This window comes from Lysobacter antibioticus (assembly GCF_001442535.1).
GTDB classification, from domain to species: Bacteria; Pseudomonadota; Gammaproteobacteria; order Xanthomonadales; family Xanthomonadaceae; genus Lysobacter; species Lysobacter antibioticus.
Genome location: NZ_CP013141.1, coordinates 4,766,321 through 4,818,766, shown reverse-complemented (window position 1 = coordinate 4,818,766; position 52,446 = coordinate 4,766,321). Strand labels below are relative to the sequence as shown.

At 62.1% G+C, this 52,446-nt stretch carries 37 protein-coding genes; 24 read left to right on the top strand and 13 right to left on the bottom strand.

The features are described 5' to 3' along the window. Positions 1–3: 3 nt before the first annotated feature. Both GLA29479_RS19625 and GLA29479_RS19620 read left to right on the top strand, forming a co-directional pair. Positions 4–846, top strand: coding sequence for a hypothetical protein (locus GLA29479_RS19625; RefSeq protein WP_144436638.1), 843 nt, complete (start codon positions 4–6; stop codon positions 844–846). Between the two features lie 689 nt (positions 847–1,535). Continuing rightward, the gene (locus tag GLA29479_RS19620; RefSeq protein WP_057972580.1) at positions 1,536–3,329 is read left to right on the top strand and encodes an Ig-like domain-containing protein; all 1,794 of its coding nucleotides are present in this window, start codon (positions 1,536–1,538) and stop codon (positions 3,327–3,329) included. Positions 3,330–3,730: 401 nt separating this feature from the next. Here the strand turns inward: GLA29479_RS19620 and GLA29479_RS19615 are convergent, their stop codons facing one another. The 3 genes from GLA29479_RS19615 to GLA29479_RS24835 all read right to left on the bottom strand — a co-directional run bounded on the left by GLA29479_RS19615 (position 3,731) and on the right by GLA29479_RS24835 (position 7,290). Beyond that, positions 3,731–5,623 (bottom strand): peptidoglycan-binding domain-containing protein, encoded by a 1,893-nt coding sequence (locus tag GLA29479_RS19615; RefSeq protein ID WP_082638825.1) that lies wholly within the window; start codon positions 5,621–5,623, stop codon positions 3,731–3,733. A 39-nt stretch (positions 5,624–5,662) separates the two neighbouring features. Then, positions 5,663–6,706, bottom strand: a complete 1,044-nt coding sequence (locus tag GLA29479_RS24840) for a cytochrome c-type biogenesis protein (protein ID WP_144436637.1) — start codon at positions 6,704–6,706, stop codon at positions 5,663–5,665. A gap of 83 nt (positions 6,707–6,789) precedes the next feature. Further along, positions 6,790–7,290, bottom strand: coding sequence for a hypothetical protein (locus GLA29479_RS24835; protein WP_144436636.1), 501 nt, complete (start codon positions 7,288–7,290; stop codon positions 6,790–6,792). Positions 7,291–7,865: 575 nt separating this feature from the next. On the opposite strand from GLA29479_RS24835, the gene GLA29479_RS19605 reads away from it, so the two are divergent. From GLA29479_RS19605 to GLA29479_RS23915, 7 genes are all read left to right on the top strand, one after another. Continuing rightward, positions 7,866–8,108 (top strand): YegP family protein, encoded by a 243-nt coding sequence (locus tag GLA29479_RS19605; protein ID WP_057916423.1) that lies wholly within the window; start codon positions 7,866–7,868, stop codon positions 8,106–8,108. Positions 8,109–8,166: 58 nt separating this feature from the next. Continuing rightward, a complete protein-coding gene (locus tag GLA29479_RS19600) occupies positions 8,167–8,766 on the top strand; it encodes a hypothetical protein (protein ID WP_144436635.1) in 600 nt (199 codons plus the stop codon). A gap of 299 nt (positions 8,767–9,065) precedes the next feature. Next, positions 9,066–10,346, top strand: a complete 1,281-nt coding sequence (locus GLA29479_RS19595) for a urate hydroxylase PuuD (protein ID WP_057972575.1) — start codon at positions 9,066–9,068, stop codon at positions 10,344–10,346. Beyond that, positions 10,336–11,295 (top strand): aromatic ring-hydroxylating oxygenase subunit alpha, encoded by a 960-nt coding sequence (locus GLA29479_RS19590; RefSeq protein ID WP_082638823.1) that lies wholly within the window; start codon positions 10,336–10,338, stop codon positions 11,293–11,295. Before GLA29479_RS19595 ends, GLA29479_RS19590 begins: the two co-directional genes overlap by 11 nt. Before the next feature lie 103 nt (positions 11,296–11,398). Continuing rightward, the gene (locus GLA29479_RS19585) at positions 11,399–12,415 is read left to right on the top strand and encodes a urate hydroxylase PuuD (protein ID WP_057972573.1); all 1,017 of its coding nucleotides are present in this window, start codon (positions 11,399–11,401) and stop codon (positions 12,413–12,415) included. Further along, the gene (locus GLA29479_RS19580; RefSeq protein WP_082638822.1) at positions 12,412–13,779 is read left to right on the top strand and encodes an MFS transporter; all 1,368 of its coding nucleotides are present in this window, start codon (positions 12,412–12,414) and stop codon (positions 13,777–13,779) included. The genes GLA29479_RS19585 and GLA29479_RS19580 overlap by 4 nt, the downstream gene beginning before the upstream one ends. A 61-nt stretch (positions 13,780–13,840) precedes the next feature. Further along, complete coding sequence (locus GLA29479_RS23915) at positions 13,841–14,821, top strand: Rieske 2Fe-2S domain-containing protein (protein WP_082638821.1); 981 nt, start codon at positions 13,841–13,843, stop codon at positions 14,819–14,821. 179 nt (positions 14,822–15,000) lie between these two features. Here the strand turns inward: GLA29479_RS23915 and GLA29479_RS19565 are convergent, their stop codons facing one another. Beyond that, positions 15,001–15,420, bottom strand: a complete 420-nt coding sequence (locus tag GLA29479_RS19565; RefSeq protein WP_057916430.1) for an H-NS histone family protein — start codon at positions 15,418–15,420, stop codon at positions 15,001–15,003. Between the two features lie 540 nt (positions 15,421–15,960). Between GLA29479_RS19565 and GLA29479_RS24830 the strand changes: the two genes are divergently transcribed. Together GLA29479_RS24830 and GLA29479_RS19555 are read left to right on the top strand one after the other, a co-directional pair. After that, the gene (locus tag GLA29479_RS24830; RefSeq protein WP_144436634.1) at positions 15,961–16,245 is read left to right on the top strand and encodes a hypothetical protein; all 285 of its coding nucleotides are present in this window, start codon (positions 15,961–15,963) and stop codon (positions 16,243–16,245) included. A gap of 1,130 nt (positions 16,246–17,375) precedes the next feature. Continuing rightward, positions 17,376–17,573, top strand: a complete 198-nt coding sequence (locus tag GLA29479_RS19555) for a hypothetical protein (RefSeq protein WP_144436633.1) — start codon at positions 17,376–17,378, stop codon at positions 17,571–17,573. 98 nt (positions 17,574–17,671) lie between these two features. On the opposite strand, the gene GLA29479_RS19550 is transcribed toward GLA29479_RS19555, so the two are convergent. Both GLA29479_RS19550 and GLA29479_RS19545 read right to left on the bottom strand, forming a co-directional pair. Further along, on the bottom strand, positions 17,672–18,067 hold the full coding sequence (locus GLA29479_RS19550; RefSeq protein ID WP_057916432.1) for a 5-carboxymethyl-2-hydroxymuconate Delta-isomerase: 396 nt from the start codon (positions 18,065–18,067) through the stop codon (positions 17,672–17,674). A gap of 66 nt (positions 18,068–18,133) precedes the next feature. After that, a complete protein-coding gene (locus GLA29479_RS19545; RefSeq protein WP_057916433.1) occupies positions 18,134–18,628 on the bottom strand; it encodes a lipocalin-like domain-containing protein in 495 nt (164 codons plus the stop codon). Positions 18,629–18,739: 111 nt separating this feature from the next. Here GLA29479_RS19545 and GLA29479_RS19540 point away from each other — a divergent pair, with 111 nt between their 5' ends. From GLA29479_RS19540 to GLA29479_RS19525, 5 genes are all read left to right on the top strand, one after another. Next, positions 18,740–19,579: a LysR family transcriptional regulator gene (locus tag GLA29479_RS19540; RefSeq protein ID WP_057916434.1), complete on the top strand. Its 840-nt coding sequence runs from the start codon at positions 18,740–18,742 to the stop codon at positions 19,577–19,579. 408 nt (positions 19,580–19,987) lie between these two features. Further along, positions 19,988–20,809 (top strand): hypothetical protein, encoded by an 822-nt coding sequence (locus GLA29479_RS19535; protein ID WP_057972568.1) that lies wholly within the window; start codon positions 19,988–19,990, stop codon positions 20,807–20,809. Between the two features lie 297 nt (positions 20,810–21,106). Beyond that, on the top strand, positions 21,107–21,502 hold the full coding sequence (locus GLA29479_RS24825) for a hypothetical protein (protein WP_144436632.1): 396 nt from the start codon (positions 21,107–21,109) through the stop codon (positions 21,500–21,502). An 899-nt stretch (positions 21,503–22,401) separates the two neighbouring features. Further along, the gene (locus GLA29479_RS19530; protein ID WP_057916435.1) at positions 22,402–22,698 is read left to right on the top strand and encodes a hypothetical protein; all 297 of its coding nucleotides are present in this window, start codon (positions 22,402–22,404) and stop codon (positions 22,696–22,698) included. Between the two features lie 61 nt (positions 22,699–22,759). After that, positions 22,760–23,173: a hypothetical protein gene (locus GLA29479_RS19525; protein ID WP_057916436.1), complete on the top strand. Its 414-nt coding sequence runs from the start codon at positions 22,760–22,762 to the stop codon at positions 23,171–23,173. 277 nt (positions 23,174–23,450) lie between these two features. Here GLA29479_RS19525 and GLA29479_RS26010 read toward each other — a convergent pair whose 3' ends face one another. Further along, positions 23,451–25,673 carry a S8 family serine peptidase gene (locus GLA29479_RS26010; RefSeq protein WP_057972566.1) on the bottom strand — a complete coding sequence of 741 codons (2,223 nt, stop codon included), beginning with the start codon at positions 25,671–25,673 and terminating at the stop codon, positions 23,451–23,453. A 686-nt stretch (positions 25,674–26,359) separates the two neighbouring features. Here GLA29479_RS26010 and GLA29479_RS19515 point away from each other — a divergent pair. Together GLA29479_RS19515 and GLA29479_RS24820 are read left to right on the top strand one after the other, a co-directional pair. Next, positions 26,360–27,571, top strand: coding sequence for a urate hydroxylase PuuD (locus GLA29479_RS19515; protein WP_057916438.1), 1,212 nt, complete (start codon positions 26,360–26,362; stop codon positions 27,569–27,571). Between the two features lie 40 nt (positions 27,572–27,611). Further along, a complete protein-coding gene (locus tag GLA29479_RS24820) occupies positions 27,612–28,790 on the top strand; it encodes an alpha/beta hydrolase (protein WP_144436631.1) in 1,179 nt (392 codons plus the stop codon). A gap of 181 nt (positions 28,791–28,971) precedes the next feature. On the opposite strand, the gene GLA29479_RS19505 is transcribed toward GLA29479_RS24820, so the two are convergent. Further along, entirely contained in the window at positions 28,972–29,373 is a 402-nt protein-coding gene (locus tag GLA29479_RS19505) for a hypothetical protein (RefSeq protein WP_057972564.1), read from the bottom strand. Between the two features lie 570 nt (positions 29,374–29,943). On the opposite strand from GLA29479_RS19505, the gene GLA29479_RS19500 reads away from it, so the two are divergent. After that, positions 29,944–30,294 carry a hypothetical protein gene (locus GLA29479_RS19500; protein ID WP_057972563.1) on the top strand — a complete coding sequence of 117 codons (351 nt, stop codon included), beginning with the start codon at positions 29,944–29,946 and terminating at the stop codon, positions 30,292–30,294. Between the two features lie 363 nt (positions 30,295–30,657). Beyond that, positions 30,658–31,893 carry a WG repeat-containing protein gene (locus GLA29479_RS19495; RefSeq protein WP_057972562.1) on the top strand — a complete coding sequence of 412 codons (1,236 nt, stop codon included), beginning with the start codon at positions 30,658–30,660 and terminating at the stop codon, positions 31,891–31,893. Between the two features lie 129 nt (positions 31,894–32,022). Here the strand turns inward: GLA29479_RS19495 and GLA29479_RS19490 are convergent, their stop codons facing one another. Then, the gene (locus tag GLA29479_RS19490) at positions 32,023–32,766 is read right to left on the bottom strand and encodes a TetR/AcrR family transcriptional regulator (RefSeq protein ID WP_248842764.1); all 744 of its coding nucleotides are present in this window, start codon (positions 32,764–32,766) and stop codon (positions 32,023–32,025) included. Between the two features lie 200 nt (positions 32,767–32,966). Between GLA29479_RS19490 and GLA29479_RS19485 the strand changes: the two genes are divergently transcribed. Together GLA29479_RS19485 and GLA29479_RS19480 are read left to right on the top strand one after the other, a co-directional pair. Continuing rightward, positions 32,967–33,668 (top strand): O-methyltransferase, encoded by a 702-nt coding sequence (locus GLA29479_RS19485; RefSeq protein ID WP_248842763.1) that lies wholly within the window; start codon positions 32,967–32,969, stop codon positions 33,666–33,668. A gap of 35 nt (positions 33,669–33,703) precedes the next feature. Beyond that, positions 33,704–34,570, top strand: coding sequence for an SDR family oxidoreductase (locus GLA29479_RS19480; protein ID WP_057972559.1), 867 nt, complete (start codon positions 33,704–33,706; stop codon positions 34,568–34,570). Positions 34,571–34,644: 74 nt separating this feature from the next. Here the strand turns inward: GLA29479_RS19480 and GLA29479_RS19475 are convergent, their stop codons facing one another. From GLA29479_RS19475 to GLA29479_RS19460, 4 genes are all read right to left on the bottom strand, one after another. After that, entirely contained in the window at positions 34,645–35,238 is a 594-nt protein-coding gene (locus tag GLA29479_RS19475) for a hypothetical protein (protein WP_144436630.1), read from the bottom strand. 114 nt (positions 35,239–35,352) lie between these two features. Continuing rightward, on the bottom strand, positions 35,353–35,862 hold the full coding sequence (locus tag GLA29479_RS19470) for a hypothetical protein (RefSeq protein ID WP_057916448.1): 510 nt from the start codon (positions 35,860–35,862) through the stop codon (positions 35,353–35,355). A gap of 57 nt (positions 35,863–35,919) precedes the next feature. After that, positions 35,920–38,796, bottom strand: coding sequence for a hypothetical protein (locus GLA29479_RS19465; RefSeq protein WP_144436629.1), 2,877 nt, complete (start codon positions 38,794–38,796; stop codon positions 35,920–35,922). Between the two features lie 541 nt (positions 38,797–39,337). After that, positions 39,338–40,513: an XVIPCD domain-containing protein gene (locus tag GLA29479_RS19460; RefSeq protein ID WP_144436628.1), complete on the bottom strand. Its 1,176-nt coding sequence runs from the start codon at positions 40,511–40,513 to the stop codon at positions 39,338–39,340. Positions 40,514–41,230: 717 nt separating this feature from the next. Between GLA29479_RS19460 and GLA29479_RS19455 the strand changes: the two genes are divergently transcribed. Beyond that, complete coding sequence (locus tag GLA29479_RS19455) at positions 41,231–41,734, top strand: MepB family protein (RefSeq protein WP_211265005.1); 504 nt, start codon at positions 41,231–41,233, stop codon at positions 41,732–41,734. A 1,538-nt stretch (positions 41,735–43,272) separates the two neighbouring features. After that, positions 43,273–48,735: a DUF7507 domain-containing protein gene (locus GLA29479_RS19450; RefSeq protein WP_057972554.1), complete on the top strand. Its 5,463-nt coding sequence runs from the start codon at positions 43,273–43,275 to the stop codon at positions 48,733–48,735. The last annotated feature ends 3,711 nt before the right edge of the window (positions 48,736–52,446 follow it).

Here is a 52,446-nt window from a genome sequence, read left to right as displayed (position 1 = left end):
AAGATGGAGAACTACCCGGCGTTCGTCTACACCACCTTCGAACAGGTGGACAGCCTGACCACGCCAGACAGCAAAGACACCGGGTTGTATGTCGTCAACCTCTATGACCAAATGCAATACGATGCCTCGGTACCGCCAGGGACGCGGCCGTCGGCCATCCTCAATACCGGATCCAGCCGTACCCTGGTCGCGCTGCCCTTGGCGGGCGAGATAAATAGTGCGAACGGCTACGATGTCATTCCCGGCAAATTCACCGTGCCTCACGGGTTTTCGGGTCCGATCAAGGTGAAGAATCCACCGGTAGGGACAAGCGCTGTCTTTGACGTCAACAATGAAGTCCAGAAAGCCATGGCCAAAGCGCCCGGGTTCGAGAAATCGGTGTGGCAATACTATCGTCTCGTAGGGATCCAGGTGTTGCCCACGAACGAGGACAGCTCCATAACGCCGAAGACGCCTGATCCGCTTACCCAGGACTATTACCTGGCGAATATCGTGGTCGAGAGCAGCCAGCCTGGTATCCAGTTGTTCAAGGGCGGAGTCATGGATCCCCACCCCGACAAGAAGGAATTCACCCTGGTTGCCGAGCGCGGGCTACCAAGTATCCTGCGCGTGAATGGGAAGGCGGGGTTCCCTAAGAATGTCGATAAGGTGGTGATGGGTGGATGCATGGGTTGCCACGGCAACGCGCAATACCCCAGGGACAACGGAGAGACCGGTCCGGGTCCGAGTATCTTCAGCTTCCTGATCAACCTGGACACCATGAGTGGGAAAGGCTTCAGTGCCGACGAGCGGAACGAATCCCCTACGAAATTGGGCGTGAAACGTCTGGAATATCTAACCTATTAAGCAAGGCGAGGGCCCGGAAGCGTTCTCGCTTCCGGGCGATGCGTGGCGGTCGCGCGGTGCCCTCGAGCCCAAGCCGCGGAAAGCAGGGGGGGGCTCAGCCTGGCCCCATCGTTGTGCTCAGGATTGAATCTGCCTGTCGAGTTGCGGGCGCAGGTGGACTGCGAAGCGAATTAAGGCAGTGGTCGTGCCAGAGGGACTCATTCGACGATCGTTATGCATCTGCTTGATGGGCGGCTAAAGCCACGCATCTCGACGCCCATCGAGCCGCCTGTGACCCTTCGATATTCAATAGCGTCGGTATCGATGGACGCTTCCCGCATGATGCACCCGCCTCGCGCAACGTCGCCTTGCGCTCGATGCGGTGCCGGCGCTTCAGGTCATGCCGATCGAGCATGCTCAGGCGCGTGCGCACATCGCGGCACGGCAGCCTGTTTCGCGGTGTGACGGGCACCGCATTAATCGGAATGGGGCTGCTTGACATGCGGGGCGCCGCCCACCACAGTCGGCGGCGTCCGATAGCGCTGCACATGCATGCAGCGCACTGCGCGGTCAGCAACTGACCGCACGACCGTTGTCATTGTTCTCTGGGGGGAAGAGCCGCGCGCAGCAGGTTTGCCGCGTGGCTTGAAAGGTCGGCGCGTCGCGCCCGCCTCCTTCCCTATCCACCAGGTACCTGGAGAACACACCTAATGAGCATCAGATTGGCAGGAATCTTGCTGTCCGGCGTTTGGCTGGCGGCCTCGCTGTCGCCAGCGCACGCGCAGAGCGTCAGTTGCACGGGGATCGCCGAATGGAACGCGGCCACCATCTATAACGCGGGCAGCAAGCTCGTCTATCAGGGGCGGCTGTACCAGGCGACTATGTCGATCTGGAATACACCGCCCACGCACTGCCCCAGCTGCGGCTACTACCAGGATCTGGGTGCCTGCAGCGCGGGCGGCAACCAGCCGCCAACGGTCACGTTGACCGCACCGGCGAACGGCGCGAGCTTCACTGCAGGCGCCACCATCACCGCTACGGCGAATGCAGCCGATGCCAACGGCACCGTCGCCCAGGTGCAGTTCTTCCGTGGCGGCACCTCGCTGGGCATCGATGCCACGCCCCCCTACAGCGCGGCCTGGACCAATGCGGCCGCAGGCAGTTACGCGATCACTGCGGTCGCCACCGACAACGAGGGCGCCGCCACTACTTCCGCAACGGCCAACATCACCGTTAACACCGGCACGCCCGACACCACCGCACCCAGCGTGCCGGCCGGACTGGTCGCGACGTCGGTAACTTCGTCGAGCGTCAACCTGAGCTGGAACGCCTCCACCGACAACGCAGGCGGCAGCGGCATCGCCGGCTACGACGTCTACCGCAATGGCGCGCTGGTCGGCTCGCCTGCCGGTACGTCCTTCAGCAACACCGGCCTGGCCGCGTCCACGGCCTACACCTTCCGCGTGCGCGCCCGCGACAACGCCGGCAACGCCTCGGCGCAAGGCACGCAGATCAGCGCGACCACCAGCGCCGGCGGTGACAACACCTTGCCGCGCCATGCGCTGGTGGGGTACTGGCACAACTTCACCAATCCCTCCGGACCGACCATCCCGATCAGCCAGGTCTCCAACGACTTCGACGTCATCGTGGTGGCCTTCGGCGACGATGCGGGTAACGGCGCCGTCAGCTTCACGGTCGATCCGGGCGCCGGAACGGAAGCGCAGTTCAGGGCCGACGTGGCCGCGGCGCGTGCGCGTGGCAAGAAGGTCGTACTGTCGCTGGGCGGCCAGAACGGCACGGTGACCCTGAACAACGCGACCCAGGTCGCGAACTTCGTCAACAGCATGGAGGACCTGATCCGCTACTACGGTTTCGACGGCGTGGACATCGACCTGGAAAGCGGCGCGGGCGTCTACCACGGGGCGGCCGTGCAGACCAACCTGGTCACGGCGGTCAAGCAGCTCAATACGCGCATCGGTCCGTCGTTCTACCTGTCGATGGCGCCCGAGCACCCGTATGTCCAGGGCGGGTTTGTCGCGTACAGCGGTATCTGGGGCGCCTATCTGCCGATCATCGACGGACTGCGCCAGGAGCTGGACTTGATCCACGTGCAGTACTACAACAACGGCGCGCTGTATTCGCCGTACAGCCAGAACGGCTTGCCCGAGGGATCGGTCGACATGCTGGTCGGCGCCAGCCTGATGCTGATCGAGGGGTTCAGGACCAACAACAACACCGGCATCGTCTTCAACGGCCTGCGGCCGGAACAGGTGGCGCTCGGGCTGCCCTCGGGCCCGTCCTCGGCCAACAGCGGACAGGCATCGTCGGCCACGATCGCCAATGCCCTGAACTGCCTGACGCGGCTGCAGAGTTGCGGAACCATCCGGCCCCAGCAGGCCTATCCCAGCTTCCGCGGCGTCATGACCTGGTCGGTCAATTGGGACCGGCACGATGGTTTCAACTTCTCAAGGCCGGTGCGGGCGACCTTGAACACCTTGCCCTGATCGGCAGCGAAAAAGCCGGGGGCGGGCGACGTTTTGCCTGCCCTCCAACTCATCCCAACTCGGCGCCCTTGGTGGGCGCCGATTTTTTGTGTCGCCTCCCCGTAAACTCACGCCAGCCATAACCAGAGGTCTCCCGGAAAACGAGCCCGGCCCGTTGCCCGAGGTCGAACAGTTTTGGCCGCAGATGTTTTGGCGCGGTTGCGGCTCGCGCTGGACGCTCGTCTCTAATGGAACGCCCGACCGCGAACTCTTCTGCGGGACCTGCAGACCCCCGACGCCTTCATGGAAACCGCGCTGTTCCTGGCCGTCTCAATTGCGGTTGCGGCGGCCAGGTGTGTCGAAGGCCTATCGTCGCCATGAGGCGCGGTGTCGTGGCCTGGTTGTGCGTGAGGTTGATCTAACTACATCCTCGGACCGCGATTCGGATCGTCCTGCCCGCGCTGCGCAGCCTCTTGCGACAATTGTTGATCGCGCTGCTGATTGAAAGACTGCGTTTCGCGCAGAGTATCTTGCATGGGTGGGGCGGGGGCGGTGACTGAGACGCCGGTATGAAAGCCCGGGGTGTGTGCGCTTACCCAAAGCGTGCCATTGGCGACGCCGACCGGTCCTATGCTCTCCGCGTCGGGTATGCCGTTGCGCTTGGCCGCGAGCATCGCCGCTGCGACTGTTTCGTCCGGTATGTCGGTCGATACCTTTCCGCGTATCTTCGCGAACATCGCTTGATCGCTCGGCGACAACCGAACAGCGTCGACCGTGGGTTCGGACCTGCCGGGCGCGGTCGTCGGCCCCACCGCGGGCGCAACGGGCTCTGCCTTGGGAGTCAGCGGCGCGGGCTGCACCGGAGCCGGCGCGACAACGCTGGCGGGCGTATAGCCGACGTCGCGCGGATTGGCTGCCGCCTCCGGATCGATACGCGCGGCGATACCGACGTTGGCGACGAAGTCTCGCGCAGGCACGCCGTGCACCTGATCGGCCGACCGCTGGATGATCGCCAAACCGGCCTGCGTGTTGATGGCAGCCATCGTCTGGCGATCGGCTATGCCATTGACCTGATCGATGCCGTGCCAGAGCTGGAAGGCTTGCACCGCCCGCTGCGTGTCGGGACCGAATACACCGTCTGCCTTGACGGGCTGTTTGACGTGATCGTTGATGCCGAGCTGGATCAGGCTTTCCTGCAGCTTCGTGACCTCCGGACCCCGTTCGCCTATCTTCAGCGCACCGTCCGCTAGGGCGCCTCGGGTCTGTTGGGGATCGTCGCGCCGGGGCTTCTCGGCGGCGGCGTACAGATAGTTCGGCAGCCCGCTCTCGTCGGTCTGCAGCCAGTCTTGGCGGAAGCCCGCAGGTTGAAATTTCCGTGCAACGTCTTGGATATTCGGCGACGACCGCACCGCCGAAGCCTGGGCGCTGATAGCCGCGAGTGTTGCACTGTCCGCATTACCCGTCACGGATAGATTGTTCTGTTGCTGAAATCTCCCAACGGCTTCTCTGGTGTTGTGGCCATAGGCGCCGTCCGCAACTAGCGGCCCACCACGACCGTCCGTCGCACCAATGGCATTCAAGTCCTGTTGCAAGGACTTGACTGAGTGCCCCTTGCTACCTGCATTCAGAGGTCGGTGCTCTGGATTGGCATACGGCACGCCTCTGAACGCGGTCGTCATCTGAACAGCCTCGACCGCATATTCTTCGTACTGGCGCATCAACCCGCCCATGATGCCATAGGCCTCGCCAACGGTTCGGCTGCCATCTCCATAAAGCGAAGGGTTCCCCCTGATTACACGGCCGGACAATATCCCGTCGACGGGCTGGCTAGGATTCTCAGCGAGTGCCCTCAAGAACCGTTTTGCATCACCTGCTCCAAGATTATGGAAAGCATAGACATTTGCGTCGGCGTCGGTCCCACCTAACGCGGCGCCCTTATCGATGTTCTCTCGAGTGAACTCAGCGAGCATTGCGGCTTGGATGGCAGGATCGGTCCGTAATATCGGATCGTTCGTCTGTGCGTCCGTCATTCTGGATGCGTCGGCGACACCATACTTTTCACCGTACGCATTGATCATTTCCTTCCAGGTGCCGTCCAGGAACTGACCAAGGCCGTACCCAGTGGACATCGCCATAACGCCATCGAACTGCCGCACCGTGTTCAGTTCTGGCCTGCGATGAACTGGCCGTGCGTCAGTCCGGAATCCGGATTCAAATCCAGCGATCCGGGCCATTATGCCCGGGTCAATACCTGCCTCAGTGGCCGCTTGAGCCAAGAGTCCTTTGTTCTGTTCCCAGTTTTCTTCCCGACTCATCTCAAGTCCTTATGAAAATGATCGCCAGCTCCAGGTGCTCTACTTAGGCAGCGAGTAGCGCCAGCGGGTGCGGTCGAAGGCTACTTTCGTGCGCTCGGAATCGCCACCCGGCCTAACTTTGGTCACGATCACCGGATAGTGATCTTCATCGACCGAAGAGTCGTCGATCTCGATCCTGTACTCCGAGTCCTGATCGCTCTCGGTTTGCATGGGTATTTCGCTCAGGTCGACGAACTCCTTCCTGTGCGGAGCTACCAGGTTGTGGGACAGTGAAGCGATCCCTTGCCAAACGCCGCCGCTGACAAACATCCAGCCGTAGTACTCCCGGCCTAGCTTCACAAGCTTGGCGGATTCGCAACCGCAGTTGCCGATCGAGCCGAAATCCAGGTCCTTGGTCGCGGCCGTCAAAGTCCATGCGGACGAAGAGTTCAACCTTAGCGCGAAGGCGCCCATGACCCCGGAGTCGGGCAACGAGTAAAGGTATTTGGGATCGTCCTTAATGTCGGAGCGATTTGACGCAAAGAAGTAAAGCATTTGGCCTTGGCTGGTTTCCACGAGTTGGTGCCCGCGAGGCGCCATGCAGTACTCATAGCGCTCACCGTTCGCTTCCAAGGCATATCGCCAGCAACCCAGTCCAGAGTCGAAGGAATCACCGTATTGCTCGCTCATCGTCGACCGAATTGCTTGCTCCACATTTGTGGGGCTTATCTGCTTGCTGCGACTCTCGGCTACGAGCTGTTTGGTAAACTGCTCTCGTGCTTCAGGTTCTTTTGAGGTCGCTGTCGTTTCTCCTTGGCACGCTACGGCGCCCAATGCAGCAAGCCCAACAGTCGCTGCCACTTTTCTGAAGTTCATCGCTTCATTCTCTTGAGGGGTGTAGGCGGGGGATGGGGCTGTTGGCCCGGGCTGCCTTATCTTAGGTTGGGACTTAGGGGCGGTTGGCAGCCCGCCCCCCCCCAGCAGAGGGCCGAGTTCGCGGCATGTGCAACAGTTAATGTTGGCAAGATCACGATCCAACGCTGCATCGCGCGCTCGTGCGATCAACTCGTCGATAGGTACTCCATTGAGATGGATATCGCTCATAAACTTTCCCTGTTTACTGCTTGTTGCATTCGTATTTCAAGACGACTGTGGAACTGGGGCTGCCACTATGATCTTCACTCGTGTCAGTTCCCTTCTGTCAGTTTCGCTCCCTGAATCATGAGGTCCGTCTTCTCAGGAGAAGCCCGCCATGTTTCGATGTCGCCATAAGTTGCAATCGAAATCTTCTTCGCAGTGCCAGGAAGCGAGAATTGCATCGCACACAAGCCATTCGATGTGCATGTCTGAAGTTCTGGAAGCTCGGCGCAGAGATGGCACCATGAGCTGATCTTCTTGGCTACGCATTGTAGTTCGTAGCTTCCCACGACGTCTTCGTTGCAGGTCTTGCTAACCACCGGGCTCCACCCTTCTTCGAGTAGCAGTGCTCTGGCTTCAAGATAACTTAGCGATTCAAGCGTGCTCTCTATATCGACAGGGGCGGAGGTTGATTTAGGTTGAGTCGCTGAGCCTATTCGATCAACGGTTGGCAGCGTGGCGTGCTGATTCACCAAGGTGCTTGCCGAAAACTGGCAGCCAGAAGTGACGGCAGCAAGGGCTATTGCAGCTGCGACGGTCTTGACGTCCATTAATCCCTCGGTAGGCGCTCTCACGGCCAGCATCTATCAGCTTCTAAGACCGAGTCAATGCTATTCGTAGCCCGAAGGGCGGTATCTGAACATAAGCGCAAATCGTAGTTGCGCTTCGACGTGTAGCGACGGCTGATTCGGGGCAAAGCACATTAAGAGAGCGCATGCAGTCGCACTTCCAGGTCGCCTCGAATCTTGATCAACATGGGCTGCCCCATGCATCAGGTGTTCCGTCGCAACAGATACAACTTCAACCTTCGAAATCGACAAAGTAAGACCCAGCCGAAGTCCGGGGTCTTTATCTTCATCTACAGTCCGCGGCATCGGACTGGCCTGGACTCAGGCGACCACCGCCGTCTATTCCGCGATGCACCGAACGACATTCGCGGGTGGTCGCGCCTGAGTTCTTGTCCGACTTCGAGGAGCTGTATGGCCGCGAACAGCAAGGCCTGCGCGTCTTCGGTCAGATGCGGGCCCTAAGTGCCCCCGGCGATGTGCCCCGGCCGCCTCCGGTGACCGTTGGCCGCAAGGAGCGTCGAGCGCCGTTGTCCCAGTAACCAGGGGGAGGGAGCGCCATGGCTGGCAAACCGCACTTCGAGGTTTATCGGGAAGGCATGAAACCGGGCGGGCAGCGCTCATTGTCCAATGCGTTTCTGGCCGGGTCGCTGACCGATGGGCAGTGGCGCTGGCGGCTGGTCGGCGGCAATGGGGAGCCGATGGCCCATGGTGAGTCCTACCCCGACAAGGACTCGATGATGCGGACCATCGTCATCATTGCGAACTTGGGGGGCGCTGAAATACTGGAAGTCAACGGCTGATGAATCAGCAGCCATTGTTCATGCCGTGCGGTCGGTCAGTCTAGGGACGGAACGCTTCATGGGTATTCACATCAGCTATCACCCGTTTGCGCCGGCCGAAGTACACAGCCTGTACTTCGACGATATGGACCGCGATGCGTCCATCGAGCGCCTGGGCCTGCAACTAGGACTGGGCCTGGACGCCTCGGCCAGGCTGAAAGCCATTTTGTCGCATAGTGGTCGCGCTCGCCCCGAGGGGATGAGCCTGTGCCAGGCGCATGCATACAACATGGCCAAAGTTTCGGGTCTGCTACGCAGCTGCTGGTATACGAGCAACTACCGCTTTTCCGCGTTGCTGGAGCTTCCCGATTTCGGCCAGTACGCGACCGATTGGCGGGACGTAATGCCTGAGAGTATTGCTCGCGAGCCGCCTGCTCATGAGAGATTCGCGTCCCGCAACGACGGGGTCTTTCTCAGCTGTGCAGGGCTGAAACGATTGCGTGCCGATTACGCCGAACATGGGGCAGTGCGCTCCCAGTTGAATCGCGTGTTTCCACGCGGCTGGCTGCCGATTTTCTGGGCGGCGGCGGACTACGCGGTCGCGCGCGACTGTGGGCTGATCGAAGCGGTAAACCTCGTGCGCCCTGATGCCATCGCGCCGTCGTCGCTTATGGCGTAGTGAGAAATAGTGAGCGTCCGGCGTTATGAGGTGTGTGCACAGAAGTAGCCCGAGTCCTGTCCGATAGCGTTACGTTACGGACCGCATTCGCCGCGCTGACCTGGCAAGGAAAGGAGAGGGGGTTTGCGAAACAATCAGCGCAGCTGCTGCGAGCGGCTCGAATGGTTGCCCCTGCTTCTCGGGGCTTCAGAGCGTCTATCGCCGTGGCCACACCGGCCGAGCGTGAAGTCCGCATGCCGAACACTCGGCGCGCCCGGGCCGCGCTTGAGCCGCCCGGAGGCAGGCTAGGAGATTCCGCGATGATAGGCGCATTGCTCGACTTAACGGCCGATGTGGCCCGTTGGCTGCATGTACTCTCTGCATTCGCTTGGCTGGGTGCCGGTCTTTGGATAAGGCGTCTTACGCTGCGATCCAAACCGCTCCTGGATCAGCGGTCCGAGATGGAGGTCTGGGACACGCACAGCCTGTCGTTCTGGCGGACCTCGAAAGTCGCAGCACCGACTGCCGAAGAGCTGGACGGCCTGGTTTGGTCGTTCAATCAGATTCGCTGGCTGGTCGGCACCGGCATCGTGCTGTTCTGCCTGATCTACTATCGGCAACCTCTGGCGTACTTGGTCGACCCGAGCATCGCTGCGCTGACGGCCCGCGAAGCGATCGCAGCCTCGCTGTTTGGCCTGGTGGGCGCGCCTGTGCTCAACGAGTTCGTCAATCGCATACCGCTGCACTTCAAAACTCTGTACATGACCGCATCCATCGCTCATCTCCTCGCCTGGGTGGGGCTGTATGCGAACCTGTTCTCCCAGCACGGCGCCATGATCCAGATCGGCGCCATGCTGGGCGTAGTGATTGCCTTCAATGTCTTGTGGTACCTCTATCCCAGGATGCGCAAGGCGTATAACGCGGTGCTGAAGGGCGAGCAGCCGGACCCCATCGACAGGCAGTACTGGGATCGGCGAGGCCGCCATGCGTACATCACTTTAGCGATCGTCTTCCTGATGCTTTCCAGCCACATGGGAAGTCTCGTCCGGGATAACGGCCACCCTTTCCTTACCATCACCACCATATTGGCTGTGAGCGTGGTTGCTCGATGGGTCCTCGACGCCACCCACCACAATGGCGGGGTCACGCCGATCGAACCCCGCTGGATCACTGCGACTGCGGTCGTGGCGCTCGCGCTGGGGATAACCTGGATGGCTTTGCCGCGTACTCCGGCCAAACCGGTCGCCGTTCCTGCCAGCACACAGGTCTCGGCAAGCAGTGCCGCGCACCCGGTCACGCACCCGCCCGAGCACTCTAGCGCGAGTTCGATTACGAGCTCAGCCTCCAGGGATGCGGCGCCATTGCGCGCTGATGCGATCGTTCAACGGCGCTGCGCAGTTTGCCACGCCGCGCAACCCAGCTTCCCTGGCATGGCCTCAGCTCCGCGCGGAATCGTCTTCACGTCCGAAACCATGCCGCTCTATGCCGGCCTGATCGCCGCTGTAGTGCAGAGCGAACGCATGCCGCCCGGCAACGCTACGGATATGCAACCCGACGAGCGCAAGGCAGTGACTGAATGGGCAACCGGACATGCACGCTGAGCTGCTCCCTTATTGGTATCCGATAGCGCGCAGTGAAGACGTTCGCGAACGCCCCGTCAGCGCATTGCTGTTGGAAACCGACCTCGTGCTGTATCGGGCCGGCCAAGACGTCGTGGTGGCCGCCGATCGTTGCCCGCACCGCGGTATGCGGCTTAGCTTGGGGCAGCATCGAGATGGCGCCTTGATATGCCCCTACCACGGCTTGGCATTCGGGCAGGAGGGGCGCTGCACCGATATACCGGCGCATCCCCATCTCACCCCGTCCCAGCAGTTCCGGCTCTCTACTTACCCGGCCGTGGAGCGTTATGGATTGGTCTGGACCTGCCTTGGGACTTCGCCTTCGCCGTTTCCGGAACTGAGCACCGACTGGGACGATCCGGCATTCCGCAAAGTGACGCCCGATCCGGTTCCGATCGCCGCCAGTGCGGGGCGACAAGTAGAGGGCTTCATCGACGTGGCCCATTTCGCACACGTGCACACCACAACGTTTGCCGATCCTGCCAACACGGCCGTGCCTGCTTACTCCGTCCAGGTCGACGAGGACGGCTTGCGTTTCGATTACTGCAGCACGGTCTCGAACTACGCCGTCGGCAGCGGAATGACTGCGCAGGACTTCGTCTGGCGTCGCAGCTTCGACGTTCGCGTCCCATACTTGGCCCACCTGACAGTGCATTTCCCCAATGGGCGCTTGAATATCTTGAACGGCGCCAGCCCGGTGGCGAGCGATCGTAGCGTGCTGTTCTCCCCGGTGTGTTTCGATTTCGAAATCGGCACCGACGAGGCGGTCAAGGATTTCAACGCCCGCATCTTCGCGGAAGACCGTTTGATGGTCGAGAACCAGCAGCCGCGCCATCTTCCGTTGGAGGCCGCCGAAGCCTCTTTCGCAGCGGACCTCGCATCCGTTTATTACAGGCGTCTGTTACGACAAATGGGGCTGTCGACGGCATGAGCAGCACCTCTCCACTGCTGTCGAATTTTCAGCGCAGACCGAAGTGGGGCGGCACCGGCGCCGCAGGATAAGACGCCTGCCTGATTAATCGGAGGAGGCCATCATGATGGATGCTTTGATCGATTTCATGACCGACATCGTGCGCTGGCTGCATGTCATTGCCGCTATCGCCTGGATGGGCTTTGTGCTGTGGCTGCGCAGGCTGGTAATGAGGGCCCGTCCATTCCTCAGCTCGGCGGCGGATGTCGAGGTCTGGGACACGCATAGCCTCGGGTTCTGGAAAACGGAAAGAATCACTCATCCCAGTGCATCCGATCTCGAACGACTGGTCTTGTCTTTCAATCTGATCCGTTGGCTGTTCGGCACCGGCTTAATCCTTTTCAGCCTGATTTATTACCGGCAACCGCAGATCTACCTGCTCGACCCCAGCGACCCGTCGCTGTCGTCTCGCGCAGCAATCGCCCTTTCGCTGGCGGGATTCATTGGTGCCCCGCTGATCAATGAGGCGGTCAATCGCATCCCGCTGAACCGCCAGGCCATCTATTACGCCGCGTGCGCCGTCCATGTTCTGGCCTGGACATCGCTCTACGCGAATCTGTTCGCGCAGCAAGGCGCGATGATTCAGATCGGCGCGATGCTTGGAATAACCGTATCGGTCAATATCCTGGGTTATCTCTATCCGGCGACGCGCGAGGCGATGGCCGCAGTGATGCGGGGCGAGCGATTCGACCCGATCAAGAAGCTGTACTGGGATCGACGCAACCAGCACTCGTTTCTCCTGCCCGCCGTGGTCTTCCTGATGCTGTCCAATCACTTTGGCGGCGCCATAAAAGCCAACGGCCATGCGTTCGTTACCATCGCCACCGTACTGGCCCTCAGCGTGGCTTCGCGCCATGTATTGGAGATCATCCATCGCAACGGCGGCACCATGCCGACGCGACTTCGCAGGGCAGCCGTCGCCGCCGCGTTCGCTCTGGCGATGGCATTGGCGTGGTTGGCAGGCTTCGAGCACAAGGCCGATCTTCAGGCCAAGGCTGACGCACCTGCAGACATTCCCTTCATCGCTGCAGATGCCGGCGTGCCGTCCGCAAGGGCGGTCTCGCGCAGCCCCGTGCCATGAGCACCTCACAGGTATCGCGACGAGTATGGTCTATCGGCCTGGTGTCCGGCATGGGGGGCATGCTGGTGATGCTGGACGCCACTCTCGCCGCGCTCGCTCTTGTCTGTGTTCAAGCGGATCTGAATGCCCCCCTCGAAGACGCGCAGTGGGTCATCACCAGCTATCTCATCGCCATCGCCGTTTCGCTGCCGACCTCGACATGGTTCGGCCACCGGTTCGGGCATGGACGGATCTGGGGCGTCGCGCTGGCCGCCTTCATCGCGGCCTCGATAGGCTGTGCGTTTGCGGCCAGCCTCGACGCGCTGATTGCCGCCCGTATCGCCCAGGGGCTGGCTGCCGGAATCCTGCTGCCGACCGGGCACGCCATCCTGGTAGGAGGCGCCGAGCGCGACCAACTCGGCCGCGTCCTCGGCGTGGTCGGCACCTTGATCAGCCTGGCCGCCGCCATCGGGCCGGGCATAGGTGGCTGGTTGGTCGATGTCGCCTCATGGCGCTGGCTGTTCTGGATCAACGTGCCGTTAGGAGCGATCGCCGCGGTATGGGCGGCGAAGGTGATGCCGGCGGGCAGGGCCCAGCACGGCCTCAAACTTCCTCTGGGACAGTTTTTCCTCATCGTTACCGGGCTGCCTTTGGCTCTGTACGGCGCGTCGGAGATCACCTCTCGCTACCCTTCCGGAAACGGTTGGCTGTTTATCGGCGGCGGCGCCATGTTGCTGGCTCTCTTCATCGCGGTGGCGCGCACGAGCCCATCGTCGCTGCTGGCGCTCGATCTGATGCGAAATCCCCAGTTCCGCGCGTCGTCGCTGCTGGCCGTGGGAAACAGCGCAAACCTGTTCGGGGGGCTTTTACTGTTCCCGCTGTACTTCCACGCCCAGCAAGAGATGAGTTACTCGCAAATCGGCATGATGTTGGTTTTCATGGGGGCCGGAACCTCATCCGCGCTGTATCTCGCCGGCCACTTGGTGGACCGCTTCGGCCCGCGGCCGGTGGTCCTGGCCGGAGCCGCCATGCTGGCCGTGTCTGCGGCGCCATTTGCCCTGCTATCCGTGCCGTCCGACATCGCGGCGATGTTCATGTTTGTTCGCGGCATCGGGTTGGCCTGGACGACCAATCCGACCACCGCGGCCGCCTATGCCGCGGTGGACCGAAAGGACATCGGCGGCGCGGCCACGCTGGTCAACATCGTGCAACGCGTCAGCGGTGCGCTAGGCGCGGTAGCGGTGGTGGCAGCCATCGGATGGCTGGACGGAGGCGGGGGCCGCGGCGAGGTTCGTGCGATGGGACTGATGGTCGTCCTGCCTCTGCTGCAGGCCTGGTGGGGGACCTATCTGACCGGATATCGCGCCGTGCGCGAACCGGGTTAACCCGTCCTGTCGTCGAGCAGCACGCTGTCGAGGCGTTACTGACGGATCAGTCGGAGGCTTTATGAGCTACTCACAGAACATCATGGATTTCTATTACCCGGTTGCCAGATTGCAGGACCTCGAGGCAGCCACGAAAGAAGGTAAGCCGCTGGCGGCCGTGTTGCTTGGCAAGCCGCTGGTGATCTATAAAATTCAAGGTGAAGTTGTGGTTGCAGATGACCGCTGCCCGCATCGGGGTGAAACGCTCTCTGCAGGAGCTGTGAATGAAGCGGGGTTGCAATGCCCTTACCACGGCTTGCAATTCGCCCATCTGGGGGCCTGCACCCGGATTCCAGCTCATCCCCAAGTGCAGAACTTGAAAAGGTTCGATCTTTGTTCCTATCCGGCCGTTGAGTCTCATGGGCTGCTGTGGACCAGCCTTGGAGCCGGTGCATTCTATGAGCTTGGGTTTGGGCGCGAGAGTGAAAGCCAGCGGCTGGTGGTGGCGCCGCCGGTGAACGTCAATGCTTCCGCTGGCCGACAGGTCGAAGGCTTCATGGATATTTCGCACTTGCCATTCGTACATCGGACGACATTCAGCGATTGCACTGCCGAGGCTATGCCGCCGTATAAAGTCGAATCCTTTGACGGCGGCTTTGGTTTTGAATACAGCAGTTCACTTGGAAATTATCCATTCGACCACCCGTCGCCAAAGGATTTCGCCTGGCGTCGCGCCTACAGAATACATGCGCCTTTTATCGCCATTCTGGACATTTATTTTCCGGACGGGCTGTTCACCATCTTCAATTGCGCATGCCCCGTCAGCGAGGAACAGAGCGTCTGGTTTTATCCGATCCAGTTCGATGAATCATTGAGGCTTGGCTCGGATGCGGAAGTCAATGCATTCTCGCAAAAGGTGCAGATGGACGATCTTGCCGTCGTGGAAAGGCAACGGCCCAGATACATCGATCTGACCAGCGACTCCGAGCAATCCTTTGGCGCGGATATGGCATCCACTGCCTATAGGAAAATCTTGCGAAACCTTGGCCTGGTCAAAGCCTGAGCGGCTGCGGCATCGCCGGATTGTCGAGATCGACGGGCGCCGCTAAAGGTCTATGATTTTGACGGTCGACCGACGCTGCTGGGCTGGCGCATCGACTGAGCCGCGATCGCGGCACGGCTGTTAGGCCATAAAAGGCCGAATGGAGCCGCGCAGCTTTCTCAGGCTTCGAGGATTCTGCGTCAGCGCTGCTTGACGAGTGTTCGTTGGCCTATTGAACTGCTCTTGCGCGCGGTCGGTTTTGCCAGGCCGGGGATCAGGAAGTCGGTGACGCTCCGGCCATACTTCGTTTTCTTGACCAGCCACAGCGGCATCCGCCCACGACCCGACCAGGTATTGCGCTTGTTCTCCGGGTCGCGGTACTTGGCGGCAACCTTGCTCGCCTTTCGGCGCGGCGCCCGCTTCTTGCCGGCAATCTCAACTACCGGCCGATCCCCATAGAGTTCTTCGATCGTATAACCGTGCTGGGCCGCGAGTGCGATCACGTTTCGACGCACTAAGGCGATGGGGCGACGGCTGGATATCAACTGCCTTCGCTGCTCCGCGGCGATCAGAAGGGACGTCAGTTCCGACAGGCTGAGCTTTTCGATATCTATGTTCATGCCGCGAAGGGTCCAGCCCTACCCATCAACCTGTCAAGCAGTAAGGCCGATGGCCTGGGAGAATGCGCCTCGGGCGGGAAGCGGCAGCCCGTCGGAGCTGGGGCTGTACGAGAGGGGGCGCAAGTGTCGGTCCGAGCCGCCTGATGCCATCCTTCATTGGCCCTCCCCGGGACTCCGGGCGCCCCCATCGGCCGGTCAAGGGGGGCTGAACCGGGTTCCCCTGGCTCCACCTTCGCACCGCGCCAAACCGTTTTTTGCTCCCTTGTGGCTAGGCGAAGAACGCCTTATTTTTGGTTGTTATTGCAATAGCCGATGGTTTCGGGGGGGGCAGGCGCAAGGCCGATTTTGGGCCGAAACAGCCCGATATTTGCCCCATCTCCTTGTCGTGGCCTCGCAATGAGGCTGGCGCAACGGGTGGGCGCCTGGTGGGCGGGGCAGGTGCTATATCGGCCAAGCGATCAGTTGGATACGCTAAGGTCTAATAATTCATTCGAGCCGAATCCGCTTCGCGGCTTGGCTTGATTCCGGCGACAGGCAGCTATGAAACTCTCTCGTGTCATGCTCCATCTAAGCCTTGTCCTCCTTCTTGCCGGCTGTGGCTGCGGCGGAAACGAAGACGCTGTGCGCAAAATGCGTGCGATGCCGAAAGAGAGGCTTGCTGCGCTCTACCAATATATTGAATCCGTTGATTCAAGTCGGAAAAAATCAAATCCGATTATCATGAGCTTCGATAAGGATCCAATTCCAAAAGAGATTTCCGACCTGGATCCAAAATACCTTAGGGTCGATGGTCTTGGGGGGCATACACATTTCAGGTTGTGTTGACGACAAGATCTATCTCTTCTTCGATGGGCTTGAGTCCCCGGATAGCAAAAAGAAGATCACCCTCACCCTTGGTGAGTGGAAAGGATCGGAAACACTGTGGGAACAGTAGGGCGGCCAGCTGACAATTCATTCGAGCCGAACCCGCTTCGCGGCTCGGCTTCATTCGGGCGTCAGACGGCGGGGAGAGATCGGTGAAACCTGATCCGGTGAAAGCGACGAAGGGTAGTGCCTCGGGCCGCAAGCTTTGGATAGCGGCTTTCTGTGTTGGCGCCGTCACTCTGATCTGCTGCTTGGTGGTGATCGTGATTCACCCAGTGGTCGCATCCTCCGCGAAATGGATCTACTGGCTAGCGCTCGGGTCCGCAGCCCTGTGTACGGCGGCTGCAGTACAGCTGAGGAGTCTGGGCAGGTTGGACGCGGCGGATGAGGGCGCCTGGCTTGCGCGCATAGGCACGAGCGACTCAAAGGATGTAGGGCATGGTTTGGGCGACGTTGATGACTAATGGCTGATTCCGCAGTAGCGCGTTCGCACGACTCAGTACGAGTTACCGTTTAGTAGTTCACTCAAGCCAAAACCACCTCGCGGCTTCGGCAGTCGTGCCGTATCTGCAGCTGCGCCGGCTCCTTTCTGTTTGCGCTGAGGGTCGGCTTAATCTAGGCGTCAGGAGTGATTGGATGGAATGTTTCGCACACCAAAACACCGCGGCCGTTGGTGTCTGCAAATCTTGCGGCAAGGGTGTCTGTCGCACATGCGCCGTTCAAGTCGAGCGAGGTCTCGCTTGTTCCGAGAGCTGCCGACCATTCGCCGAGTCTTTGTCGAAGGTGCAACAGGCGTCCATTCGCAACATAGGTCTATTGTCCGCTCAGCGCGCTGTCCAGCCGTTGTTTGCGGCACTTTCTTTTGGTCTTGGGCTGGTTCTGGCCATTACCGGCCATAGAGACATTTTCACCTGGTTCTTTCTCGCCTTAGGGGGCGGCCTGGGTGTCGCTTTTCTCTTGTTCCGCCAAAAACGAAGTGGTGGCAGGTAACTGGTATCACTCCTAACGATTCATTCAAGCCGAAGCCGAAGCCGCTTCGTGGCGGGGCTCAATTAAGGCATTAGGCGGCAGGGGAGAGAAAAATGGCGCTAATGGATATCTTCGAGCTCGGGGATCTATTCTTGTCATGGCGGCTCTATGTCGGAATAGCCGTTTCCGCCACGCTGTGCTGGCTCGTTTTTGCCTCCATCCCAAGTGAAACTCTGGCGTGGATCATCGCAGCCCCGTTGGGTGTCGCCGGAATAGGCTTGAGCTTCTGGTGGCAAGTGCGGGCGGACTTGGGTAAGTGAGCAGCCGCTTCCTGCTTCTGGCGGCCAGCAAATTGCACGAGCCGGTCGCCTGACAGTCATTCAAGCCGAAGCCGCTTCGCGGCGCGGTGGAATATCCGTCAATCGGTGCCGATCGGCATGCCCAACGGCGCCATACGCGGACCAGGCAGTTGCATCATTGCGCGATTGAAATAGGTCGCCTGCTCGAACTCGGCGATGTTCGCTGCAATGCGAGGAAGCAGTGGGAACATTTCGGCCAGCTCGTTGACGATGGCTTTCGACAAGGCAGCGCGCTGCTCGACACTGCGTCCCTGCATGATCCAAGCGAAGGTGTGGATGAAGTCCTCTCGTCCGCCCCCGACAGCATAGATTCGAAAAGGGAGTATGCGGACCTTGATGTCCGATTCCTCGAATAGCCCCGAACAGCTCGCCACTCGATGCAGCCGAGCGATTATCGATTCTTCGTTATGAATCTCAAGTACTCCCTGGGAACAGTCGACTACGAAGTGCGGCATGACGACTCCATCGCTTGAAGAATGAATCGAGGGCGCGATTGCCTCCGAACGGAAACGGGGGAAGGCTTAATCAAGCCGCTGCCACACCGACACCGGGATGCTTCCATCCGCCCGGGGCGGCACCTTGTAACGCAGCTCTGCGCCATCCAACTTGTATTGGCGCTTCTGGGTCGTGCCTTCCCAGTTCGGGAAGGACGAGCCTTCGATCGAGAACAGCAGCATCCCCGCCCGATCGTCGATCGACATCGTGCCGTAGTGAGTGCTGCTGCCCATGACCGCGGACCTGAACTCGTCGGCACTGCCATCGGCCTTGCTGTCGCTGGCGAAACGCGGGCGTTCGGACTTGAAGATCTGCAGCGAATACCGCCCCTTGGTATCGACGACAAGCCTGCCCTTCGGGCGCTCGCCGTAGTCCCGCGTCGTCTTGCCATCCGGCAAGACCTTGTCCGCGGCGACCAGGGTCCAGGTGCCTTGCAGCGGGAAGGCGTTTGTCGGAACTGACGCGTCGCGCGCGGCCAGTCCTGCCAGCATTGCGACGAATGCGCCGGTCAATGGTTTCATCGCGGTGAGTCCTTATGGGTTGGGGATCGACCGTCCCATCCTAAGTCGCTTGATCGATATGAAGAATGCATTTACAAAGATATCTGACATTTAAAAATCGAATCATTCGAGATGAAAGCGATGGACGTGGACGCGGTCAGGGCCTTTCTGCTGGCGGCCGACTTGCACAGCTTCACCCGCGCGGCCGATGTGCTGGGCACCACCCAGTCCGCAGTCAGCCTCAAACTGCAGCGTCTGGAGGGACAACTCGGCCGCCGCTTGCTGGAACGCACACCGCGGCATGTTCGCCTTTCGGTCGAGGGGTTGGCGTTTCTCGGCGTGGCGCGCGACCTGGTGTCGTCGCACGATCGCGCGGCCGCTGCCTTCGAGACCGAGCAGCGCCGGTTGGCGATCGGCATCAACCAGCAACTGGTCGGCAGCGAACTCCCGCTTCTGCTGCGGCAGATACGCGACCACGATCCGAACCTGTTGGTCGAGATGCGCATAGGCGGCACCAAGGAACTCATGCAAGGCCAGGAGCGCGGGGAGCTCGACGCCGTGCTGGTGCTGCGTCCCGAGGATCGCGGCAAGCGGGGCAAGGTTGTGTTCGCGGAGTCCTTTTCATGGTTCGCGGCGGCCGGCTGGGAGCTGCGCACCGGCCAGCCACTGCCGTTGGCGACGCAAGGCGAGTCGTGCCGCATCCGCATCGAGGCGGTACGCGCGCTTGACCGGGCCGGCGTCGCATGGCGCGAAGTCTTCGTAGGCAAGGGTGCCGCAATCCTGGGTGCCGCCGCTGTCGCCGGCCTCGCGGTGGCGCTGTTGGCACGGCGCGCGGCGCCGCCGGGCACGGTCGACGTCAGTGGGATCCTGTCGCTGCCGGCGATTCGCTCGCAGGACGTGATGCTTTACAGCAACCTCAGCGATCGGCGAACGCGCGATGCATTGCGCGTCCTCACGCTGGCCTTTCAGTGAAGGAACCGAGTCGCGGGTACGGGTTGTGTCGACAACAACTCGCTGCCCATGTGGAAATAGAATCGGGTCAGAGCGCCATTTCAATAGCCGGATGCTCAGTGTGCGCGCAGGAAAGGGGCTCTGATCAACACCCGCAATTTTGCCCGCTCTGCCGGCCCGTGATGTCGCGGTAACTAATGGTTTCGTTTGGGCAAAACCCGATTGGCGGGCTATCCAAGCCGTGCCCACAATCCGCGCTACGCCACGACTCTGGGGCTAATCGTGGCTATGCCTATGCATGAAGCGCTCTCGCCGACGGAAAGAGCTGTTCGCTTTGGTGGGGTGGTGTTGGCCCACGCTAGCTTCAGATGCCGGTCAAGTTTCAATGAGCAGCATTTCATCGGTACTCGAAGGCACTGGACAAGCTGCATGACCAACGTCACCCACGCGCAGGCTCTCGACAAACTCGCTGCCAGAACATTAGTGCAGAATCTGGACGAAGACATCGCGCGACAGCTCGGTAGCACGCTCGCTTACGCTAAGTACGATCGTGCAATCGCTGCCGATCCGGCCGCCCACGCCTTGGTGCCCTTGCTGCGTCGGTGGAACTGCGTGCTGCAGGCTGGGGCGGATGCCGCCTCTCCGATCTATCGCGACAAGACCGCGGTGGCGCTAGCAATCTTGTTGCACAAGTACGGCATCGCCGATGCCGCCATCGCGGCGCGCGCTGACGTGGCTATCGACGCTCTGAATACGAAAGTCGCCCTCAGCGACGACTTCCATCGCAGGAGCGACGCCATCAAAACGATGTTCTTGCGTACTGCGCCGGCCTCGCTCAAGCGCGCACCCGGTCATCCCGACAGCCTGAGCTTCCATCGCGCCGCCGACGTCGTCTCGATGCAGCTCGACGGCCGTTACTACGCCGCTTACGTGCACGGCTGCGTTAATCCCAATGAAAGCCCGATAATCGAGTTCTACGACGCCGTGTTCGACCACGTCCCTAGCTTGGCCGAACTGACTGGAAGACGGGCCAAAGGGCAGCGCTATGACGACGGAAGCGAGAGCGTGTCGAAGTATTCGGTGGCGGGAATGAAGTTCATGCCCGACCCGGCCGGACAGATCGTACTGGTAAAGGCCTGCGTGGAGACCGCGCCGGATAACGCGCACCTGCCCCAAGGCGTGGGGCTTTTCACTGTTTCGGACATCTTCGACATTCAGGGAAGCGTGGGCCGGATGTTCGGCCAGGACTGATGGCGTCTGGCCGTGCGAACGATGCTTCAACTCTGCAAAGTCATGCCAAAGTCAGTGTCCTGCCTTTGCGCTGGGTCGGTTGACTGCTGTAGACAAGGCATCAGCGTCGAAGTGGCGCCGCTTGGTCGAGTCGGTGAGTCCGAGCGAGCAGGAACGGTCTCAGATGCAAACCCGGTTTCCCTATCCTGCGGGCACGTGTTATATCGGCCAAGCGATCAGTTGGATACGCTAAGGTCTAACAATTCATTCAAGCCGCCCCCGCTTTGCGGCACGGCTTAACTCCAGCGGCAGGCAGCTATGAAACTCTCTCGTGCTTTATTCCACCTGGGTCTTGTCTTCCTACTTGCCGGCTGTTGGTGCGGCGGAAACGAAGACGCAATTCGGGCAATGCGTGCGCTGCCGGACGAGCGGCTTGCTGAGCTCTATCAATATATAGAGTCTGTTGATGCCAGGCGGAAAAACTTAGATCCAATTAGCATGGACTTCCCAGGGAATCCGGTTCCCAAAAAGATTTCCGACCTGAATCCAAAATACCTTCGCGTCGGGGGCGGTAAGGCGCTCATACACATTTCAGGCTGTGTTGACGACAAGATTGATCTTTACTTCAACGGGCTTAACTCTCCAGACGGGAAAAAGACGATATCCCTTGCTCTAGGTGATCATAAGGGGTTGGAGATACTGTGGGAGCAGTAGGCCGCCAGCTAACAATTCATTCGAGCCGAGCGCGCTTTGCGGCGCGGCTTAATTAGGGCGTTAGGCGCCGGATAGAGGGGCATCGCAGATGAAACGCGCTTCTAAGGTGGTCGTCTTGGTTCTAGGAGCTGCGGCTGCCGGATACATGAGCTGGTGGTGGTATCGCGTAAGTCATTACTCGGAATGGGTTTCGCGAATTTCAATCGGCGAAACGGAAGAGCGGGTTCTGGCAGTTGTGGGTCGCCCCGTCATGGCCAACACTTCTCCAGGCCCCATGTGGTGCGACGGACCTGATATCGCGCATGAGTACATGTATGGCGCCGCTGTCTTCGCTAGCTGGGACGTTATCGGATTCAACAAAGACGGTAAGGTTGTGTGTAAGCAGGAACTGCGGTCGCCATGACTGGTGGGCACCTAATAGTTCATTCAAGCCGAACCCGCTTCGCAGCTCGAACTAATTCAGGCGTTAGGCCCCCTTGACAGCATCAGCGGCTGCTTGTGGATTGTGCGGGTTCTTGACCGGGCCTGGGAAACCTTGTCCTAGCTGCGGCTGCGTCTCGTCAAACCGGTCGGACAGTGACTGGCGCTCCGGTACTCTTTCAGAGGTCCATCGCCATTACTTCGATGTCGGGCTGCCGTCTGTGAGGCTTTCTCTCGTCGCGGAAAACTGACATGCTTCGCTGAAGGATGCGATCCAATGAGTCTCCGAATCGCTGAGCAATGGCTGCGCCGCATTATCTTGGGAGACGGCATGCGTGTCTCAGTAGCGATCACAAGTTCTGATAGCGGTATAAGCGCCATGCTGTCGGTAGACGGGCCCTGTTCTAACGATTCGTCGAAGCCGAAACCGCTTCGTGGCTCAGATTAATTACGGCGCTAGGCGTAGGTTGAAATTACTGATGAGCCAAAGAGAACCAAACCTCTCCATAGCCGGCCGCCTCCTGTTTTTTGAGGTGGTTCTTGGCATCGTCCTGATGTTTGTCCTCGGTCAGTTTGGTCTGCCGGGCGAGCCAGTGCTTGTGGGGGTATGGCTGTTTAATCTCATCACCGCCACATACTTGTTCAAGGCGGCCAAAGCCCAAGGGAAAAGTGCCGTCTTCTATGGCCTTGTTTCTGTCTTTGGGCCTCCAGGTTCGCTGTTCTCGTTCTTCAGGCTCCACAGCAACGCGGTCTGGGCCGGGCTGGGAAAGGTCTAGCGATTCGTTCAATCCGAAGCCGATTTTCGGCGCGACTTTAGCCCCGCCCGAGGGTCCGGCGTTGAAACTCGCACAGACTATTCTTTCTATCTACGCTCTCTTGCCCGCGGTGGCTTTCGCCCAGGGCATACAGGCGGAGGCGAGAAAACAGTTCGATGAATGCATGACGGAGACGAAGGCGGACCGTGAGCAATGCAGCTTCGGCGGCTGCGGGAACATCATTGGCACTTGCTACGACCGGCAGCTCGGCACCATTTCGGCCTCAATCGAACTGCTGATGAGGCAGTTGAGCGCCGGGCAATGTGCCCAGTCAGCGGCCTCAGCTGCGACCGAAATCGACGCGCTCGACGCCAGGTTGAAATCGCTGCCGCCGCTGGATAACACCTGGAGTGGATATGAGATTCAGGTCGAAATCGCGATGCTGAAACATAAGGTACTGAGCGGCATGACTAAAGAGTGCCAGGGGCCCCGCTGATTCCGACAACGCAACCGGCGAACGCCGATCGAAGGATGAGATGCCCGTCGATGATAGGGTCAAAGCAGGGCGGCTTCCCTGTTGTACGGGTGGTAGTCCCCATCGCCCTTGCTGGTGAGACTCTCTAAAACATCGATATTGCGCGGCGCCCGGCTCGCCCCAGGTGTACCTCCACCTCGGGGCTCTCAAAGAGAAACCCCGGCCGGAGCCGGGGTTCTTTACCTCATCCGTAACCGCAGTTACAGAATCGTTCTGCGAGTCCTGTCGAAGGCCATCATCAGAACTTGATGCTCCAGCTTTCGAGCGTGCCGATATCGTTAGTCGCGTTGTCCTGCACGCGCAGCTTCCAGGTGCCGTTCAAACCTTCGGTGGTCAGGTTGAGGGTCTTGGTGCCGCGAACGTCGTCGGCGCTGTCGCTGGCATTGAAGCCCTTGATGGAATACAGCGAGCCGTCCGGCGCGACGAGGTCGACACGCAGGTCGCCGCGGAAGCTGTGGTCGATCGCCACCGTGACCACCGCAGTGCTGGGGGCGTTGCCCGTGCGGCCGGCCACCGCGATCGGGCTTTCGATCGTGGTGTTGTCCTTGATCGCATAGTCGGCGTCGTTGGTATAGGTCTGCACGCCGCCGCCCGGGGCCGCCACCGTGACCGAAGCGGTCTTGGTGTGGGTGGCGCCGGCGTTGTCGGTGACGGTCAGGCTGACGTTATAGGTACCGGCCGCGGCATAAGCGTGGCTGGGGTTGGTGGCGGTGGAGGCCGCGGTGCCGTCGCCGAAGTTCCAGCTGCGCGAGACGATGCTGCCGTCGCTGTCGGTCGAGCTGTCGCTGAAGGTGGCGGTCAGGCCGCTGACGGCGGAGCTGAAGTTCGCCACCGGCGCCTGATTGCCCGGGCCGCCGCCGATCAATGCGTCCACCGCTTCGAACGCTCGCACCATGCCGAAACCGTACTCGTTGTCGCGCCCGGCCGTGCCCAGGTCGAGTGCGCTGCTCGTCAGTGCATTACGCACTTCCGTGGCGGTCGCGCTCGGCTTGGCGCTGAACAACAGCGCCGCGACGCCTGCGACGTGCGGGCTGGCCATCGAGGTGCCGCTCAGCACGGCATAGCTGTTGACGTCGAAGGTGTAGCTGGGATTGATAGAGGCGGTCTGGCCGGTCAAACCGCGCAGGGCCTGACCGCTGCCCTGGCTGACGGCCACGGCGCTGATCGTGGTGGTGGCCCCGCCGGGGAGGCCGGTGTTGTAGGGGAAGGGGTCGGAGACGTTGTTGTACAGAATGATGCCGCGTCCACCGCCGCTCTTGACGAAGTTCACCTTGTCCGAGGTGGTGTTGTCGCCGCGCTCGCACAACACGATCTTTCCGGTCCAGGCACCGGCCGCGGCGCAACGTCCGCCATCGACCAGTCCGCCGCTGGCCGCCGCAGAGGCCGAGCCCACCATCGGCAGGCTGTCGAAGCTTTGGCTGCCGACGGCGACCGGTTGGCCGATCTTGGGATAGGTGCTGGAAATGTCGGAGCCTGGCGCGGCGATATCGACGGCGTCGTTGTACTGCGAGAACGAAGCCTTGGCCTTGTTGGCGTCGATCGCGGCGACCGAGATCACATCGGGATAAGAGGCCGGATAGCTCTTGGTGGTATTGCCGGAGTTGCCGGCCGCCGCCACCGACACGATGCCCTGGTTGAACAGAGTGGTGAACGCAGTGCTCTCGTTGCTGCTGGGCAGCCCACCGCCGAGGCTCATGTTGATGACCTTGGCGCCGGCTTCGGCGCAGCGGTTGGCCGCGTTGACCAGGTCGGAGGCGTAGCTGAAGCCGCAGGTGGGGCCGTCGAAGTACTTGACGATGTGCAGGGAGACTTTGCCCGGGCTGACGCCGATCACGCCCTTGCCGTTGTTGCCGACTGCGGCGATGGTGCCGGCCACATGGGTGCCGTGGCCGCAGGTGTCGGTGTTCCAGGTCTGGCCCGTGCTGGCATATCCGCTGACGGTAATGCCGGCGAAGTCCTCGTGGCTGGCGCGCAGCCCGGAGTCGATCACGCAGACTTTGACGCCGTGGCCATCGGCGCCGCTGGCGACGGTATCGGGCGCCTGCACCTGCGGAATGCCGTAGGGCAGATATTCCGCCATCGGGTATCGCGGTACGTCGCGTTCCACGACCAGGTTCGGGTTGCCGCGCAGCTTGCGCAGGACCTGCTCGGGCAGCGACACCACCATTGCGTTGAGGTGGTCGAACTCGTAGTGCGTCTTGCCGTTGGAAATGCTCGGCGCGGCGGCGCCGGAGGCGCGCGCCATGCTGGCCGTTTCCGCACGCACCGCACTCACGGTCTGCTGGATCTGCGCTTTGACCTGAGCCTTCTGGCCCGGCTGGAAGCGGACCCACACGCGGTTGGGATCTCCGCCTTCCGGCCGGTTGTCCGGCAACTGAGCGCCGGCTACGCCGCTGACGCACAGCGCTACGGCTGCCGAAAGCGCGCAGATGCGCGGGTATCGCTTGAATGCACTATTCATATCCACTCCCCAAGAGTTCTTTACGTGATTAGTTATGTGGTTAGTAACGCAGCGATCGAACTGGCCGCGCAGTGTTGGAAAGATCGGGTGGCGCGATCCGGATCCATACTTCGGGAGGGTGTGTGCGAATAGAAGACCAAGACACCGATGACAATCACAGATAAACGCGGGATCAATCACACTTGCAGAAGGCGATATTCGCGTGCGAACGCCCGACTCCTCGATTGCGGTCTTAAATAAATCCGTATCCAGACTTGCACGTGAGCGGCGAGGGCGGCCCGGATGATTGCGCTCGCGGTTCGAGCTAATCCATGGCGCATTGATCAAGCGGGGGCTATCGGTCAAAGGCGGGGCGTCGATGCATGCGCGTGGGTGAGTTCCGGCGAACGCCTGCAGACAACCGCTGCGGCACCGCATCGGATCTTCATTGGCGGCAGAGCTCTCAAAGGGCTCGTGGCCGGCCCAAGGTCTGCGGCCGGTTGTCGGGTCGAGCTCAAGGTGTCTCTCGTGGTGCTCGGAAAGGTCAGGTTCCGCGACGCCGCAGTGGGCGTGTTGCAGTGAGGGTGCGTGAGTGAACCGCCGCGCTGTTCGGAAGTAGCGTTTTATGGCGGTACGCACTGGACCCAGGAAGCGCTCGAATTCGGGACGGGTTTCTCGATTATCGGGACGGGACGGAAGGAAACCTCGTGATAGTCGATACCTTGCTCGATTTCGTTGCCGACATGGCCCGCTGGTTGCATGTGCTTGCTGCGGTCGCATGGATGGGGTTCGGCTTGTGGCTCAGGCGCCTGGCATTCCGGGCTCGGCCATTGGTCGGTCCCAGCGCCGAGTTGGAGGTTTGGGATACTCATAGCCTGGGCTTCTGGCGGACCACGAAAGTGGCCGCGCCGACGGCGTCGGAACTCGAAGGCCTGGTCTGGTCGTTCAATCAGATTCGCTGGCTGTTCTTCACGGGCCTGGTGTTGTTCGGTCTCATCTATTACCGCCAGCCCCAAGCCTATCTGATCGACCCCGGTGTTCTTTCAATGTCAGGGCGAGCGGCCATCGCTTTCTCGTTGCTGGGGTTGTTGGGTGCCCCATTGATCAACGAGATCATTAACCGCATTCCGCTTTCTTATCGACGCACCTACATTCTTTGCTGCGCGATCCATGTTCTTGCCTGGGTCTATGCGTACGCCAGTAAGTTCTCGCAGCACGGCGCCATGATCCAGATCGGCGCGATGTTGGGGGTGACCATCACTACCAATATTTTGTGGTACCTCTACCCGGCGACGCGCGAAGCGGTGGACGCCCTGGTCAGAGGCGAGCGTCCCGATCCGGAGAAAAAGCAGCTCTGGGACCGACGTAACCATCACTCGTTCCTCCTGCCGGCGGTAGTCTTCCTGATGCTGTCCAGCCATATGGGGGCCGTCGTACGGGCCAATGGCCACGCCTTTCTCACCATCGCCACGGTTCTGGTCCTTAGCGTGATATCGCGTTTTATACTTGAAGCGACGCACAGGAATGGCGGCGTCATGCCCTCGCGATTTCGCTGGATCACCGCTTGTGCGGCAGTGACGGTTGGCCTGGGAGCAGGTTGGCTTGCGTGGGCCCGGAATGGGGCGGAGCAAGTTCGCATCGAGCGCCATGCGCATGGCCCCGCAACCGATAACCGCCCCTTGCTCGCGGAGGAGATCGTTCTGCGCCGGTGTGCAGCCTGCCACGCTGCGCAACCCAGCTATCCGGGCATGGCCTCGCCGCCTCGCGGGATCGTCTTCACTCCCGACACTTTGCCTCGCTACGCCGGTCAGATCGCGATAGCGGTGGGTACCGAGCGCATGCCGCCCGGCAATGCCACGCAGATGCAGCCGAGCGAGCGCAAGGCGCTGACGGAATGGGCGACCGGTCATTCACGCTGAGCTATCGCCCTGACATGTCTGCCACGGCCTGAAGTTCGGGGTGAAGGGTGTTCACCGGCCCGGCACGGCGTCGGGCTCCGCGGGCCGGACAGGCGTCGTCAACCGATTGCCGGGTGGTGCGTTGGATGGCGACGTCGGCCGCGTCCCGCGCGCCGACGATCAATCATGGAGCGAAGCGATGATTTTGAAAGAAGAAGGAACGAGAAGTAATACGAGATCGCGCCTGCGCGCAGGCCTGCTGTGCGCGGGCGCGGCGTTGGCTCTCTTTGTCGCCGATGCCAGCGCGTGCGTACCGACGAAATTGCCGATGGGCGTGAAGGGGCCGGGGCTTTGCTATGGGGCGGAAACCTGGCCGGAGCCGACGCTCGGAGGGCGGACGCTGGAGCAGCAGTTCGACTTCTACCGGACGCCCTCGACGACGCCGACTCCGTTGATCGTCTGGGCCCATCCGAACGGGATGAGCAAGGCGTTGCCGCAAGATTCGCCGATGTATCAGGCGCTGGTCGTCCCGGCGCTGCGGGCCGGCTTCTCGTTCGCGTCGATCGAATTCCGGCATCCGGTGGCCAACGACGCGCTGCCGAACAGCGATGCCGATCCGGGCGTGCCGCATTACGACCTCGCCTATGCGCTGCAGTTCATTCGCGCCAACGCCGACGCGTTGAATATCGACAAGCGCAACGTATTCTTCGTCGGGCAATCGCGTGGCAGCTTGGCAGTATGGACGGCGCTGCAGGACGACATGCGGGATACGGACAGCCCGGACCCCGTCGCGCGCCAATCCACGCGCGTGAATGCGGTCTATGCGGTGAATGCCCAGACCACGTATTCCGGGGCGGAATTCGCCAATCGCTTCTTGATTCCGGCTGACCGGGCGAAGTTCACCGCCGCGTTCAATCAACAACATCCGAAGCACGAGCAATTCGGCAGCGCGATCGGCAGCGTCAATGCCGGCGTCAAGGCGGATCCGCCGGTCCGCTTGATCTACGACAGCCCGGAGGTGGGGCGGCTGTTGTCGCTGGAGGAAATGAGCAAGCGCGACCCGATTCATTACCCGGATTTCGGGCCGGCGTTGTGTCGTGCGTATGCGCTGGCATTCGGCAGCAGCGCCTATTGCACCTACGATGCGGACACGCGATATGAAGGCGACCCGATAGCGGCATACGCCGGCTATGTCGACTTCTTCAAGCGATATATTCGCCCCGGCACATCCAGCCCTTAAGGTGCCGGTGATGAAGCCTGGGGCTGGGAATCTGGGCCATTGCAACGATTAGCTGGGCGTAGCCGAGTCACGCTCTCCGAGTGCCCCGGATAGCCTTCACGTTCCGGCCCCCGGGCCAGCGCAGCTACAGCGCTGGGCCGGGGCGTCGGTCGCATCGAACCCCGCAGGGTGCTTTCGTGTCTTAGCCGAGGTACCGGAGCGTGAAATCCATTTCGATGTTATTGCCGCTTATCGGGCCCGGTTTGTCGAGTTTGTACCGGTTGGTATCGCTGACACTGCCACCGTCGGCGTCACTGCCTTGGAAGGGGTCATCCCAATTCACCGATACCGAGTTGTGCGACTGGTCGAGGATGTTGTAGCTCACTCGTCCCTCCGTCCCGCTCATGGGTTCATCGGACTCGGTCTTCCACGCGCCTTTGTCTCCGGATCTGATGAAGGCCGGCGGGTATTCGTCCCATTTGCCGTGGGGCAAGCTCTCCGTATTTCTGTTGAGCTGCAGATCGAAGGGCGTGTTGTTCCGCAGGGTGACGACTACCGAGCGCGCGGCGTCCTTCGACTGCTTTCGGGAGGTCGAATCCGACATGGCTGCTGTCTCCTTCGTGGGGGTTGAATCGAGGGTGCGATCTCCCTCTCGGCATCGGCGGTTTCCGACCGGTCGCGTCGCGATCGTTGCCTGGCAGGATGGAAACACCGGCCGGCCATAATGTTGCTCACGAACCTTCATTCTGTGATCGCGTGAGCCAGATTCGGATGGCGTCGGCTATCGCGCAGTGGCGGTCGCAGGATCTTGCGGCGGGTGTCTTGTTCCGCCTCCCCGTGGAGGACTGCCCCTCATCGCTCGCATGCTTGCGACCTGTGCGCTGAGCTCGAAATCGATTGTGACGCCGCCCCTAAAACCGAATGCCCGTGTCGTCGGAGGTAGGGGGTGCGTTAGTTCGAGTTCGTCTGTATATGCGATGTGGATCTCCGCATCCGGCGCCACACCGACTCCGCGTGCAGTTCTTGAACCGGGCCGCTCGCAGGCCGGGGAAATAATTGTCATCGAAAGCTAATGCCGCGGATTCCGGCGTCCGACCTACGTCACGAAGAACGGAGCCATCGCACCTCCAGTGCGGTCCATTGCTCGCTGTTCTTAATCACATGGAGCGTAACTATGAACATCACGAAGATCGCTTTTGCTGGCGCGCTCGCCATCTCAACACTGCTGAGCGCGGACAACGCCGCGGCCGCAGCGCCGTATCCCACGGCAACAGCGGCCACCTCGGCAAAGGTAGCCCCATCCCCCGAATCGGTCGAGTTCTTCCGGCAACTGTGGGATAACGCAATGCTTTTTGCGTATCGCGGATATGGGAACTTCGCGCAGTCCACCTGCGATATCTATCGGTCGCAGGTTTGGCCGGACCCCGGTGCCAATGAGGTCGTCCCGCTCGTGCATCTTCAATGCCGAATCAGCGTAGTCAACATTTACATCCACCACACCAATCCGCTGCCGTTCCCGCTGTGAACCGGGTTGGTCGCCCAGACACCGATGTGGCGACATCGAGGGCGATAGTCCGATAGCGCTGATCTGATCGAAGGGCGAGGACGGACCACCGTCCTCGTCCTTCGCCCTGTCGCGAACCCGCGGCGCTCAACCGGGCGGCGTTCTTCATGCCCGGTTTGGGGGCACTAACCTGAGGCCTGGCCCCTACCGACGGTTCTGGCGTCGCTGGCAACCCTGCCGGTCGCTGCGTTTCGAGCGATCTTTCTGGCGCATTGACCGCCTGCGTGGTGCTGCGCCGACTGCGACTTCCCTTCCGCAGGCGTCGAGATTCGTGCTAATCATGGCAGTCTTCCGTGATTGGTTGCGCGCCCAAGGATCGAGCGTATGTCGAAGATAGTGCAAGTGGCTGCGATCGCGTTGGTATGTTCGATCTCGGGTTGCGCCCCTGTTCGCTACTATCAAGCGCTCGCCGGCAAATCCGTCGCGGAGCCGGAGCCGCCGAAGATCGTGGAGCGCGGGCAGCGCGCCCCGTCGCACGAGAAGGTGACGGCGATGAGCGATGGCTCGTACCTCGCGCGGATTCGCAAGCACGGCGAACAGCGGTTCGGTGTGGTCGATCGGTCCGGCCGGGTGGTGATTCCGATCGGCTACCAGTACCTCACCGATCTTGGCGGTCAGGGTTTCGTCGCTATCGGCTCGCAGAGCCTGCGCGGTTTCGACCGGCAGGGCAACGAGACGTCGACGACGCAGTTCGAGCGCGAGCTGCATTTCCGGAACGGTCAGGCGGTGGCCGTGGTCAAGGCGGCCGTGGGCGGTTCGAGCGAGGAGCGGTACGGCGTTATCGATACGCGCGGAAAGACCGTTATCCCGTTCGAATACAGCGGCATCTTCGAGTCCAGTACGGACGCGAGTCCGACCGTGTCGTGGTATCGGGTCCGTCGCGATATCGCCGGCCCGGGCGAACCCGGGAAAATTCGCGCTGGCTTGCTCGACGCCAGAGGGCGGACCGTTCTGCCGATCGCCTACTACGACGTATCCCCGGGCATCGATCGCCAAGGCCTGGACCGAGGCTGGGCGACGGTGTTCGAGCAGGAGCACGAGGGCGTGGCGGTCAACTTCATCACCGGCGTGCGCATGCATCGAACCGGCGGCAGCTTCTATGGGCGGACCGTGGGTTATAGCGCCTTGCTCAATCCACCGCCGGAAGCGCTGAACCAGTACCAGAAAATGCAGTATCGCAAAGAGCATGCGGAACGTTACCGGCTTGAGTTATTCGATACGCAAGGCAAGTTGGTCTACGACCAGAGCGATATCGGCGCGACCTGGGATCTGCGCGGGCTCATCGCGGTATCCCGGACGAACAAATTCGCCTTGCTCGATGCCGACGGCCGGCCGCTGACGCTGTTCAAGTACAACGAGGTGAAGGATTACGGCGGCGGCCAGGCATTGATGGTTGCCGATGGGAAGGTCGTATGCATCGATGCGGCCCATGCGCCTGGCACGGAGCGGCCCGCGCGCGAATGCACCAGGGCGACGACCAAGAAGGAAGGCGGGAAACTAAAGCGCCGACAACGCGATCCCATCGCAGTTCCCGCGGTCTACCCGCGTTACCGCGGTTGAAACCCTGTGGTATGGAGCATGCGGGCGCCTCCTTGCTGGACCGATCCTGCCGCAGGTATGCCCCTTTCTTGGCTCCTGTAGATCTGGACCGCAGCCGTCGTCGACAGTGCCTGTCCATGAAACGCAGGCTCACGCCCGATTTATGTGCTCGATATAGGCCAGGAACATGTCGGACATGGCCTCCGCATAGGTCTTGATCTCCGGTAGCGTTCGCGGGGATTCCGAGAATTGCTTGCCGACGGTGCTGAGGGTCGCGCCGATGAGGTCGCCTGCGCGTACGCTAGCCGTTCTGGAGGTGTTCGGCAGCACCTCCCGCATGAACGCCTGAAACGTGCGTTTGCCCGTAGCGCGTGCTTTCTTGGCCTCGGGCGCGTCGCGGTAGAGCGGGGCGGCATCGTTGAGCGCGACCCGCATCTGGGCCTCTTCGCACTCCGAACGGATGAAAGCCTGGACCAGGGTACGCAACCGCTCGTGCGGCGGCTTCTCGAGGTCTTTCAGGATGGTGCTCAGCAAATCGGTTGTCTGCTGCCACTCGTCGCTCTGCAGCCGGAACAGAATGGCCGCTTTGTTGGGAAAGTATTGATACAGCGACCCGACGCTGACGCCCGCTCTCTCGGCCACCCGGGCGGTGGTGAACCGTTGCGCGCCTTCCGCGGCCAGAACTTGAGCGGCAGCTTCAAGGATCGCACTGACGAGCTGGTTCGATCTGGCTTGTCTCGGATGCTTTCGCGAAGAAATTCTGGGGGGCTTGCGATCTGCCATGGCCGGTCTGTCGATGCGGAGTGGATATGACGAGTTGATCGCATCATAGGCCCTGGAAAGAGAAATGGCTGCGGCGTCGCCTTCGCATCGCGCCTCGGTGTGGCTGCCCATAAGCGGCGTATGCCTTGCGCTTGTCCCGATGAAGGCTGGGTTAGCGAATCGAAAAATGCGAACGGCGGCGGTTCGATGCACGGAATTATCTCGTCGAGGCGATCCGCTTTGATCGAAATTCACCGGGGAAACCTGGCGATTCATTGCTGTTAGGCGACGTGGTCTCGAATGCGAATACAAAATACGAAGGTTTATTCGTATTGTGTGTCGACACGAAATTTCACTCATTCAAGGCAGATATCGCTATGAACACCCTTACTGTCGAACCCCTAGCGCCCCTGCTCGACCGACTCTTCAAAGAAGCGGATGCGGCGAGCAGCCCGGCTGTCGCCGAGTGGTCGCGCGAGGATCGCTTGCGTCTGATGCAGAGCAAGACCGAGTACCTGGATTTCTACGAGAAGCTGAAGGATCTGTGGCTTCCGGTCTCCCGCGAGACCGGCCGTTTGCTTTATCTGCTGGCGCGCACGACCGTCGCTCGTAATGTCGTCGAGTTCGGTACCTCGTTCGGAATTTCAACGCTGCATTTGGCCGCGGCAGTACGCGATAACGGCGGCGGCCGGGTCCTGACCACGGAGTTCGAACCCTCGAAGGTCGCACGCGCCAGGCAACACCTCGCCGAGGGCGGGCTGCTCGACCTGGTTGAGGTTCGCGCCGGCGACGCGTTGCGGACCTTGAGCTCGGATCTGCCCGATTCGATCGATTTGCTCGTGCTCGACGGCGCCAAGTCGCTGTATGGCGACGTGCTGGCCCTGGTGGAAACACGCTTGCGGCCGGGCGCGCTCATCGTGGCCGACAACGCCGATTACAGCCCGGAATACCTGGCGCATGTGCGTTCGCCGGCGTCCGGCTATTTGTCCATTGCCTTCGCCGACGACGTCGAACTTTCGATGCGGCTCGGCTGAGTCGGTTTCGTCCTTCAACGTTCTGGGAGATCGCCATGAAAGTATTCGTAACAGGAGCGACCGGCTGGGTCGGCTCTGCCGTGGTCGATGAATTGCTTCGCGCCGGCCATGCGGTCGCCGGCCTCGCCCGGACAGATGAGAAAGCAATGGCTCTCGCGGCGACCGGTGCGCAGGTAGTCAGGGGCACGCTCGACGACCTTGATATGTTGCGCACTGCGGCATCGGCCGCGGATGCTGTCGTCCACACGGCGTTCAATCACGACTTTTCGAAGTTCGCCGAGAACGCAGAGCAAGACCAACGTGCCATCGCGGCGCTCGGCGGCGCTCTGGAGGGGGCGGATCGCCCTCTGCTGGTCACCTCCGGTCTGTCGGGACTGCCTCGCGGCGCCACCGAAGCGGACGCGGCGCAGTCGGTTTGGCCGCGCAAATCGGAGCAAGCCGCGCAGGCCGCTCGCGAGGGGGGCGTGCGCGTCGCGACGGTACGCCTTGCACCTTCGGTTCACGGCATCGGCGACCATGGTTTCGTTCCGATCCTGGTTCGCATGGCGCGCCAACACGGCGTGTCGGCATTCATTGGAGCAGGCGAGAACTGCTGGTCGGGCGTGCACCGATTGGACGCCGCGCGCCTCTACCGGCTTGCGCTCGAGCAGGGCGCGACAGAGACGGCGTATCACGCGGTAGCGGATGAGGCCGTGCCGTTCAAGGCGATTGCCGAGGTGATCGGCCGGCGGCTCGGGCTGCCGGTTGAGTCCCGCGACCGCGGGCATTTCGCTTGGTTCGCCGGTATGGCCGGCGGCGACATGGCGGTTTCCAGCGAGCGCACGCGCAGGTTGCTGGGCTGGACGCCGTCAGGCCCGAGCCTGTTGGCCGACCTCGATCAGTCGGCCTACTACACCGGTTGAGCCGGCATCATCGGCGTATGCCGGGGTCGAGCCGAGAACCACAGCGCGGAAATTTTGCCGGTGAATTCGTGAATTCACTTCGCAGCGGCAGCGGCCACTTCGACGAGTGAAGCTCCATCCCATCGGAATTCCTTGGACGCCATGTTCATCGGGTCGTCCGCTGTCGGCTCCCCGACCTGCCTGTCGCCATAGCTGATCCAGAATTGCGACGACTGCTCCGGGTCGGCCTTGAAGTACTGAACGGTAATTCTGTCGCCGATGAACACTGCATTCGTGCCCTGGTAGCCTTGCGGGGTCTTTAGCGCCGCTGCGGCGTAGTAGAAGGTGCCGCTGCCGCCGCTGTCCTGGATCAACAGGAAAACTTGGTCTTTCTGGCCGTCGTCGTTGAGATCCATCTCGAACGCATGCTCGGTAAGGCGCGTCACTTGCTTGGAAGCCGAGCCGGGCACGATGGTTTTCTCCTCGACACCGTCGATCAGGGTGACCGGCTCGCCGTCGATCATATAGGTCGCATTCTTGGCGTCTTTACCAGGCCGGACGGCGGCTGCGGCAGGCACGACATTCGGTGCCGAGTGGGGCGGAGCAGTCGCAGCAGTCGGTTGCTCCGGCGCGCAACCGGTCATGGCAACCAAAAGCATCAACGGCAAAGTATTTTGGAGTTTGGACACGGTTAGCTGCCTCGAATCGTCGTGGCTGGATTGTGGCAGGCCGATCAGATACAGCGTTAACGAACGGCGACCGCGCGGAGGAGAGCCGTGCTGAGTGCCGTTGTGTTCCTCGGTTCATCGCCGCTCCGGATCGCGTTCGACGATCGTGCCCGGCGGGAGATCGGGGCGACTCGGGCCATCGTCCGTTATCAACCAATACCTGCCATCGCTCTGCTTTTCGATCCGAGCCGTGGGGATGTTGTAGCGAGCGCTTTCGCTTGGCGTAGGGGCAATCCTGGGCCCGAACCGCTCGCGGGCCAGATACGCCATCCGTTCGGCTTCCGGTAGTTTCTCCAAGTCCTCCGGCACGACGCTCGCTTCGGAAGGCGCGGCCAAGGGGGCCGCCGCGCCCTGGTCGAGCAAATGCCGGGTGAGCAACTCCTCGTCCCGAACGGCGAGCCCGACCGCCTGCTTGCGCGCGTTGTCGGTGCGGTGCTCATCGGTGCCGGTCGGAGAAGTCGATCGGCTCGCGTCTTGCTCGAAGAACCCGGTAAGCGTTCGCTGCAGCGGATCGGAAACGGCTACGAATACCGACCCGACCAGCGCCACAAGAACGACGGCCCATAACCACTTTGCCTGCATCATTCGTCAACCTCATAGGTAGGCAGCGCCTCGTCTCCGAGGCGCTGCTTGGGCCCAGCATCACTCCACGAGTTTGCCCGGGTTTTCTCGTACGTATTGATCCTTGGCGTTGCGCATGCTCTGCGAGAACGCCGCTTCGTACGTATCCCGCAGGCCGCCTGCGTAGTAGTCGTTAGCGGCCGAGTAGCGCCCGGACCGCTTGAGGTCGTTGATGTAGTCCAGCTGGGCAGGGTCCTTGTCGATCAGATGCTTGTAGATGCTGGTGTTGATGTCGTAGACGCAGCCGCCGCGGTTCTTGCAGAAAGCGGTGTCGTCATAGCGAGCGCCGGCCATCCAGATGTCCGAGGTCGACTTCGCAGCGACCGTGCCTTGGGCGGCATGCACCAGGAAGGACACCGGACGGCCGGCGGTCTTGGTGGTGAGATATCTGCTGTCGGCCAGACGATCCAGCTCTTCGCTCAGATACGTTTGCACGACCTCCGCCAGGCCTTCGGTGATCGAATCCCTCGGCCAACCGGTATACGAGGCCACACTGGTATCGCTCGAGTGCTTCAGGAACAGGCTCTTGCGATCCAGTTCGTGCGCTGCCTCGTGGCCGAGCTCCCAGGGAACGTAGTTGCCGGCGCGGTACGACGGGTTGTCGGCATACGCATAGATCCAGAAGCCACGATCCAATGCCGCATCCGAGCGGTCGGAGAACTGGCCGTACGAAGTGCCGCCCGCAAAGGTATTGTTCTGGTGATACTCGTTGAAGTCGAAGATACCTTCCACGAAAGGCTCGAAGGTGGTTTGCCAGTTGTATGCGTTCGCATTGACGTAGAAATCGCCGGCGCGATAGCTATGGCCGTTCTTCTCCGACTCGCTCCAGCGGTTGTTCAACACCTTCTTGTAGAAGTACTCGTGGGCCAGATCGAGCTCCTTGGTGATCCGCTCGCGGATATAATCCGACGAGGCCGCGACCAGGTCGCTCGGCTTCTGCGCCCAGATACGCCAGTCGTAACCGCCGCGGCTGTAGGTGAATTTGACATCGTAGTAGTAGTCGTCGGCGCTGCTTCTGTCACGGTAGGGGCGGCACATGCTGTAGGACTCGCAGTTGCCGAGCAGCCCGCTATAGCTCAGGACGTAGCTCAGAGCCATCACCATGCCTTTGTGCCGGGTACGCCCCGCAACGAGTTCGTTGCTGACGGCCTGGGTTATCGGCTTGATCCGGCCCTTCCACCACTCCAGCACCCCGGTGTCCTGGATGGCGTTCTGGTAGCGCGAGGAGAACTGATAGGTTCCATAGGCCTCCATCAGTTCGCGCATCAATGCGGCCTGCGCTCCGCCGGATTGATACGGATTCTCGGAAAGGATCGCGCTGCGTGCGGTGTCGAATGCCGTGTTGTAGGTGTCGAAGAACGCGCTGCGCAATGCGGGCTCGTTCCTGATGCGAGCGGCTGCGACCTGTCCCTTCGTCGTCCGGCAGTCATACCTGAACTTGCCCACGCTCACTTCGGACTGGTTGTAAGCGCCCCGGCTGTCCGTGGCCAGGAGGGTGCCGTCGCTGTTCTTGTATACCGGGGAGCCTTGCAGCAGCTGGATGTCGAAGGTGCTCAGGGGATACTCGACAGCATCGATGCCGCTACCGGCGTTGAGCTTGAACGTCGCCGAATAGTAGAACTTACCGTCCCGTTCGTCCGATGCCTGCAGATAGACCTGTTTCGGCAAGCCGCCCGGGTTGGTCCCGTAGGACATATTGGTATCGATCTGCTTCTTGTCCTTGGCGTCGTAGTACCCCGCCGATCGGACATTCAAGGTCACAGGGAAGTAGGCGGGACTGTCGCCGGCGGATTTCGGTGCGTAGTTCGGCTTGTACACCAGCTCGAACCGCACGGTGTCGCAGTGCGGCGCTACCGCGTTGACCTCGACGTTCGGGTTCTGGTAGCTCTGGTCGTAGGCGCGGTTCGACAGGTTGAAGTATGCCCAATCGCGTGCCGGCAGCACCTGGCGGTAGCCCTTGTCCGTGCCGGTGGAGAACGGAACGTCGACGCGATCGTCGGTGCCGGGTAGCACACCAGAAGTGCTCATCCGCTTCGGATAGCGCACCTCGGTGGTGAACGCCTGGGCGTTGTTCGCCAGCTTGGTCGAGAGCAGACTTTGCCGAAGCGTCCTCATCAGATACCCGGGCAGCCGGTTCATGAAGGCGTTGGCATTGAGATGCTCATGCGCCCGGTGTCCCGGCGCGTCGGCGGGTACGAACAAGGACACATAGTTATTCATGTGCTTAAGACGTTCTATGACCGCCTTCGTGGTGGAGATCAGATAGTCCTTGCGGGCATCGTCGTAAGGCAGGGTGTCGGCGCCGTCGGCGAACAGCAGCGCGATGTTGCGAACCAGTTCGCTATTGGTCGCGGTAGGAAAGTTCGCTGGGGTGTCGCTGTTGAACGCATAAATGTACTTGTTCGGCTCGCCCGAGCCGTAGACCAACGCGTCCATCGCGAGCTGAATCTTCTCGATCAGCCAACTCGGCTGACTGGAGATCGGTCGGTCGATCGGTTGATTGACCAGGCCCATGCGCAGAAATGCGACCAGGCTGTTGAGTTCGTTGAGTTTCGAATTGAACGCATCGGCATCGCCCTTCAGGCCCGGCAATTCCCGGGCCTTGACGGCGATGGCGTCCGCCACCCAGTACATGTGATCGGCGGTATAGACATCGCTCGCCGAAACCTGGCCCGCGGCCATGCCCACGTTCGCGTTGATGCAGACGATTCCGCCGCTGAAATTCATCTGCGCGACTTTGGCGGCGAAGTTGGAATCGCTCCAGAACTTGGATACGTTGTTCTCCGGGCGACTACAGTTTTCGTCGCGTGGATTGTTTATAGGTGCCGCCGTCGATACCGCCGGCACGGCGCTGACTGCCATCAGCAGCAACGCCAATGAACCTTTTTTCGCTCGCATGATCGAACCCCTGTTGTTGAGATCCGCCAGGGACAGGCTGATCTCGGATACGTTTAGAAACGTTCTTTGGGCCTATGCAGTTGCTGGATTACCCCGTTTCGGAGATGTCCCGAAAGGCGTACCCCAGCCGGTTTCGATGCCGCGACGACGCATCCCGGGCGCACACAAGCGTCGGCCGGCGGAGGCGGCCCGGTTCCGAGGCTTGGTTACGCACTCAGGCGTTATTCGTAGGCACAGTCCATCGATTCTCCGTTCCCGGAAGCGTTGCTCGCTCCCGGACGTTCGAGCCCGATGCATTAGGACAGAGTCTTATCCGAAATCGTATACGGAATACTCTTAGCTGCACTGCAACAGTGGCGGCCTTGCCGATCGCCGCCAGCGGCAGATTCGAAGCGGAGTTCGCCCGCGAGCTGCCTGCGAAAGGAGTCCGGACGCGGTGCCGGCCGCTACCTGCTCGACAGCCGTTGTCGATCGAGCGAGCGCCGAAAGTGATTCGTCTCGCCTGTCGCCTGTCGATCAGGGGATGAAGTCGGCCTTCGGATCAATGCCGACGTGGGCCCGGAACTGCGGCGGCAGACGGTTCCTGCACGGATTCGAACATCTGCCGCAACGCATTGACGGATTGTTGCGGGCCGCTGGGCTCGGGTGCAGAGCGCTGTGCGGGTGGCGGGTTGGGCGACTGCGCAGCGGGAAGCGCGGCAGGCTTGTCCAATAGTACGTGTCTGCTGGCCGGGTCGTTTTGCGCGCCCTGTATCGCGAACAGGCCACCGTTCTTCCCGAGGGCGACCGAGTCGATCCGTTCCAACGGCGGCGACGCCAGCCGGGCTGCATCGACTAACAAGGCCGCGTTCTCTCCGCGGGCCGATGGCGACAGATTTGCGTTGACGGGGAGTCTTTCGATGCCGCTCAGGGCCTGGTTGTACAAGGTGTTGAAACCATGCGCGGGGTTCGCATACGGGTGTGCGTCGTTGGCTTGGCGCTCCGGTGCCCCCGCGGCGGCCGGGGGGGTGCTCGATGTATGCGCGGGTTGGAGCGGCGCGGCCTGCGCGGTTGGCCCGGTTGCCGCGTGCGCCACGGCTTGAGGCATGGCTTGCCAGGGGCCGCTGTGTTCTAGGCTCCGCGATCGGTTGATCCATTCCTTAGGGATACCGGTCAGGAATGCGACTTCGCCGTCTCCGCTCGGGCTTGAAATGGCGATGATTCGAGCAGCGTCGATCGTAGGCGTGTCGGTCAGCAGAACTGGCTTGCTTGAGGCAATTCCAGTCGCGGGGTCGCGAGCGGAACGGGTTTCGTCGAGGTCGGATATCGTTCTTGGCGCCGCGACGATGCGATTCTTTCGCGAAGGATCGATCTCCCACGCATACATGCGTTCGACAGGGAGTTCGATCTGATACAGATTCTTGCGATGCTCGAAGCCGCCGACCCCGGTGCTGGGCGATGTGGATACGTGCATGGTGGTGCCGCTGGTCTCCTTGCGAATCTGGTCGTAAAGAGCAGGCAGGCCGACTAAGGTCGGTTGCTGTTTCGTCGCATTGAAGTACTCGGCAATCGTGTTCCCGTGCGCTTTGGGGAGCTGCAGCGGTGTGTTGGCATCGACCAGCGAGCGATTGATCAGCTGGCGCGCCGATACTTCATCCAGCGGCACTCGGGCCTGAAATCCCGTGGTCGCGATCTGCTCGGGGGCTCGATTGTCTGCGCGATAGACTGCAAAGGGCATGGACGCGGTTTCCGGTTGCGTGGTGGTGCATGCATGCTGCCGAGGCCTTGGAGCAGGCGCTTCGACCGCGATCATGCAAGAGCGGCTTTGTTTGCTTCCTGGCCTGTTCGAGTGCTGCGCGATAAAGCGCAAGCGATGCGCGAGCCAGGTCCTGGAGCGCTCATGTATCCGGCGGGCCGGCGCACAGTGCGCTCTGGTTGCCGCCGAGGGGATTGCTACCAGGTCTTCAGCCAGGCCTGCCCGGGGCTGGAATAAAGACCTCTTCAGATCGATGTGGTCGCGGGCGCACCCGTTTGGCATCTCAGGGGGAAGGCCGCTGGGATTGTCGATCAAGCTGGCTGTCGACGACATAGGGAAAAATCTTACCCGCCCCGTACGGCCTGCAAGGCGCGATACTCGGCTCGTTGTAAGCGTTCCGGCTGGTCGGACGGGCACTTCAGGCGCAGCCGGCAAGACGCGCGTTGCGCATGCGACATCGGCTGCGCCGGGAGCTATAGCCGAGAACGCGGAAGCGGCTGCCCAGTCGGCCGTTTATCCACTGGTCCAATGCGGATCTCTACGGTGTATCCGCTATCGATGGCCGCGATCGATTGCCGATCAGGTCGGTCGGCGCCGTCATCGGCGGCATGCGCATTGCCATTGAAGCCGTTGGCATGTGAGATGCCGGGGCATGCTGGGCATGCCGTCAACGAATCTATCGTTTCAGAGGGAGGTTTCATGCATAACGATCTTATTGCCGCGAAGGCGCTCGTTTACGACCCGGGTCGGTACGAGCTGGCCGAGTTTCGCGCCGAAGCCGAGAGTTCGGCGTATGCCGCTTGCACGTTCAGGCTCGATGGGGCGTCGATTTGCTTTCGCGTTGCGAAGACCACGCCGGTAAAGGCCGGGCAATTCGTGACGCTATGGAAGCGTATCGGGGCTGGCCCGATTCAACCCTTCGACTCGTCTGACGATGTCGACTTCTATGTCGTCAGTGCGCGCTGTCGCTCGGGCTTCGGGCAATTCGTGTTTCCGAAGCGGGTGCTTAGTGAGCGAGGCGTACTGTCGAGTAACGGCAAGGGCGGCAAGCGAGCGATACGCGTATACCCGCCTTGGGATACGACGAAGAGCGGGCAGGCCCGGGTTACGCAAGATTGGCAGTTGCGGTATTTCCTGGAAATAGGGGACGGCATCGCGCTCGATCGTGATCGTTGCCGAATGCTCTACGCGCCAGGCGCGTAACCGGCGGGTGTTTTCGGCTCATTGGCCGCGAGCGAGCCCTCACGCGGAAGTTTCCGGCGGGACGGCAAGCTGCGCCGCTTACCCTCTTGCTCCGTACCCAAGCTAAGCATTCGCCTCGCGGGCGCGCGTCGATTCCGATAGCCGGTGCTTCGCGCCGTCCTCATCGAAGAGCTTGAAGCTACACGGCAGCTCGTCCCTAGCAACGGTTCGTTCCTACGCGGCGGCCGCGCCATGCATCGCCTGCTTGCGGCAAGCACCAGGCGCACAGTCGCGACGACCGCATGCATGCACGCGATGTGTCCGGCGAGCCGGGCACGGCTGCCTCGGCGGTGTGGCGGAACAGCGGGCCCACGCCGCTGGCACAGGCCTGCCCCACCCGCATCGACCCTGGCTCCCAAGGGGGGCATCTAAGACTTTTCTTAGGCGCCCGAATTGGAACTAAGACATTTCCCTATTTCAATGCCGGCGGATCTGACGAAAATGTGCCGCTATGAGACTAATGTCACATTATTTTTGGACTTAATTGGCATTGGCCTCGCGGCATGGTGAGCCGAACTGGGGACCCGCAGCCGGCGCATTGGCCAGCTGCAGGTATTTGGGATTGAGGGCAGTGAGGGTGGTGAGAGCTGGCGCCGATCGGCGTGCAGTTCGTCTCCGTCCCGACTGCACACCATGACTTCCACGCTCGATGTGGGCGCTCCTGCCGACTCAGGGGAGCGCGCGCTCGTTCGAAGCGTGGGCGAAGTTCCGATTGGGAGTCTCCAGACCGCGTGCGGTCGGGAGGTCGAGCGGTATCCGTTTTCCGGTTGACGAATAGCGCTGTGCCGGCAGCTGAATACTCAAATGGGCGGCGAGAAATGAATATCTCTGGGCTAGGAATCTTTAACGCTGTAGGCAGGCTGAGGAGCATGCTTTGCGCGCCTCTCAGGTCTGTGGCACGGCAACGCGTGGCTGCTTCGGAGCGAAACCGGCGACAAGGGCTCGTATGGAGCGTCTTGCTGTTGGCGCAGTTGCTGGGCGGCGAGGCGCTGGCCCAGGAAAATTTCTGCGCGGTGGTCGGTGGGGAGCGCGCGATCTATTCGCTGCAAGAAGCGAACGCGGGGCAGCCCCTTACCATCAGAAAATTCTTTCCGAACGGCACCGAATCGACCGTCTTTTCGTTGCCGGACCCCCTTGGTCCAGGATCAGCCAACGGGTTGATGATCGACACGGGGGCCAATGCCGGCAGCGGTCGCTTGCTTTTCGTCACGAAGTCTGCCGGATCAGTTCAGCTGAAAGGTGTAAACCCCGATGGCGTCATGTACGACGCGGCTGCGCCGTTCGCTATCAGCGGAGATATCGTCCGCGGGGCCTGGGCGCCGGGAACCCCTGGTACTGGATATATTTCGTCCGGCTCTAGCCCTAATATCAGGCTGTATCCGGTCACCCCCAGTGGTGCCGCCAACTATACGATCGGTGCGCCTATCACGCTGACTCCCGACTTTCTGCCCGAAGGGGGCGGCACGGGAGACCTGATATTTTCCGGCCCCGATTCGGGTATGGTCGCGATCGGTAAAGATTTCTACTCCTTCGATATCAGCGCGCTCACTTTGACGCGCCTCACTCGGCCGGTATTGGCCGATGGCTCGCCGAATCTCCTCGAGTGGTTTTCTCTCGCGGGGACCAGCGACTCCGTCTACGCGTCCAACAACAGCGGTCACTATTACTACAACCGCACCACGGGCCGATATAGTCCGGCGATTACGGGGGCGTCGACTAACGACACCGCGTCCTGCGCGGTGCCTCCCCCGTTGGCGCCGAATATCACCGGACTGGTGAAGACGCTCGCTCTGGTCAATGACGTGGCCTATGTGACCGGTCAGCCGATCAAGGCCGGTGACAAGCTGACGTACCAGCTTACGTTCCGCAATACCGGCCAAGATGCGGGCACCGTCTATGCCAACAACGTGACCGAGACCATTCCGCCCAATACCACGGTGGAGACCGGCGATCCGGAACAGGACTTCGGCAACTGCAGCGGCACTACCTGTACGAACATCAATACGGCTACGGTGCCGGCAGGCGGCACGGACGACTTGATGTTCGTCGTCCGGGTCAATAGCCCGCTACCGAACGGCGTCGTGGAGATCAACAATGTCGTCGCGGCCACCATCGGCAGGTTGCCGAACGGTACCGGCGGTACGCCTATCGATTGCACCCCGGGCGGTCCTAACGACTGCACCGAAGTTACCCCGATCATCAAAGTCGAGAAGACGCTGCTGACCGGCGGCCCGACGGCTGCCGCCGGCGAAACTCTCGTCTATCAGATTCAACTGACTAACGGCGGTACGACCTCGGCCACCATTCCGGTCGGCGGCATCACCGAGACCGTACCGACGGCGACCACCGCGGCAGCGGGCGACAGCTTTGGCTGCGCCGCCGGTGCGGCGGCGGGTACGAGTTGCACCAACACGGCTGCAGTGACCGTGGCGGCGAACGGCGGTACGGTCAACTTGACCTTCCGGGTGACCGTGGACAGCCCGCTCCCCGCGGGTACCCAGAACATCCTCAATACGGTCGCTCTGCCGCAGTTCGTCGATTGCGCATCGCAAGACAATGACTGCGCGGAGACCACTCCGACGTCCCGCGCGACCCTGACCCTGGTCAAGACGGTGACCAACGACAACGGCGGCACCGCCACGGTCGGCAACTTCCCGTTGACCGCGGCCGGTCCGACCCCGATCACCGGCGTCAGTGGCACCACGACGGTGACCAATGCATCGGTCGCCCCGGGCGTGTATGCCTTGAGCGAGACGACGATGGCCGGTTACACCGCCGGCGCCTGGAGCTGCACCGGTGGCTCGTTGTCGGGTAGTAATCTGACCTTGGCCGATGGCGATACCGCGACCTGCACGATCAACAATAACGACCAGGCCGCGACCCTGACCCTGGTCAAGACGGTGACCAACGACAACGGCGGTACCGCGGTTGCGACGGCCTGGACGCTGCAAGCGAACGGCCCGACCAGCATCAGCGGTGCCACCGGCGCCACGGCTGTCACCAATGCCTCGGTCAGCGCGGGTAACTACAACCTCTCCGAAACCGGCGGCCCGAGCGGCTATACCGCCGGCACCTACAGTTGTGTCGTCAATGGCGGCGCCGCGCTGGTTTCCAACAGCCTGACGCTCGCCGTCGGCGATGCCGCGACCTGCACGATCGACAATAACGACCAGGCCGCGACCTTGACCCTGGTCAAGACGGTGATCAACAACAACGGCGGCACCGCGACGATCAACAACTTCCCGTTGAGCGCGGCCGGTCCGACCCCGATCAACGGCGTCAGCGGCACCACGGCGGTGACCAACGTGTCGGTCAGTGCCGGCGTCTACACGCTGACCGAAGCGACCATGGCCGGTTACACCGCTGGTGCGTGGAGCTGCAGCGCGGGCACCTTGGCGGGCAACAGCCTGACCCTGGCCAGCGGTGTTTCGGCGACCTGCACCATCGTCAACGACGACGTGCCTCCGCCGACGCAGACGATCGTCAAGGCGGTGACCGCCAATGCCGACCAAGACAGCACCGGCACGGTGACCTTGGGCGACACGCTGACCTACACGATCACGGTGACCAACACCAGCACGACCACGAATCTCGACAATGTGGTCATCAGCGACTCCAAGATCACGCCCACGGGCGGCACGACGCCGTGCGCGAGCGTGGCGCCGGGCGGCATCTGCACCCTGATCGGCACCTATACGGTGGTCGCAGCGGACGTGACCACGGGCAACATCGTCAACACCGCGAGCTCGACCAGTTCGATCTGCCCGCCGGGCAGTACCGATTCGACCTGCACCACGACGGTGACCACGCCGGTCTCGTCGCTGAGCCAGGGCCTGGCCAAGACGGTGACCGCGAATGCCGACGAGGACGGCTCGGGCACGGTGTCGGTGGGCGACACGCTGACCTATGCGGTCACGATGACCAATACCAGCACCACCTCGACCCTGAGCAACGTGGTGGTGAGCGACAACAAGATCACCCCGAGCAGCATCACCTGCGCCACCGTGGCGCCGGGTACGACCTGCGTGCTGAGCGGCAGCTACGTGGTGACGGCGACCGACGCGAGCGCGGGTTCGATCATCAACACCGCGACCGTGACCAGCCCGGTCTGCCCGACCGGCAGCACCGATCCCGGCTGCACCACGACGGTGACCACGCCGGTGCCGCCGCGTAGCCAGACCCTGGCCAAGGCGCTGACCGGCAATGCCGACGAAGACGGTTCGGGCACGGTATCGGTGGGCGACACGCTGACCTATACGGTGACGATGACCAACACCAGTGCGAGCGGCAACCTGACCAACGTGGTGGTGAGCGACAACAAGATCACCCCGAGCAGCACGACCTGCGCTTCCGTGGCGTCGGGTGCGACCTGCGTGCTGACCGGCACCTACTTGGTGACGGCGGACGATGCGACCGCGGGCAATATCGTCAACACCGCAACCTCGACCAGCCCGATCTGCCCGGCCGGCAGCACCGATCCCGCGTGCACCACCACGGTGACCACCCCGGTGGCGTCGCTGAGCCAGACCCTGGTCAAGGCGCTGACCGGCAATGCCGACGAGGACCGCTCGGGCACGGTGTCGCTGGGCGACACGTTGACCTACACGGTGACGGTGACCAACACCAGCACCGGCGGCAACCTGACCAACGTGGTGGTGAACGACAACAAGATCACCCCGAACAGCATTACCTGCGCCACCATGGCGCCGGGCGCGACCTGCGTGCTGACCGGCACCTATGTGGTGACGGCGGCCGACGTGACCGCCGGCAACATCGTCAACACCGCGACCTCGACCAGCCCGGTCTGTGCGGTGGGCAGCACCGCTGCATCCTGCACGGCCACGGTCAACACCCCGGTGATTCCCGCCTCGGTGCGTTACGCGAAGGCGGCGAACACCGCCGGTCCGGTGCTCGTGGGCGACACGATCACTTACACCCTGACCACCACGATCAGCGGCGGCAAGACCCTGGGCGTGACCACGCTGACCGACACCCTCGGCACCGGCCTGGACTTCACCGCGGTGACCAATGCGGCCGGCTACAGCTGCAATGCGGCCAATCCGCTGGTGTGCACCTTGCCGGCCGGTACGGTGCCGGGCACCTACACGGTGACCTACACCGCGAAAGTCAACGAACAGGCGTCGGAGACGGTGGACAACACCGTGCTCGGCACCGGTACGGACAGCCCGACTTGCCAGGGCAACTGCGCCACCAGCACGCCGGTGACGCTGACGCAGAGCCTGCGGGTGATCAAGCAGGCCTCGCCGCGCGATGTGAAGATCGGCGACCTGGTCCGCTACACGGTCACGGTCGAGAACACCGGTACCCGCGACACGATCGATGCGACCCTGGTCGATACGCCGCCTGCGGGCTTCACCTTCGTCGACGGTTCGCTGTCGGTCGCAGATCGCGACGGCGTCGGTCGCTTGGTCGGTACCTATCCGATCCAGGTCGACCAGGTCGACATCGCCGCCGGTGAGCGCGCGACGTTCACCTACCTGCTGCGGGTCGGCGCCGGCGTGCGTGCGGGCATCCACTCCAACAGCGCGCTGATGCGCGACAACGGCAAGATCGTCTCCAACGTGGCCACCGCCGAAGTGCAACTGATCGCCGATCCGTTGCTCGACCACGCCCTGATCCTGGGCACGGTGTTCGACGACCGCGACGGCGACGGTTGGCAGGACAGCGCGGCGATCGACGACGCGCGGGTCCAGGGCGGCTTCGCTGCCGACGCTTACGTGCCGAACTCGACTACGGTCGATCGCGGCACCGGTCCGAAGGCGGAACCGGACGCGAGCTCGCCGATGCTGCACGGCATCGTGTTGGGCAGCATCTCGGCCCGTCAGTCCGACGCCGATCCGGTCGACGCGCACCGCGTGGTGATCAGCCAGCGCCTGAAGGAGTTGAGCTTCACCGACGACTTCGCGCTGACCACCAAGCAGGGCGTGACGGTGCGGATGGATGCGGCCGGTACCACCCGGATCGAGCGCAGCGGCGACGCGGCCAAGAACCTCAGTGGCGCGGCCCCGACGGTGGAACGTCGGGTCAGCCCGACCGAAGGCGGCTACGTGGTCGACTACATCGTCCGCAACACCGGTGTCGACGAACGCGGTATCCCGGGCGTGCGTATCGCCTCGATCGAGGGTTTGTTGATGGAGACCGACCAGTACGGCCGCTATCACCTCGAGGGCGTGGACGTGGGCACCCTGGAACGCGGCCGCAATTTCATCCTCAAGGTCGATCCGTCGACCCTGCCGCCGGGCAGCGTGTTCACCACCGACAACCCGCTGACGCGCCGCGTCACCCCGGGCCTGCCGGTCCGCTTCGACTGGGGCGTCAAGCTGCCGGCCGGGCTGATCGAAGGCGGTGAGGAGCAGATCGAGATGGAACTGGGCGAAGTGTTCTTCGCCCCGGGCAGCGCCGAGGTGCGTGCGCAGTACCTGCCGGCGATCGAGAAGATGGCCGCGCAGATCAAGCAACACCGCGGCGGCGAAGTGGTGATCAGCGCCAACGGCGATGGCGAGTCGCTGGCGTTCGATCGGGCTTCGGCGGTCAAGGCCGAGTTGGTCAAGCAATTGCCGGCCGACGTGCTGCAGGCGCTGAAGGTCAGCGTGCGCGGCAACGCCGACGACCCGGGTTCGCTGATCGTCGGTCTGGGCGAAGGCGGTGCGCTGCTGGGCACGGTGTTGTTCGACACCGATAAGTCGAGCATCAAGCCGGAGTTCGAGCCGTTGCTGGATAAGGTCGCGGTTGCGCTGGAGCGCATGCACGGCGGCGTCATCGCGATCGTCGGCCACACCGACGTGCGCGCTTCGTACCAATACAACACTGCGCTCGGTATGCGACGCGCCAAGGCCGTCTACGACGCGTTGGCCCAGCGACTGAGCCCCGAAGTGCGCGCCAAGGTGCGAGTCGAGTCGAGCAACGATCCGACCGCCCCTGTCGACGTGAAGCGGAATTGAGGGGCGGATCATGAAGACGAAGATGAAGATGAAACTGCTGGACTACACCCTGATCAGCCTGTTGGCGGGCGCAGCCCCGTTGGCGGCCGCGCAGCAGCCCACACAGACCGCCGCAGCTCAGTCCGATGCTGCTCGGTCCGATGCCGCCCAGGCCGAGGGCGTCGCCGAAGCCATGAAGTGCACGGAAGCAGCGTGCAGCGGCGAAGACGGCTTGCTGTTCAAGCTGCGTACGCGCAGCTACAGCAAGCCGGTCACCGAGGGCACGACGGCGAAATCCTCGTCGGAAGCCCTGCAGCCGGACCGCCGCGTGTCGGTGGCGCTGGAGCAGCCGGGCAAGGCGGTGGCGATCGGCAAGTGGTCGGTCAGCCTGCCCAACGGCGGGGTGATCTGGGCGACCGAGGATCCCACCCTCGGCCGTCCGGAGATGAACATCAGCGGCACCAGCCTGGTCTCGTTCGACGGCACCAAGGTGCTCAAGCCGGTGCGCTTCTATGCGTACAACAACTATTCCTCGTTCATCCAGCGCGCCGAAGTGTTGATCTACCGCGCCAGCGACACCGACCTGGTCGATCCCTTGGCCAAGGTCGAGTTGCCGGTCGGGGCGATCAGCGAGGCCGAATGGGACGGCACCCTGCCGGCCGGCTACGAAGCGCGTGCCGGCGACGAACTGCTGTACCTGGTGCGTGCCTACGGCGCCGACGGCAGCGTCGACGAGACCTATCCGCAACGCATGCAACTGGTGCGGCCGGAAGAGGCCGAACGCGGCCTGCAGACCATGCGCAACGCCATGGAACGCAAGCAGGGCACCTCGCTCGGCATCGAAGAGGCGCAACGCAACAGCCTGACCGAAGCCGTGTTCGGCAGCAGCACCCTGCGCCAGCAGAACATCGGCATCTACGGCTCGCGCATCCGCATCCAGGGCCGCAACATTCCCGAGAACTACTCGGTCACCATCAACGGGCGCAATTTCCCGGTCGACCTGGAACGCAAGCTGGTCGCCGAATACCTCGAGCCGATCGGCCGCCACGAGTACGACCTGCGCCTGAAGGGCGAGGGCGGCGAGATCAACCACACGCTCGACATCGACGTCAGCGGGCGCTACATGTTCGCCGTCGCGATCGCCGATGTGACCGCGTCCAAGGGCAGCACCTCCGGTTCGATCGAGCCGTTGGCCGGCGACGAGCATTTCGACAAGAGCTTTCTGCTCGAAGGCCGCCTGGGCTTCTATCTGAAGGGCAAGATCAAGGGCAAGTACCTGGTCACCGCCCAGGCCGACACGCGCGAACGCGAGGTCAGCCAGTTGTTCAACGGCTTCTGGAAGGCCGACCCGCAGGACATCTTCCGCCGCCTCGATCCGGACCTGTACTACCCGGTCTACGGCGACGACTCGACCACCTACCGCGACGTCGACACCATGGGCCGGCTGTACGTCCGCGTCGACTGGGACAAGAGCCAGGCGCTGTGGGGCAACTTCGAGACCGGCATCACCGGCACCGAATACGGCCAGTACAGCCGTTCGCTGTACGGCGGTGCGCTCAATTGGCGCAGCCGCCGCAGCACCGTGCTCGGCGAGCCGGGCAGCGAACTGCGGGTGTTCGGTTCCGAGGCGCAGACCGCGCCCGGCCATAACGAGTTCATCGGCACCGGCGGCAGCCTGTACTACCTCAAGCACACCGACGTGCTGCCGGGCTCGGACAAGATCGTGCTGGAAGTGCGCGATGCGACGACCGGCCGAGTCGAGAACCGGGTCGACCTGGTGCGCGGCGCCGACTACGAGATCGACGAGATGCAGGGCCGCATCCTGCTGACCCGTCCGCTGGCGCAGGTGACCCGCGAGAACATCCCGACCCTGACCCGCGACACGCCCCTGGACGGCTTCACCCAGGTGCTGCTGGTCGACTACGAGTTCATTCCGAACGGCTTCGATGCCGACTCGGTCACCGCCGGTTTCCGCGGCAAGCACTGGTTCGGCGACCATGTCGCGCTGGGCGCGACCTATGTCGACGAAAACCGCGCCGGCGACGACTACACCTTGAAGGGGGCGGACCTGACCCTGCAGGCCGGTCGCGGCACCTACCTGAAGCTGGAGCAGAGCCAGACCGAGTCGACCAGTTCGCCGATCTTCTTCTCCGACAACGGCGGCCTGAGCTTCAACGAAATCAACTCCGGGCTCGACCAGCGCAAGGGCACGGCGCGCTCGGTGGAAGCGCGCGCCAACTTCAAGGAGCTGGGCTGGACGAATCTGGACTGGTCGGCCGGCGCCTGGTGGCGTCGCGTCGATCCGGGCTTCTCGATCTCGCGCTACGACCTGGGCCAGGAGGTTCAGGAGCACGGGTTCGAGGTGCTGGGCCAGTTCAATCCGGCCTTCAACATCTACGGCCGCTACAGCCGCGCCGAACGCGGCAGCGAATCGCTGACCCAGGCGCAGTTGACCGGCGAATGGCGGATCAGCGACTCGACCACCTGGGCCGCGGAAATCCGTCGCGTCGAAGAAAACCGCGCCACCCTCGACGCCGCCGGCGTGTTGGGCGCCCTGCAGTACAAGCGCCGCTTCGGCAGCAGCTTCGATCTGTACGGCACCGCCCAGGTCACCCTGGACGACGACAACGGCCGCTACGCCGACAACGACGCCTTCACCCTGGGCGGCAAGTACGTGTTCGGCAACCTGTCGAGCGTCGGCGCCGAGCTGACCACCGGCGACCGCGGCGACGCGGCGCAGATCAACGCCGAGTACCGCATCCAGCCCGACCACACGGTCTACGGCAGCTACACCTACTCGACCGATCGCACCGATTTCGACCCGCTGTTCAACAACCGCCTCAACTCGGGTTGGACCCTCGGCCAGCGCTGGCGCTTGTCGAACCAGGTCAGCATGTACAACGAGAGCCAATTCCTGAAGGCGCCGAACGAATCCGGTCTGGCCCACACCTACGGCATGGATTTCTATCCGAGCCAGGGCTGGAACCTGGGCTTCACCTTGCAGAGCGCACGCCTGGACAAGGAGATCGGCGAAGTCGATCGCCGTGCGGTCAGCCTCAGCGGCGGCCACACCTCGGCCGCGACGCAGTGGCAGAGCAAGCTGGAATGGCGCGAGGACACCGGTGCGGAGCGTCGCGAGCAGTGGGTCACGACCAACAACCTGACCCACAAGATCAACGAAAGCTTCCGTATCGCGGCACGCTTCAACTACTCCAAGACCACCGACCAGATCAACGCCGAGGCCGGCGCCAAGTTCATCGAAGGCAACGTCGGTTTCGCCTGGCGGCCGTGGAACAGCACCAAGTACGCGCTGCTGGGCAAGTACACGTATCTGTACGACGTGTCGGCGCTGCCGCAGATCGGCGACAACGTGGCGTTCTACGATCAGCGCAGCCAGATCCTGTCGCTGGAAGGCATCTACAACCCGAACCACCACTGGGAATTCGCCGGCAAGCTGGCGCGTCGCGAAGGCGAAGTGCGTTACGGCCGTCTCGAGGGGCAGTGGGCCGATTCGGCGACCACCTTCGCCGCGGTGCAGACCCGCTACGAGTTCGCCGAAACCTGGCATGCGCTGGCCGAGTACCGCTGGCTGGGCGTGAAGGACGGCGGCGATCGCCAAGGCTTCCTGATCGGCGTCGACCGCGACATCGGCCGCAACTTCCGCGTCGGTGTGGGCTACAACTTCACCGAGTTCAGCGACGACCTGACCAACTTCGACTACGACCACAAGGG

Excerpts from the sequence above, each read along its gene's own strand:
- GLA29479_RS24835 (WP_144436636.1), bottom strand. The coding sequence starts at position 7,290 with ATGGACGTCAAGACCGTCGCAGCTGCAATAGCCCTTGCTGCCGTCACT.
- GLA29479_RS19600 (WP_144436635.1), top strand. The coding sequence starts at position 8,167 with ATGGGTATTCACATCAGCTATCACCCGTTTGCGCCGGCCGAAGTACAC.
- GLA29479_RS19530 (WP_057916435.1), top strand. The coding sequence starts at position 22,402 with ATGAGCCAAAGAGAACCAAACCTCTCCATAGCCGGCCGCCTCCTGTTT.
- GLA29479_RS19550 (WP_057916432.1), bottom strand. The coding sequence starts at position 18,067 with ATGCCGCACTTCGTAGTCGACTGTTCCCAGGGAGTACTTGAGATTCAT.
- GLA29479_RS19565 (WP_057916430.1), bottom strand. The coding sequence starts at position 15,420 with ATGAACATAGATATCGAAAAGCTCAGCCTGTCGGAACTGACGTCCCTT.
- GLA29479_RS19460 (WP_144436628.1), bottom strand. The coding sequence starts at position 40,513 with ATGCCCTTTGCAGTCTATCGCGCAGACAATCGAGCCCCCGAGCAGATC.
- GLA29479_RS19500 (WP_057972563.1), top strand. The coding sequence starts at position 29,944 with ATGAACATCACGAAGATCGCTTTTGCTGGCGCGCTCGCCATCTCAACA.
- GLA29479_RS19595 (WP_057972575.1), top strand. The coding sequence starts at position 9,066 with ATGATAGGCGCATTGCTCGACTTAACGGCCGATGTGGCCCGTTGGCTG.
- GLA29479_RS19605 (WP_057916423.1), top strand. The coding sequence starts at position 7,866 with ATGGCTGGCAAACCGCACTTCGAGGTTTATCGGGAAGGCATGAAACCG.
- GLA29479_RS19535 (WP_057972568.1), top strand. The coding sequence starts at position 19,988 with ATGACCAACGTCACCCACGCGCAGGCTCTCGACAAACTCGCTGCCAGA.
- GLA29479_RS19455 (WP_211265005.1), top strand. The coding sequence starts at position 41,231 with ATGCATAACGATCTTATTGCCGCGAAGGCGCTCGTTTACGACCCGGGT.
- GLA29479_RS24825 (WP_144436632.1), top strand. The coding sequence starts at position 21,107 with ATGAAACTCTCTCGTGCTTTATTCCACCTGGGTCTTGTCTTCCTACTT.
- GLA29479_RS19470 (WP_057916448.1), bottom strand. The coding sequence starts at position 35,862 with ATGATGCAGGCAAAGTGGTTATGGGCCGTCGTTCTTGTGGCGCTGGTC.
- GLA29479_RS19480 (WP_057972559.1), top strand. The coding sequence starts at position 33,704 with ATGAAAGTATTCGTAACAGGAGCGACCGGCTGGGTCGGCTCTGCCGTG.
- GLA29479_RS19450 (WP_057972554.1), top strand. The coding sequence starts at position 43,273 with ATGGTCGCGATCGGTAAAGATTTCTACTCCTTCGATATCAGCGCGCTC.
- GLA29479_RS19545 (WP_057916433.1), bottom strand. The coding sequence starts at position 18,628 with ATGAAACCATTGACCGGCGCATTCGTCGCAATGCTGGCAGGACTGGCC.
- GLA29479_RS19555 (WP_144436633.1), top strand. The coding sequence starts at position 17,376 with ATGGATATCTTCGAGCTCGGGGATCTATTCTTGTCATGGCGGCTCTAT.
- GLA29479_RS24840 (WP_144436637.1), bottom strand. The coding sequence starts at position 6,706 with ATGAGCGATATCCATCTCAATGGAGTACCTATCGACGAGTTGATCGCA.
- GLA29479_RS19620 (WP_057972580.1), top strand. The coding sequence starts at position 1,536 with ATGAGCATCAGATTGGCAGGAATCTTGCTGTCCGGCGTTTGGCTGGCG.
- GLA29479_RS19590 (WP_082638823.1), top strand. The coding sequence starts at position 10,336 with ATGCACGCTGAGCTGCTCCCTTATTGGTATCCGATAGCGCGCAGTGAA.
- GLA29479_RS19465 (WP_144436629.1), bottom strand. The coding sequence starts at position 38,796 with ATGCGAGCGAAAAAAGGTTCATTGGCGTTGCTGCTGATGGCAGTCAGC.
- GLA29479_RS19580 (WP_082638822.1), top strand. The coding sequence starts at position 12,412 with ATGAGCACCTCACAGGTATCGCGACGAGTATGGTCTATCGGCCTGGTG.
- GLA29479_RS19615 (WP_082638825.1), bottom strand. The coding sequence starts at position 5,623 with ATGAGTCGGGAAGAAAACTGGGAACAGAACAAAGGACTCTTGGCTCAA.
- GLA29479_RS19505 (WP_057972564.1), bottom strand. The coding sequence starts at position 29,373 with ATGTCGGATTCGACCTCCCGAAAGCAGTCGAAGGACGCCGCGCGCTCG.
- GLA29479_RS19585 (WP_057972573.1), top strand. The coding sequence starts at position 11,399 with ATGATGGATGCTTTGATCGATTTCATGACCGACATCGTGCGCTGGCTG.
- GLA29479_RS19490 (WP_248842764.1), bottom strand. The coding sequence starts at position 32,766 with ATGGGCAGCCACACCGAGGCGCGATGCGAAGGCGACGCCGCAGCCATT.
- GLA29479_RS23915 (WP_082638821.1), top strand. The coding sequence starts at position 13,841 with ATGAGCTACTCACAGAACATCATGGATTTCTATTACCCGGTTGCCAGA.
- GLA29479_RS26010 (WP_057972566.1), bottom strand. The coding sequence starts at position 25,673 with ATGAATAGTGCATTCAAGCGATACCCGCGCATCTGCGCGCTTTCGGCA.
- GLA29479_RS19540 (WP_057916434.1), top strand. The coding sequence starts at position 18,740 with ATGAAAGCGATGGACGTGGACGCGGTCAGGGCCTTTCTGCTGGCGGCC.
- GLA29479_RS19495 (WP_057972562.1), top strand. The coding sequence starts at position 30,658 with ATGTCGAAGATAGTGCAAGTGGCTGCGATCGCGTTGGTATGTTCGATC.
- GLA29479_RS19625 (WP_144436638.1), top strand. The coding sequence starts at position 4 with ATGGAGAACTACCCGGCGTTCGTCTACACCACCTTCGAACAGGTGGAC.
- GLA29479_RS24830 (WP_144436634.1), top strand. The coding sequence starts at position 15,961 with ATGAAACTCTCTCGTGTCATGCTCCATCTAAGCCTTGTCCTCCTTCTT.